The organism is Amycolatopsis sp. SB7-3, from assembly GCF_041021335.1.
GTDB lineage: Bacteria > Actinomycetota > Actinomycetes > Mycobacteriales > Pseudonocardiaceae > Amycolatopsis > Amycolatopsis japonica.
Map to the genome: position 1 here is coordinate 55,079 of NZ_JBFPJQ010000008.1, position 56,570 is coordinate 111,648.

The window sequence follows — 56,570 nt, forward strand, 5'->3', positions numbered from 1 at the left end:
CTGGTGATGGGACTCGGCGCCCAGATGGTGACGTGGGAGGAGGGCTTCTGCGCACTGCTCGCCGAGGGCGGGTTCCACGTCGTCCGCTTCGACAACCGGGACATCGGCCTTTCGTCCTATCTGGACGATCTCCCCGCGCCGGATCTGGCCGCGCTCGCCGCGGGCGACCTGACCTCCGCGCCGTACCTGCTGTCCGATCTCGCCGCCGACATCACCGGGCTGTTCGACGCCCTCGGCTTCGCCCGCGCGCACGTCGTCGGGGCGTCGATGGGCGGGATGATCGTGCAGCAGCTCGCGATCGACTCGCCCGAGCGGCTGCTCAGCCTCACGTCGATCATGTCGACCACCGGGGACCCCTCGGTCGGGCATCCGGAACCCGCCGCGCTCGCCGGGCTGACGCGGCCGCCCGCCGCCACCCGGGAGCAGGCGATCGAAGACGGCATCGCGTGGTTCAAACTCGTGGGTTCGCCCGGTCACCCGTCCGACGAAGAGTTCCTGCGCATGAAGGCCACCCGCAACTACGACCGCGCGAATCACCCCGAAGGCGCACTGCGGCAGGCCGCCGCCGTCGTCGCTTCGGGTGACCGCACGGCGAAGCTGCGCGACGTCCACGTCCCCACGCTCGTCATCCACGGCGAGAGCGATCCGCTGATCAACGTCAGCGGCGGGAAGGCGACCGCGGAAGCGATCCCGGACGCGGAACTGCTGCTGTTCCCCGGAATGGGCCACGAACTGCCGCGGCAGCTGTGGCCCGCGATCGCCGACGCGATCATCGCGCACGCGCGCGAAGCCTGACCGGGGTCAGGATTCCGTCAAGGTTCCCGGCGGAGCCGTAGGGAAGGCGTTCACGCCCGCGGCACGGCCGGTGACGCGGAGTTGACTGGGCGGATGAGGAAACCCGAGTGTTTCGGCTTCCCGTTCGGTTGTGCCGCCGTCGTCGTCGCGGCGTCGGTGGCCGGACTCCTCGGTTCGGCGCGACATCACGCCTTTTCCTTGCTGGCCTTGGGTTTCGTCGTCCTCGTCACCGGTGTCGCGACGCGTTTGACCGCGACCGCGGGGACGGCGGTGATCGCCTGGGGTGTCCATTCGGGATTCACCGTCGGGACACTGGGCGCGCTCCAGTTCACGACCGAGACGGGCGTCGCCGCCCTCGTGTTCACCGCCGCGACCGCGGTCGGCGCGCTCGCACGGCGTTTCGTCCACGATGCCGGGTCCGAGTCGCCCCACCCCCTGGAAGGGGCGACTCGGACGCGGCTTTCCAGCCCGGACACACCTGCCCATCCCCCTCCGGCGGGCGAGTGCGACGGGGATCATCGATCACGGGAAGGTTCCAGCTGGTCCGCTCGTACCCAGGTCGCGTGAAAACCGAGCGGGACCCGCTGGGGCAACAGGACCCTGGCCACGGGTCCGGCAGCGAGATCGGCGGCGTCGAAGACGTCCAGCTCCGAGCGCCCCTCACGCTCGTCCTGGACGAAGGTCACCAGATAGCCGTCGGCGGAATCGGCGGCCGCGCCGTCGCGGGGTGCGAACGGCGCCTCACTGCCCCACCGGCCCGGACCGAACCGGTGTTCGGTCTTGGCGCCGGCAAGATTGTCGTAGCACACCAGGCCGTCGAATTTGAGCGTCGACTCCGGCGAGATGTGCACCGCGTAGGAGAAGCGATTCCGGCCGCCGATCACCCTCGAGTCGACGGACGGAAATTCGGTGTTGTCGTCGTCGAGCTGGTTCTCCAGGCACTGCCCGGTCCGGAGGTTGAACCGGTAGCGGTGCAGCGAAGCGTCCAGCCGCAGGTACGACAGCATCTTGGCGAGCGGGGTGCGGGCGTCCGCGCGCGGTTGCGGGCGCTGGACGCGACAGACGTCGAGGACGATTTCTTCGCCCTGTTCCCAGGAATTGACGACGTGGTAGATGTAGCACGGGCTGGCTTCGAACCAGCGGATCTGGCTACCGTTACCGTAGCGAGGGAGCACCCCGAACCGGCTCGGCAACGACCGGTCGAACACCAGCCGGTGACGGCCGTTGCGCGCCGCCTCCATGTCCTGGACCAGCGGTAGATCCATCAGGACGGCGTAGTTCTCGGTGATCGCCATGTCGTGCGGCAGGCGCGGGCCGGGGAGTTCGATGTCGGTCGTGCTCGCGACCTTGCCGTCCGCGCTGATCACGCCGTAGCGCAGGTACGGCGGCCGCGGCCCGTAGTCGAACCAGAACATCTCGCCGGTCCGCTCGTCGACCTTCGGATGGGCCATCATGTCGCCGACCAGCGTGCCGAGGAAGTCCTCGGCGCCCAGTGTCTCCAGCGAAAGCGGATCGACCGCGTACGGCGTGCCGCACATGTACCAGGTGGAGAGCACCTTGCCGCGATGGAAGATCAGGTCGGTATTGGCGCTGTCCTTGACGTTCAGGCCGTGCGTGTTGCCGAACGGGTTGCCCTTGGGCGACTCCATGACGCCCTTCCAGAGCGCCTTGCCCGCTTCGGATTCGGCCTCGAACGCCTTGGTGCGGACCCAGCGGTTGCGGTAGCGCGCCTTGCCGTTCTCCAGATGGACCGCGTGGATCATGCCGTCGCCGTCGAACCAGTGGTAGCGCCCCTCCGGCTCGAACCGGGGATTCGGCCCGTTGCGCAGGTACACGCCGTTGAGGTCCGCGGGGATCTCGCCGACGACCTCGAGATCGCTCGCGTCGATCTCCTCGCCGACCGGGGCGTAGACGCCCATCAGGTACGGGTTGACCTCGGGTTCCCCGGTGGCGGCTGCCACCAGGACCGGCTGCTCGGAGGTGCTCGTCATCGGTACTCCCCGGCTGGTTCGCGTTGACCGATGGCTGAGACACTATGATTTCTGTAGTCAGGTGTCAAGAGGCTTCTGTTGCTGTAGTCAGTAGTACGCTGACAGCGACACCACCCTCGGAAGGAACCACGTGACAGAGGCGACGGCGCACCGCGTCCGGCCGGCGGGCGATCCGCTGCGCCGGGCGCTCGAACTGCTCGGCGATCAGTGGACCTTGCTGATCCTGCAGAGCCTTTTCCTGCGTTTCCGCCGTTACGAGGAACTGCGGCTGCGGCTCGGCATCTCCCCCACCGCGTTGTCCGGGCGGCTGCGCGACATGGTCGACGCGGGCGTGCTCGTCCGCACGCCGTACCGGGACGCGCGCCGCACCCGGCACGAGTACCGGCTCACCGAACGCGGCCTCGATCTGTGGCCGCTGCTGATCTCGATCTGGGCGTGGGAACGGGAATGGGTCGAGGGACGGCGCGCGGTACTGCCGACGCTGATCCATCTCGACTGCGAACTGGCCACGTCGGCGCCGCTCGGCTGCGCCTCGTGCGAACGCCGGGTCGACGCCCGCGACGTCCGCGCGCGGCGGCTCGACGAGACCGGCGTCGTCGAAGCGACGGCGTCGAAACGCTTCCGCCGCAAGGACGCCGAGTCACTCGCGGGTGATCCGCTGATGTTCTTCCCGGACACGATGGAACTCCTCGGCGACCGGTGGTCGACCGGGGTCGTGGTGAGCGCGCTGCTCGGGGCACGGCATTTCTCGGAGTTCGAACGCGAACTGGGCATCGGGCCGAGCGTGCTCTCGGGGCGGCTGTCGAGGCTCGTGGACGTCGGCGTGCTGCGCACCGGGATCGCGAAGACCCGCACCGACGCGCACGACTACCGGCTGACGGCGAAAGGGCTCGCGTTCTTCCCCGCGCTGGCCTTCATCGCCGAATGGTCACGGGGTTTCGAGGTCCCCGGCCAGGAGCCGGACATCACGCTGGAGCACGTGGACTGCGGCAACCGGCTGAAGCCGATCCTGCTGTGCGATCACTGCTGGCACCCGCTGCTGCGGGACCGGGTCCGGTTCGGCGGTCCGGTCCAGCTGCCGGCGCCGTCCAGGTGACGTAAATCGACTCGCCAAGCCGGTCGGTTCCTGACAGGCTGGCGTGGTCACACGTCGTCACCTCGGAGGTAAGAATGACTGAACCCGCACCGTCCCCGGCGGATGGCGAAGAGGACGACACGAAGCGCAAGTTCCGCGAGGCCCTGGAGCGCAAGCAGGCTCAGGCCCGCTCAGGCTCGGCGCACGAGAACGGCGGCGGGAAGAACCTGCACGCGCACGGTCCGGCGGCGAACAAGCGCACCTTCCGTCGCAAGAGCGGCTGAGTCCCCGGCACACCCAAGTGCCATGAAAGGTCCTTTCCTTGCAAAATTTGCAAGGAAAGGACCTTTCATAGCGTTCAGGGGAGCTACACCGTCAGGATCGACCGCAGCCCGCCGACCTCGGCCATCCGCCGTTCGGCCAGCCGGTCCGCCGCCGTCGCCGGCGGCACACCGTCGGCCTTCGCCAGCGCGAAGACCGCCTTGGTGGTGTCGAAGATGGCCGTCGTCTTGCGCTTGGCGCGCGCGAAGTCGAAGCCGTGCCGCTCGTCGTCGACCTGGATCACGCCACCGGCGTTGACCAGGTAGTCCGGCGCGAAGAGGATGCCGCGGTCGTCGAGCTGCTTGCCGACGCCCGGATGCGCGAGCTGGTTGTTGGCCGCGCCGCAGACGATCTTGGAGCGGAGCAGGCCGACGGTCTCGTCGGTGAGCACCCCGCCCAGCGCGCACGGCGCGAAGACGTCGAGTTCGGTGCGGATCAGCGCGTCGAGGTCTTCGACGACCTCGACCCCGGGGTACGCCGCGCGGGTGCGCTCGATCGCCGCGGGCGAGACGTCGGTGATGACCACCTGCGCGCCCGCCTCGATCAGATGCCCGACCAGGATGTGCCCGACCTTGCCGACGCCGGCGACGCCGACCTTGCGGCCCGCGAGGTCCGGGACGCCCCAGACGGTGTCCGCGGAGGCGCGCATGCCCTGGTAGGTGCCGAAAGCGGTGAGCACCGAGGAGTCGCCGGCGCCGCCGTTCTCCGGCGAGCGGCCCGTGACGAACTCCGATTCGCGGGCGACGACGTCCATGTCCTGCACGTAGGTGCCCACGTCGCAGGCGGTGATGTAGCGGCCGCCCAACGTCTGGACGAACCGGCCGAAGGCGCGAAGCAGCGCTTCGGTCTTGTGCTTCTGGGGGTCGCCGATGATGACGGCCTTGCCGCCGCCGAGGTCGAGCCCGGCGAGCGCGTTCTTGTACGCCATCCCCTTCGACAGCGCGAGGACGTCCGCGAGCGCGGCGTCTTCGGATTCGTAGGGGTAGAACCGGGTCCCGCCGAGCGACGGCCCGAGCGCCGTCGAGTAGATCCCGATGATGGCCTTCAGGCCGGTGGCCTGGTCTTGACAGAAGACGACCTGTTCATGGCCGGTACCTTGGCCGAACACTTCGGTCACTGTGGTGACTCCTTGTCCTGGAGTGCACGCTGCTTGTGGCTCACGTGCGAAGTTCCTGCAACAAGGCACAGTCCCCGACGAAGGTCGTCCGGCGGCGACGGTGCCACATCGCAAACCTAGATCGCCCCGGTCCGTTCGCCAAGCCGGGGCCGAGGTCTCTCAGCCGTTGACGACCTCTTGAAGGACACGGAGCGCGGAATCGAGCTGCCGGTCGGACAGATACGGCGCCGGTCCGAACCGCAGATACGCGCCGCGGCTGTCGGTCCGGACGCCGTGTTCGGCGAGGGCGGCCTGAAGTGCTCCGGCGTCGGCGCATTTCAGCGACAGGAAGCCGCCGACGCGGTCGAGCGGCGTCTCCCGGTCACGGGTGATGACGTCCTCGGGCAGCCCGAGCTTGTCGAAGCCCTCGGCGAGGAAGCCCACCTGGTGCCGCGAAACCTCCCGCAGGAACTCGGGCGTGAGCCCGTGCTCGGCGAAGAACCGGAACACACGAGCGCCCCGGTAGTGGCTCGTCGGGTCGTAGGTCGCTCCGGCGAACCTGTCCGATCCGGCGGCGTAGGCGATCCGGCCGGGCCGGCGCTCGTCCGCGAGCGCGCCGAACTCGGCGTACCAGCCGGTGACGACCGGCCGCAGTTCCTGCGCGTGCGCGGGCATCCGCAGGAAGCAGTTGCCCTCGCCGAGCTGGAGGTACTTGTAGCCGCCGCCGAGCACCCAGGCGTTGGTGAGCCCGAGGTCGTGCAGCGAGAACGGGACGACGCCGAGCGCGTGGTAGGCGTCGACGACGAGGTTCACCGACTTCGAAAGGCAGACGTCGGCGAGATGCGCGAGACCCGGCACGAGCCGGGAGGTCTCGAACAGCACGGCCGAGACGAGCACGGCGGCGGTGTCTTCGGTGACCTCGGCCGCGACGCGTTCGGCCAGCGTGGCGACCGGCGCCGCGGGCACGCGGACCACCTCGACGCCCTCCTCCGCCAGCCTGCCCAGCTGACGGCGCAGGGTGTGGAACTCGCCGTCGGTGGTGACCAGGCGCGGACGGCGGGGCAGGTCCATCGCCGAGAGGAACCGGATCACCAGATCGTGGGTACTGGCGCCGAGCGCGATGGCGCCGTGCGGGTCACCGAGCAGCGCCCGGAACCCGGCACGCATCTCGTCGGCCTTCGCGAAGGCACGCTCCCACTTCGTGTCGACCTCTTCGGCCGCGTCGGCGAAGGCCTCCAGAAGACCTTCCCGCGCGACGTCGGGCCACGCCTGATGCGAATGCCCGGTCAACAGGATCCGGTCCGCCACACCGAACGCCTGGTAGTGCTCCGCGAGCGCGTTGGGATCGCGGCGGAGTTCGTCGAGGTTCGTCAAAGCCTGCTCCGCACCGCCCAGAGATCCGGGAACATCGGGGAGAAAAGCGTCGTACGCAGATAGTGCGCGCCCGACGAACCCCCCGTCCCGGTCTTGTCTCCGATGGTGCGCTCGACCATCTTCACGTGCCGATACCGCCACTCCTGCATCCCTTCGTCCAGATCGACCAGGTGCTCCGCCACGACGGACGGCCCGGTGTCGTCGCGGTAGACCCGCAACAGAACCTCTTGGAGCGCCGGAGAGGGTTCGAGTGGCTTGGTGACATCGCGCCCGGTCGGGACGTCGTACCCCTTCACCGCGAGGTAGGTGACGAAGGAGTCGAAGAGCGACGGCCGTGACATCGCGTCCGCGATCTGGGCGCGCTGTTCACCGCCTTCGGGGTAATGCGCGAACACCCGCTCGTCCCGGCGGCCGAGGGCGGCCTCCAGGACACGGAACTGAGCCGACTGGAACCCGCTCGAAGCGTCGAGTCGCGCACGGAAACTGGTGAACTGGCTCGGAGTCATCGTCTCGAGCACATCGATCTGCGCGACCACCACCTTGAAGATAGTCAGGATTCGCCGCAAAGTGCGGACGGCGTGAGCGGTGTTACCCGCTTCGAGTTGCTCCTGCAGGTAAAGCGCCTCGTGGAGAACTTGTTTGAACCAAAGTTCATACACTTGGTGGATCACGATGAAGAGCAATTCGTCGTGCTCGTCGGACCGCGGATGCTGTGCGTCCAGCAATTCGTCCAGCGAAAGGTAGGACGTGTAACTCAATGCGGCCTGAGTGTCGTCGTTCATTTTTCTGTCACTCCATCGATATCGCGCCGACCGTGATCGCGCTGCCAGGGCGCGCCCTTCCCGATCAACACACGTTGCCCGCGACGGCGCCCTGCCATCGCGATCACGGGGCCTGCCGGCCGAAAACGGCGCGACCCCGAAAAGATCAAGAGCCCCTCCCGGTCACCTGTCACTTTTCAGTCACCTCGTCGAAATGGCGTTGCGCCGCCGGGGCCAGCGCCTGATAGAGATCGTGGAACAACTCGACCGCGGCCGCCCGGCTCGGCGGAGCGGGCACCAGCCCGACCGGGAGCTCCGGATCGAGTGAGGGGAACGCGCGGAACGTATGCGTCAGCCAGGTTCGGACCTGGAACGCCTCGGCGTCAGGCAGGTCGCCTGAATATCCGCCGAAATCTCGGACGAACGCGTCGTAACGCGCGGCGAGGCCGTCGAGGTTCCACGCCCGCGCGGCGAACCGCCGGACGTCGAGCCCGGCCGACGGTTTCCCGAGCATCAGCCCGGCGTGGTCGGCGACGTCCAGTTCGGCCAGCAGGGCGAGCACCTCGGCCTCGCGGTCGTGCGGCGCGATCCAGGTGCCGTCCTGGACCGGGCCGAACCCGAGGAAACGCAGCCGTCGCACCAAGCGTTCCCTCGCCTGGCGGCGGCTTTCCGGGATGCTCTGCCACAGCACGGTCCACTGCCCGACCTCGCGCTCGCGCCTGCCGAGGGAGAAGATCCGGCGGTCGCCGTCCTCGAGTAGCGAGATCGTGCGGCGGGTCAGCGAGTAGTGGACGAGCCTGCCCGCCTTGTGCCTCGCGAGCAGGTCGCGGCGGGCGAGCCTGGCCAGCGCGATCCGCGCGGCGCCGTCGGAGAAGCCGAGCCCGGCGAGCACGCCGACCAGGCCGCCGGACCAGACACGACGGCTCTCGCGCGGCGACACGTAGGTACCGAGCAGCGTCATCACCAGCTCCTGGGGACCTGGGTCGCCGTGGGGCGGGGCCGATTCGGGCATGAGCGCAACTCTATACACCTCAGGCCGCTGCGGTGTAGCTTGATTCGAGTGACGTACTTCGCGGAGTTGAGCTCGCGTCAGGTGGCCGCGCTCGCGTCCGACGCGCGCGTTCCCGTGCTGTTGCTCCCGGTGGGCGCGGTCGAGCCGCACGGACCGCACGCGCCGCTGGGCACCGATCCCCTGATCTCACGCGGGATGTGCGAACGCGCCGCCGCACGGCTGGCCGGTGATCCCGGTTTGCGTGTGCTGATCCTGCCCGAGGTGCCATACGGGGTGACGCGGTTCGCCGCCGGGTTCGCGGGCGGCGTCTCGATCGGCGAAGAGACCCTGTTCGCGCTGCTGACCGAGATCTGCGGCGCGCTCACCGAGCAGGGGCTCACCCGGATCCTTCTGGTCAACAACCATTTCGAGCCGGCACATCTCGCCGTACTGCGACGGGTGGCGGAGACGGCGGGCGTCGGCTTCGTCGACCTCGTCCGCCGCCGGTACGCCGCGCGGCTCACCGACGAGTTCCGCTCGGGCGAATGCCATGCCGGGCAATACGAGACGTCGCTGGTGCTCGCCGACCGGCCGGATCTCGTCGACGCCGCCGTCCAGCGCGGACTGCCCGCGGTCCACGTCGACCTGGCGCGCGGCGGGGTCACGAACTTCGCCTCGGCCGGGATGACCGAGGCCTACTGCGGCACCCCCGCCCAGGCGACCGCCGAGGAAGGCGAGAAGACCTTCTCGGTGCTCACCGACATCCTGGTCGAAGCGATCCGGGAGCTCGTATGACCTTCAATCTGGCGACCCATTTCGTCGACCGTCTCCCCGGGCAGCGGACGGCGTTGCAGTGCGGCGACGAGGAAGTCACGTATGCGCAGCTCGGCGCCCTGGTGAACCGGACCGGGAACGTGCTGCGCGAACTCGGTGTCCGAAGTGGACAGCGGGTTTTGCTGGCGCTGAACGACGGCATCGAGTTCGTGGCCGTCTGGTACGCGGCGCAGAAGATCGGCGCGGTCACCGCCGAGGTCTATTCCTTCCTGCAGCCCAAGGATTACGCGTACTACCTCGGCTACACCGAGGCCGTCGTCGTCATCGCGGACGCCTCGACGCTGCCCGCGCTGCGCGAAGCCGGGGCACGGAACCTGCTGGTCGTCGGCGACGTGGAGTTGCTGCCCGGCGAGCACTCGTTCTCCACGCTGATCGCGTCGGCATCGGACGAACTCGAAGCCGCGCCGACCACGCTGGACGACGTCGCGATCTGGAAGTTCACCACCGGCAGCACCGGTGCGCCCAAGGCGTGTGTGCATCCGGCGCGCAGCGCACTGGAAAGCTTCGACCGGTACGCGCTCGGCGTGCTCGGCCTCCGCGAGGACGACCGCGTGCTGGCCGTGCCGAAGCTGTTCTTCGGCTACGCGCGCGATCTGACCGCGTTGTTCCCGTTCGGTGTGGGCGCGTCCGGGATCGTGTTCCCGCAACGCAGCACCGCCGACCTGCTGTTCTCGCTGATCGAGCGCTACCGGCCGACGATCCTGGTCAACGTGCCGACCATGATGAGCGCGATGATCGCCCACCCATCGGCGTCCTCTGTGGACATGAGCTCGCTGAGGCTCGCGACGTCGGCGGGTGAGGCTTTGCCCTCGGAGCTGCATCGCAAGTGGGACAACCTGTTCGGCGTCCCGGTGATCGACGGGATCGGCTCGTCGGAGGCGTACCACATCTATCTGTCCAACGTGCCCGGCGCGCAGCGGGTCGGCAGCCTCGGCCGCGAGGTCCCCGGCTACACCGCCCGCGTACTGGACGAGAGCGGCGATCCGTTGCCGGACGGGGAGATCGGCACCCTGGAGGTGACCGGTCCGACCATCGCGCGCGAGTACTACGGAGACGCCGAGAAGACCGCGCGGACGTTCCACGGCGACACCCTGCGTACCGGCGATCTGTTCAGCCGCGACACCGACGGGTATTTCCACCACCACGGCCGCGCCGACGATCTGCTGAAGGTGTCCGGCGTGTTCGTCGCGCCGAGCGAGATCGAAGACTGTCTCATCGGTCATCCCGCCGTCGTCGACTGCGCGGTGCTGGGCGTGACCGTCGACGGCCTCGTCGTCCCGCGGGCGTGCGTCGTCCTGGCGGAGGGCGCTTCGGCCACGGCCGAAGAACTCAAGGATCACGCGCGGACCCATCTGGCGAAGCACAAGTACCCGCGCGAGGTGGTGTTCGTGACCGAACTCCCCCGCACCGCCAACGGAAAACTCGATCGGCGCGCGTTGCGCCGGGTGGAGGCAGAGTGAGCAGGATCGTCGTCGTCACCGGCGGGACCCGCGGGATCGGCGCGGCCATCGCCGCCCGGTTCCGGGCCGCCGGCGACAAGGTGCACGCCCCCGGCCGGCCCGACTGCGACGTCACCGACGAAGACGCCGTCGCGCGGTACTTCGACGGTCTCGGGTCGGTGGACGTACTGGTGAACAACGCCGGGATCTCGGCGAGCGCCCCGCTGGCGAAGACCTCGCTGGAGCAGTGGCGGACCCAGCTCGAAGTCAACGCGACCGGCGCTTTCCTGTGTACACGGGCGGTCCTACCCGGTATGCGGTCGCGCGACACCGGCCGGATCGTCACCGTCGCCTCGACGGCGTCGCATATCGGCTACCGCTACACGGCCGGGTACACCGCGTCGAAGCACGCCGCCGTCGGCCTGATGCGGGCGACCGCCGCGGAACTGGCGGGCACCGGCGTCACCGCGAACGCCGTCTGCCCGGCCTTCGTACGCACCGACATGACGGCCGCCTCCGTCGCCCGGATCCAGGAACGGACCGGCCGCGACGAAGCCGACGCGGAAGCCGCCCTCGCCGCCGCGTCGCCGCTCGGGCGCCTGCTCGAACCCGACGAGGTCGCCCACGCGGTGACCTTCTTCGCGGCGCCCGAAGCGGCCGCGATCAACGGACAGACACTCGTCCTCGATGGAGGTGGGATCCAGTCATGAGCCCGTTCCGCGCCACGCCGCCGATCACGACGGACTGGGAGCACTTCGAGTTCACCGTGGACGACGGCGTCGCCACGGTCACCTTGAACCGCCCCGACAAACTGAACGCGCTCACCTTCGACAGCTACGCCGACCTGCGCGACCTGCTGGCCGAATTGCCGCATCGCGGCGACGTCCGAGTGCTGGTCATCACCGGGCAGGGGCGCGGTTTCTGCTCCGGCGGCGACGTCGAAGAGATCATCGGCGAACTGCAGAAGATGGAGTCCGCGGAACTGCTGGAGTTCACGCGGATGACCGGCGCGGTGGTGAAGGCGCTGCGCGAGTGCCCCATCCCGGTGATCGCGGCGGTGAACGGTGTCGCCGCGGGCGCGGGCTCGGTGATCGCGCTGGCGAGCGACTTCCGGCTGCTGGCGTCGTCGGCGAAGTTCGCCTTCCTGTTCACGAAGGTCGGCCTGGCCGGTGCGGACATGGGCTCGGCGTACCTGCTGCCACGGCTGGTCGGGCTCGGCCGGGCGACCGAACTGCTGATGCTGGGCGACAAAATCGACGCCGCCCGGGCCGAAGCGATCGGCTTGGCTTCGAAGGTGGTTCCCGACTCAGACTTGGCTTCGGAGGCTTCCGCGTTGGCACGACGTCTTGCCGATGGGCCGGCTTTGGCTTACAGCACGACGAAGGTGCTGTTGACGCGTGAGCTGGATATGGACCTGGGGAGTTCCATCGAGCTGGAGGCGATCACGCAGGCTTTGCTGATGACGGCGAAGGATCATGGGGAGTTCTATGCGGCCTGGACGGCTGGGCGTTCGCCTCAGTGGACTGGTCGGTGAGGTCTTTTCGGTGACCGTTGTGGGCTCCGGTCTTTCGGTCGTGACTGGTCCTTTGGTGGTGGACTGTGTGGATTTTGGGGCGTCAGATGTCCCAAGATCCACACAGTCATGCGTGACCGGTCCGGTCATGATGATCAGCTTGTGACGCGCTCTTGAATCGGCCGTTAAGGACTGGGCGGCGGATCGGGTCCTCAGGGATTTCGGGTACTGGTGTTTCGGTCGTGACCGGTCTGGTGACGATGGACTGTGTGGATTTTGGCGCGTTGGATGACCTGGAATCCACACAGTCGTGCGTGATCGGGCCGGTCGTGGTGGTCGTCCGTTAGGGAATGCTTCCGTCGTCGAGTGGCGGGTCCTGAGGATTCTCGGCCGGGCGAGCGATGGACTGTGTGGATCTTGGAAAGTCACATGTCCCAAAACCCGCACGGGCATGCCGAGGGGCCCGTCGCCTGGGTGGCTGGCGGGCTCCTCGGTGGTCAGACGTGGTGCAGGGTGTTGCGCCGGGGTTGTCGGAGCGGGTCCCGGTATTGGGGTGGGATGAACTCCGGTAACCCGTCGGCGGCCATGCGTACTTCCCAGTCGCCGTGGTGGATCAGCCGGTGGTGGAAGCCGCAGAGCAACACGAGATTCCGGAGATCGGTCGGTCCGCCGTCTGCCCAGTGCTCAATATGATGAGCGTGGCAATTCTTGGGTTTCCGGTGACACCCGGGGAAGGCGCAGCCACCGTCTCGGATGTTCAACGCGCGTCGTTGGCCTGGGGTGACGAAGCGTCTCAGCCGCCCCATATCCAGCGGCTCCCCCGAGGCACCCATCACGACCGGCAGCATGAGGCAGTCGCAGGCGGCTAGCCGGGCTTCGCGGGCGGTCATGGTTCCGACGAAGTCGAGGCAGGCGGTGCCGAGGCCGGATTTGAGTTCCTCGAGTCCGATGGTCACGTGGACGAGGGTCCGGTAGCCGCTGGTGCCGGGCTGGTCGGGGCAGGCGATCGCAAGGTCCAGGAGTTCGGCCCAGGCGTCTCCCAGGCGCTCGCACTTCATCCGCAAATCCGCCTGCCCGAACTCGTCCACTGGCCGTGGCTGGGCATGCGCCTCCAACGCCGCCGCCGTACGAGCCCCGGTCTCATCGTCCAGGAGGCCGGTGAGTTTCCAGAAGCCGTCCTTCCGGCGCTCCAGAGTGATCTCGCGGCGCGGCTCTTTCGGCTCAGGATCCTTGGGTTCGTTGCCGTCAGGGTTGAGCCAGCCCTGCAGTTTCGCCTCAGCGCCAGCGAGCTGGCGGGGCCCGGCATTCGGAGCAAGCTCGGCCAGGATCTTCTCCGCGCTCTCCCGATCCTCGGCCGAAATATCGGCAGGGAGCCGTTTCAAGATCTCCAGGATCTGATCGATCCGCTCATCCCCGACCAACCCCTGAGCCGCCACCGCAGCAGTCGCCGGTGCGACCGGCGGAACCTCCGTGCCATCCAAAGCCCGGGTCGGGTTCAACGCGATGGCCCGCTTCACGATCGGACCCGCCTCACCCCGCGATAGTCCCGCAATCTCGGCGAACCAGCTGGCCGTACTGCCATGCCCGTACAAGTCTTTGACACCACGAGACTCAATCTCCGCCAGAAACCGCCCCAAACACGCGGTCGCCATCCGAATCACCTGCAAGGACTGTTGCACGCCATGGGCAAGCTCCAGCTTGCCGGCGCGCCACAGTTCCTGCGGCAGTTCGGGGAGGAAGGTCTCGGACACAACTCCATAATACCGCAATTTCCTCGAACACGTGTTCGTAATTTTACGCAACCAACGAAACCGCACGAACAACGCTGAAGGGTGAAACAGCCGCCAACGCCGCATCACCCTGAGCAACTCGCATTTAGTCGACTAAATGCGAAGGGTACCCCACGCATTTAGTCGACTAAATGCGAAGAAACCCACGCACTTAGTCGACTGAATGCGGAGAAAGAGAACCGGCAGCAGAAAGCAACCGATCGGCTAGGACCCGGCACCGCTCCCCCAATTCCACCGGTTCGATCACCTCGAAAGCGTGCCCCAGCACCACCACATGCATCAGCAGGAAATCGAGATCCCCGGCCCCGCTCAGCACCTCGCACCGCGAACGCCCCCGTTCCCGCACGACAGCGGCCGACGCCGGGATCTGCGAACGCACGACCGGAGCGGGCGCGTGCACCAAAAACCGTGCCTGGTGCCGGTAGACCCGGCTGGCGATGTTCTCCTGGACGTAAGCCGCCGCGTCGGGCGCCGAGCGCGGGCGGAATCGCCACGACCGCGCGGAAACCTCGATCATCCGGTCGACACGGAAGGTGCGCCAGTCGTCGCGGTCGAGATCGTAGGCCAACAGATACCAGCGCCGCCCCGAGGCCACCAGCCGATACGGCTCGACCCGCCGCACCGTAGAACCCGAAGACGGATACTCGAAGGCCGCTTCGACCTCATCGCGGCAAGCGCGGGCCAGGGTCATGAGCACATCGGGGTCGATCGGCGCGCGGCTTCCGTCGAAGGCGACCACGGAGCCGGACAACGCGCTCACCTCGCGCCGCAGTCTGGTCGGCAGCACCCGGTCGAGTTTCGTCAGCGCCCGCAGCGCGGCTTCCCCGCTGCCCGCGCCGGCGAGCAGCGAGACCGCGGTGGCGATCGCCTCCTCGTCGTCCAGCAGCAACGGCGGCATGTCGTGCCCTGGCCCGAGCTGGTAGCCCCCGCCGACACCGTTGCTCGCCTGCACCGGATAACCGAGCGCGCGCAGCCGCTCGACGTCCCTCCGGATCGTGCGCGGCGTGACACCGAGACGCTCTCCCAGCTCCGGGCCGGTCCACACAGCGCGCTGCTGCAACAGCCCGAGCAGGGTGAGCACCCGTTCGGTTGTCCCGCGCTCGTCCTCCATGTCACCCACTCTGCCAGAGATAGCGGACCGATCCTGTCCGCTAGGCGTGTCAGACTTCTCCCATGAACCGCAAGAGCCGCGAATTCCAGGTCAGCTTCGACGCCCTCGACCCGAAAGCCCTGTCCACCTTCTGGCGCGACGCCCTGGGCTACGTCCACCCCGGCCCTCCCGGGGTCGAGGTGCCGGAGGGCACCGACCCGCTGGACGCGTGGGACGAGTTCCTCGAGCGCGTCGGCATGCCCGTGGAGCAGCGCAACAGCCGCTCGGCCCTCGAAGACCCGGCAGGCGAAGGACCCCGGATCTTCTTCCAGCAGGTCCCGGAGGACAAGATCGCGAAGAACCGCGTCCACCTCGACATCCGCGCCGCTCCCGGCCTGCAGGGTGACGAGCGCATGGCGGCGCTCGAAGCCGAATGCGACCGTCTCGTCGCCCTGGGCGCGACGCGAGTGAAGCGTTTCGAGCCCGAGCAGCCGTTGAGCCTCGGCTTCATCGTGATGAACGACCCCGAGGGCAACGAGTTCTGCCTAGACTGACGTCACCGCGATCGCGTTGTCCTCCAGGGATCCGAAGTAGAGGGTCCCGGCCCGCTCGCGGACGCCGACGAGCACGTGGAACCCGTCGATCTCCCCGCGCAGTTCGTGGACGAGCTTCCCGTCCGGGGTCACGCCCCGCACCCCGCATTCCCGCGCGGGTGCGGGCTGCAGGGCCGTCGGCAGCGCCCGGACACCGGCCCGCAGCGGCGCGGGGAGCTTCTGCACCAAGGAAAGCGCGGGCACCTTCGGGCTCGCCACGGTGATCCAGATCAGCCCATCGCTGCCGGTCGAGATGTTGTCGGGATAACCCCACAGATCGTCGACGAGGTAGTCCCGCGTGCCCGCCTTGTCGCCCGTCAGCCATACGCGCGCGACCCGGTAGGCGCCGGTCTCGGCGACGGCCACATAGGACTCGTCGGGTGGCAGCGCGACACCGTTGGCGAACTGGAAACCGTCCGCGAGCTGCTCGATCTTCCCGTCCGGCGTGCGCCGCAGGAGCCGTCCGCCGCCGGTCTGCTCGATCAGGTCGTCGCGCCATTTCTCGATGCCGAAGCGGCGCGAGGAGTCGGTGAAGTACACCGTGCCGTCGGAGGCGACGGCGGCGTTGTTGCAGAACACGAAATCGAGCCCCACCGCCGAAGTCGCCAGCGTGGTGACCGGGCCGCCCGCGAGCGGCATGGTGAGCAGACCGGCCTTGGCGTCGCAGATCAGGAGGTCTTCGCCGTAGAACTCCAGGCCCAGCGGACGGCCTCCGGTGTCGCCGAGGACGTCGATCCGCTTGCCGTCCGGCGTGACGCGCAGGATCCGCCCGTCGTCGACGCCGGTGTAGATCCGCCCCTGGTCGTCGACCACGACGTCCTCGGGACCGTGCCCGTTGACCGGGATGACCGTGACCTCGCCGAACGCCATCGCGTATGTCTCCTAGCGGTAGGTGAGCAGTTCCGCGGCTTCCGCCTCGAAATGCGGATGTTCGTTGAACGACAACAGGGTCACCCCGCCGCGGCCGGACACCAGTTTGGTGATGCCCGCGTTCACGGTGACCCGGTTCAGTTTCAGCAGCCCCGCCTCCGGCGTGCCCATGAGCGCGCCACAGACCGTCGCGATCACGCCACCGGAGCTGAAGACGACGGCGTGCTCGCCCTTGCCCAGCGACGCCACGACATCGGCCAGCGCGCCCTTGACCCGCTCCAGGAACCGGGGCCAGGTCTCGGCGCACGGACTCGAATCCCCCGCCGACACCCACGCGTTCAGGGCACCGTCCAAAGCGGCCTGATACGCCCGCGAGTCGGTCTGCTGGACACCGGCGGCGTGATACTTCGCGATGTCGACGTGGTCGTACTCGTTCCAGCGCTCGTCCTCGACGACGGCGATACCGGAGCCGAGCACCTTCAACGCCGTCGCGGCCGTGTCTCGTTGGCGGGCAAGGGAACCCGCCCGCGCCTGGGTGAACTCGACGCCTCGGCGCAGCAGTTCCTCACCGACCACAGTGGACTGCTCGAAACCGCGCGGCGAGAGCTGGTCGTAGTTCTCCGCGCCGAACGACGCCTGTCCGTGCCGGACCAGATAGATCGCGCCCATCTACGCGGTTCCTCCTCCGATGATCCGGCGGCAGCGGCCGTCGAGGTAGCCGACGAACTGCCAGAGGTCCTTCAACGCCGGATTGGTCGTCTGTCCCGCGTGGTAGCGGTAGTAGATCTGCTGGATCACCACCGCGAGCCGGAACAGGCCGTACACCTCGTAAAACGTCCAGTCGCCGATGTCGAGACCGGACCGTTCCGCGTACCGTCGCACGAATTCCTCGCGCGTGTACATCCCCGGCAGGTGCGTCGGCTGACGACGGCTGAGCTTCATGACGTCGTCATCGTCGTCCTGCACCCAGTACGCCAGGGTGCTGCCCAGTTCCATCAGCGGATCGCCGAGGGTGGCCATCTCCCAGTCGAGCACGCCGACGATGCCGAGATCGTCGTCGAGCACCAGGTTGTCGAGCCGGTAGTCGTTGTGGATCAGGCAGATCTTCACCTCGGACGGCTGGTTCTCCTTCAGCCACGCCATCACGTCGGCGCAGTCCGGGACGTTCTCCGTGCGGGCCTTGAGGAACCGCTCCGACCAGCCTCGCACCTGGCGCTCGACGTAACCGGCGCCCTTGCCGAGGTCGGCCAGCCCGGCGGCCTCGACGTCGACGGCGTGCAACTCGACCAGCCGGTCGACGACCTTGCCGCACAGTTCACGCGCACTGTCGGGCGGCAGGTCGAAACCGGCGGGCAGATCTCCGCGCAGGATCAGGCCTTCGAGCCGCTCCATCACGTAGAAGTCGCCGCCGAGCACGCTTTTGTCGTCGCAGAAGGCGAGAACCTCGGGCACGTAAGGGAAGACCGGGCGCAACGCCTGCTGGACCCGGAACTCGCGGCGCATGTCGTGCGCGGACGCGGCCTTGTGCCCCAGCGGCGGCCGCCGCAGGATCAGCTCGCGATCCGGATAGGTCAGCAGATACGTGAGGTTCGAGGCGCCGCCAGGGAACTGGCGGACCCCGGGCGGCGCGTCGCCGAGCCCGGGCACCCGCGCGGCCAGCCAGGCGTGCACGGCGGCCGGGTCGAACGAGTCCTCTCCGCGTACCTCGACGGTCTTGTCCGCGACGGTCATCCGAACTTCTTCAGCAAGGGAGCCGGGACGAGCGGGAAGAGCTTCGAGAGCACGCTCCACGGCCACGTCGGCACGAACGCCTTCGCCGTCTCGGATTCGATCGCCTTCACGAGCGCCTGCGCGCCCGGCTCCGCCCTGACGGCGCCCGGAAGCTTCGAGATGTCTTCGTTCATCTCCGATTCGATGAACCCGGGGTGCAGCGTGGTGACCTTGATCGGAGTCTTCAGCAGCTCGATCCGGGTTCCCTCGGCGAACGCCGAGATACCCGCCTTCGAGGCGGCGTACGCGGTGGCGTTGCCCGGCACGCCACGAAGCGCGAGGAAGGAGGAGACGACCACGAGGTGGCCTTCCTTCTGTTTCCGGAAGATGCCGACGGCGGCTTCGATCTGGGCGGCCGCGGCGAGGAAGTTCGTCTGCAGGGTCTCGCGGTTCGCGTCGAAGCGGCCGGTGCCGATCCGCTGTCCCTTGCCGAGCCCCGCGTTCACGATCACGCGATCGAGGGAGCCGAGCTCCTCGCGGAATTCCTCGAAGACGGCGAAAACCTGGTCGTTGTCGTTCACGTCGAGCTTCCGGGTGACCACGGTGATGCCGGGGTACGCCTTCTTGAGCTCCGCGGCGAGGGTTTCGAGCCGGTCGACACGGCGGGCGGCCAGCGCCAGGTTGCGCCCTCTCGCGGCGTACTGCCTGGCCATTCCTTCGCCGAGTCCGGAGCTCGCCCCGGTGATCAGGATGTTCTTCCGCAGGACCATGGGCAGGAGCTTACCCGTTGGTAACAAGTCTGGGAGCCCCTTGGACAGGGGGCTGCCCCCGGCGCCTGGAGTTCGCCGGGGGCAGCCTGTCCGCAAGGGCCTTACTTGACCTGGAGCAGCTTGTTCGCCGTTCCACCGGTCGGGTTGCTGATCTTGCCGTCCGCGGCGGCGGCGACGAGACCTTCGGCGACCTGGGCCGGGGTGGCGTCAGGGTGCGCCGAGAGGTACAGCGCGGCGGCACCGGCGACGTGCGGCGCGGCCATCGAGGTACCGCTGATGGTGTTGGTGGCGTCGTCACCGGTACCCCACGTGGAGGTGATGTCGACACCCGGCGCGTACAGGTCGACGACCGAACCGTAGTTCGAGAAGCTGGCCTGCTTGTCGGTCTTGTCGCTGGCGGCCACGGTGATGGCCTCCTTGACCCGGGCCGGGGAGGTGGTGCCGGCGTCGGAGGACTCGTTGCCCGCCGCGAGCGCGAAGGTCACGCCCTTGTCGATGGCACCCTTGACCGCCGCGTCCAGGGCGTCGTCCGCGCCGCCGCCCAGGCTCATGTTGGCGACCGACGGGCCCTTGGCGTTCGCCGCGACCCAGTCGACACCGGCGACGACACCCTCGGTGGTGCCGCTGCCGTTGGCGTCCAGCACGCGGACGCCGACGATCTTCACGCCCTTGGCCAGACCGTGGTCCGTGCCGCCGATGGTGCCGGCGACGTGCGTGCCGTGGCCGTGCTCGTCGTTGGGGGTGTCGTCGTTGTCGACGAAGTCCTTGCCGCCGGTCGCGCGGTCACCGAAGTCCTTGTGCGAGCCGCGGACACCGGTGTCGATGACGTAGGCGGTGACGTTGTCGGCCTTCACCGGGTAGGTGTACTTGTTGTCGAGCGGAAGGTCCGCCTGGTCGACCCGGTCCAGACCCCACGACGGCGGGTTGTCCTGGGTCTCGCTGATCTTGAACGTCTTGTTCTGGACGACGTACGCGACCTGCGGGTCGGCGGCGAGACGCTTCGCGGCGGCCTCGTCGGCCTTGATCGAGAAGCCGTTCAGCGCCGAGCCGAAGGTGCGGGACAGCGTGGTGCCGTACTGACCGGTGAGGCCCTGCGCCTTGGCGGCCACGTTCGCGGTGATCTCGCTCGCCGCGGCGACGCCCTGGCCGACCGCGGTGGGCTTGAGGACGACGATGTAGCTGCCGCCGACCGCGTTGGCCGCACCCGCGCCGCGGATCTCGCCCTGCTGGTCGGCGTTGGCCGCACCCGCGCCGAACGTGGCGACCGCCGCGGTCACACCGGCGAGGGCGACTCCCGCCACGAGGCCGCTACGGGTCTTTCGGGACTTCAGGTTCTTCCGGGACTTGCTCACTGGTTCCCTTCCTGCCGCGCCGTGCGGATCACCCGGGAGGATGATCGTTGTTGAGAGCCATGCAAGCCGGTGCGCAGGTGGCCGGGCAATGATTCACAGTTACCAGTACTAGGCCATTAGGAGTAACGGCGCTCGTCCGGAAAGTCGTTTTCTCCTGGCAGAAGGCGCCCCTGAAGCGTTACCTCAGACTGTTAAAGTTATTCGTGTTGTTATCAACCGGGCGGTGTCAGGGAACGGCAGACGGGGGCGGTCGGGCAGCATATGGTGGCGGGGAGCGCGGCGGACCGAGTGACCACGGACGATGATGATCAACCGCGTACCGCGTTCGCCACCGCGTTGCGATCGGCCATCGCCACGAGCGGCCTGAGTCTCGACCGTATCCAAGCCCGGCTGCTCGCGCGCGGCGCGTCGGTGAGCGTGACCGCGCTGAGTTACTGGCAATCGGGCAAACGTCAGCCGGAACGGCAGAGTTCGCTGTCCGCCGTCCGGGTGCTCGAAGAGGTGCTGGCGATCCCCGCCGGATCGCTGCTCAGTCTGCTCCCGCCGCCGCGGCCGCGCGGGGCATCGTCACGCCGCAGCCGGGCCACCACCGAGCAGCCGCTGACCTTCCCGCTCGAAGCGCTCCAGGCGCTGCTGGAGAAGGTCGGCGCGCCCAACGCGCTCGAACAACACCATCAGCTGAAACTCGTCGGCCTGCACGACCTGTGCGAGATCGCCGAGGACGGCGGGCAACGCGCGGTGACCGCGCGGGCGGTGTTCCAGGCGGGCGCGGACGGGCAGGACCGCTGGCTGCTGGTGTACGCCCAGGGCGACCCGGAAGCGGGGCCGCCGGTGCTGAACACGCTGCGCAACTGCCACGTCGGGCGCGCCGAGGTCGACGACGAGCACGGGCTCACGGTGGCCGAACTGCTCTTCGACCGGCCCATCGATCGCGGCGAGACTCACCTGATCGAGTACTCGCTGACCAACCCCGGGCCGCCGTACCCGGAATGCCGGAACACGCATTACCGCGAGTTCCGGCGTCCCGTGCGCGAATACCTGCTGGAGGTCCGGTTCGACCCGGAGTCCAGCCCGGCGAAATGCTGGCAGTATTCGCGCCAGGGCACGTCGCCGCTGGACCGGAAGGAACTCAAACCGGACCAGGGCAACGGTGTCCACGCCGTCGCGCTGGACTTCGGCCCCGGCGTCTTCGGCATCGACTGGGAGTACTAGTGGAGCTTGTTGCGCAGCACCTTCCCGGTCGCGTTGCGCGGTAGCTCGTCGAGGAACTCCACGTCCCGCGGCACCTTGTACCGGGCGAGGTTCGCCTTGACGTACTCGCGCACGCCGTCGACGTCCAGCTCCGACTTCTCGGCCCGCACCACGAACGCCTTCAGCCGCTGCCCGAACTCGGGATCCTCGACGCCGACGACCGCGGCTTCGATCACGTCCTCACGTTCGACCAGGAGGTTCTCCACCTCGATCGGGAAGACGTTCTCGCCGCCGGAGACGATCATCTCGTCGTCGCGGCCGTCGATGAACAGCAGGCCGTCCTCGTCGAAGTGGCCGACGTCGCCGCTGGACAGCAGCCCGTCGATGATCTCCTTGTTGCGCCCGTCGGTGTAGCCCTGGAAGCTCAGCCCGCTGCCGACGAACACGCGGCCGGTGACATGCGGCTCGGTGATCTTGCCGCCCTTTTCGTCGTACAGCGCCACCTTGCAGCCCACCGGCGCGCGGCCGACGGTGCCCGGCGCCTTGCGCCAGTCCTCGGGTGTCGCGACCGTCGCGACCGCGACCTCGGTGGAGCCGTAGAGGTTGTGCACGACGTCGCCGAACGCGGCGGTCGCGCGGTTCCCGAGATCCGGGGACAGCGCGGAGCCGGCGACGAAGATGATCCGCAGGCTCGAGGTGTCGTACTTGGCGCGGATCTCCTCGGGCAGGTCGACGATGCGCTGCAGCATCGTCGGCACGAGGACCAGCGTGGTGCAGCGGTTCTCCGCGACGCCGCGCAACGTCTCCTCAGGTACGAACTTGCGCCGCATGACGACCTTCGAACCGAGCGCGAACGACAGGATGAACTGCGACAACCCGGTGCCGTGGAACAGCGGCGCGCCCATGTAGGTCGCCTCGCCGGTGCGCAGCGGGATGCGGTCGAGGAACTGCGCGGAGGCCAGTGCGGAGGTGTGCGGCCGCGGCGCGCCCTTCGGCGTTCCCGTGGTGCCGCTGGTCAGCAGGATGAATCCGCCGGGTTTGGCGGGCGCGGGCCACGGACGGTCGTCGGTGCTGGCGACCAGTTCGGCGACGACCGGGATGCCGGCCGGGCGCGCGGTGTCCGAATCGACCCAGGCGAGATAGTGCTCGACGTCGCCCTCGACGGCGTCCAGCAGCTCGGTGAACTCCTGGTCGTACACGAGCGCGGTGACGCCTTCACGTTTCGCGACGTCCGCGAGCTGGGGTTTGGCGAACCCGGTGTTCATCAGCAGCAGCTTGGCGCCGAGTTTGCCCGAGGCGAGCATCGTCAGCACGAGACCGCGGTGGTCGCGGCACAGCGCGGCGATCACCGAACCCGGGCCGAGGCCGCGTTCGGACCACGCCCTGGCCAGCGCGTTCGACTGGGTGTCGAGCTGCTTGAAGGTCAGCGGCCCCAGCTCGTCGATGATGCCGGTCGCGGTCGGGTCGCGGCGGGCGGCGATCATGTTCGCCCCGGCGAACGGGCCCCACTTCCGCACCATGACCAGCGAACGCAGGCCCTCGTCCACCCGCGGGATCGGGAGCAGGCCCGCTTGGCGCATCACGTCGATGCTGCGCACGGTCTCGGTCACCTTGCCCGCCACCAGGGTGGCGAGGCCGGTGGGGTTTCTCATCCGGGCACCTCCGTTGCTGCTGCGGCGAGACACCATGCCACCGATGGTTCGCGTACCGGCGGTATGGGGTTGCTACTCGACAGTAGCCGACCGATAGCGCAGGCGCACTAGCCGTCTGGTGACAGAAATGTCGGAGGGAACCACCACAATGTGAGTGTGCAGGCGATCGCAGGTCAAGAGGAGGATGGCGACTTCGCGATCGCACTTTCCGGGCAGCCGCCGCGGCGCGGCCTGAAGCTCGCGGAGTTCGTCGCCGAAGTACGCGATCTGGAGGCGGAGCACTCACCCCGTTGGGTGTTCCCGTCGGTCGAAGGGACGTATCCCGTGTTGATCAAGGCGGGCGTCCGGGTGCGGCGCTGCCACGATCTGACGTTGATCGAGGGCTTGCTCCTGGCCCACGAGGGACGGCCGCAGGAGTCGCGAAGCCTGCGCGCGGCGCTGGCCAGGGCGAACGGGCAGGAGGCGCCCGCCGACGAGCCGCCGCTCTGGGCCGAGGACGACCAGCCGACGCTGTTCGAGACGCGCGGCCCTCGGCTGCCCGCCGGCGTCACGGTGATCGACGCGGCGCGCCGGGTGCTGGCCGAGCAGGAGAAACGGGTCGCGCTGACCGATCATCCGGAGCGGCTCCGGTTGCTCTTCGCGGCGGAGTCGGCGAGCGCGCTGGCGGCCGCGGAGATGTCGGCCGACGGGCTGCCGTGGCGGGCGGACCTGCATTTGGCGTTGCTGGCCGACCAGCTCGGGCCCCGCGTCCCGGCCGGGCAGCGCCCGAAACGGCTGGTCGAGCTGGCGGCGAAGATCAGCGACGCGTTCGGCGGGCGCCCGGTCAACCCGGACGCCCCGGCCAGCGTCGTCCGCGCGCTCGGCCGGGAGGGCATCGAGGTCTCGTCGGCGAGGAAGTACCTGCTTCGCGACATCGACCACCCCGCCGTCCCACCGCTGCTGGAGTACAAGGAGCTCGCGCGGCTGCATTCGGCCAACGGCTGGACCTGGCTCGACGAGTGGGTACGCGGCGGACGGTTCCGCCCGCACTACGTAGTGGGCGGGGTCGTCTCCGGCCGCTGGGCGAGCCGGGGCGGGGGCGCGCTGCAGATCCCGAAGGTCCTGCGGACCTGTGTCCGGGCCGATCCTGGCTGGAAGCTGGTGGTCGCCGACGCCGCGCAGCTGGAGCCGCGGGTGCTGACGGCGTTGTCCGGAGACCGCAAGCTCGCCGACGTCGCCGCGGCCACGGATCTGTACGCGAGCCTCGCCGAGGCGATGTTCTCCGGCGTGCGCCGGGTGCCCGTGCCCGCGTGGGACGACAGGGACGACCGGGACCGCGCGAAGATCGCGATGCTGTCGGCGATGTACGGCGGCACGTCCGGTGAGGCCGGGCCGCTGCTGGCGTTGCTGCGCACCAGGTTCCCGGACGCGGTGTCCTATGTGGAGCGTGCCGCGCAGGCCGGGGAGCGCGGGGAGCGCGTCCGCTCGCGGCTGGGCCGGACGTCGCCCGCGCCGTCGGAGGCGTGGCGCGCGCTGACCGGCGGGGTCGCGGCGGACGAGGCCGGCGAGCTGAAGGCGCGTCAGGCGGCGCGCAACTGGGGCCGGTTCACCCGCAACTTCGTCGTGCAGGCGAGTGCGGCGGACATGACCGCGGTCCTGCTGGCGACCCTGCGCGGCAGGCTGCCCGCCCCCGCGCACCTGGTGTTCTTCCAGCACGACGAGGTCTTGGTACACACCCCGGCCGACCTCGCCGACGAGGTCTCGCAGTCCATTGTGGACAGCATGGCCGAGGCGGCGCGGCTGCTCTTCGGTGCCGCCTGCCCGGTCCGGTTCCCGCTGCACATCGCTGCCGTGGACACCTACGCCGACGCCAAGTGACTCGCATCTAGTCCTCTGAATGCGGCTCGCATTTAGAGGACTAAATGCGGGCGGCGTCGTCCAAGCACGCGAGATCCGTCTCCAACCACGCGAGTACCGGCCCCAGCCACGCGAGTGCCGGGCTCAATCACGCGAGTCCCGTTTTCCAGCCCACGGAGCACACGTGATCAGGCGGCGAACTCGCGTGATCAGAGGGACGACACGCGTGATTGGGGGCGTGACTCGCGTGATTGAACGGCGAACTCGCATTTAGAGGACTAAATGCGGGCGGCGTCGTCCAGGGCCTTGATGACGCGCTTCAGCGAGACGGGGTGGGCGGTGCCCAGGGTCTGGGCGAAGAAGCTCACCCGCAGTTCCTCGATCATCCACCGGATCTCCCGCAGCGCGGGTGACGAAGTGCCCGGCGGGAGCGCGTCGAGGGCGGCCTGGTACTCGTTGCGCAGCCAGGCGATGTCGCCGGTGCGCTGGATGTCCCGGGTCGGCTCGGTGGGCAGCTTCTCCAGCCGCCGCTCGATCCCCCGCAGGTACCGGACGACGTGCTTGAGCCGGTCCTGCCCCGTCTCGGTCACGAAACCCTTATGCACCAACCCGTCCAGCTGCGCGCGGATGTCGGCGAGCGAGTCCTTCGGGCCGCGCGTGTCGGCCAGCCGGGTCTCGACGTCGTTGGCCGCGCGCAAGATCTTCTCGACGTTGGTCAGCACGTCGAGCACTCCCGCGTTCAGGCCCGCGCGCACCTTTTCCAGCAGGACGGCGAATCCGGCCTCGTCCCAGCGCGGTCCCCCGTTGTCGGCCACGAGCTTGTCGACCGCGCAATCCACACAGTCTTCGAGCAGCGCCGCCACCGAGCCGTGCGGATTCCGGTTCAGCACGAGTTTCGACGAGTTGCCGAGGCTGCGGGTGATGAACTTCATCGGCGACGGGATGTTCAGCCGCAGCATCCGCCGCGTGCCCGCCCACATCGACTGTTCCTGCTGGCCCGGCGTGTCCAGCAGCCGCACCGCCACGGAACCGCCTTCGTCGACCAGCGCCGGATACGCCTTGACGTCGTGCCCGCGCTGCTTGCTCGCGAACACCTTCGGCAGTTCGCCGAACGCGGGGGTCGTCAGCCCCTCGCGCTCGATGCTGTCGGCGGCCTTGGAGATCGTCGCGCGCACCTGGCCGCTCAGGTCTCGTTTGAGCGCCTCGATGTCCTTGCCTTCGGACACCTTCTTGCCGCGTACGTCGACGACGCGGAACGTCATCTTCAGATGCTCGGGGACCGTCGACAGCTGCCAGGCGTCGTCCGGGATCACCACCCCGCGCAACGCTTCCAGCTCGTCGGCGACCACGTGCAACAGCGGCCCGTCGGCCGGGCCGACCCGCGACAACACCAGTTTCGCGTGGTCGGGGGCCGGCACGAAATTGCGCCGGATCGCCTTGGGCAGCGACTTGATCAGCTGCGTCACCAGTTCTTCGCGCAGGCCGGGAACCTGCCAGTCGAAGCCGTCCGGGGTGACCTGGTTCAGCACCGGCAGCGGGATGTGCACGGTGACACCGTCCGCGTCGGCACCCGGCTCGAACTGGTACGTGAGCTTGAACGTCTGCGTGCCCTGCGTCCAGAAGTCGGGGTAGTCGGCCTCGCGCACGCCGCCCGCGGTCTCGTTGATGAGCATCGTCTTCTCGAAGCTCAACAGGTCGGGCTCGGTGTGCCGCGCCTTCTTCCACCAGCTGTCGAAATGCCGCGCGGAGACGACGTCGGCCGGGACGCGCTGGTCGTAGAACTCGAACAACGTCTCGTCGTCGACGAGGATGTCGCGACGGCGGGCCCGGTTCTCCAGGTCCTCGACCTCGTCGAGCAGCGCGCGGTTCTCGCGGAAGAAGTGGTGGCGGGTCTCCCAGTCGCCCTCGACCAGCGCGTGCCGGATGAACAGCTCGCGGCTCACCTCGGGATCGATGCGCCCGTAGTTCACCCGGCGGTCGGCGACGAGCGGGACGCCGTACAGCGTCACCTTCTCCGTCGCCATCACCGCGCCCTGCTTGCGTTCCCAGTGCGGCTCGGAGTAGTTCCGCTTCACGACGTGCCCGGCGAGCGGCTCGACCCATTCGGGCTCGATCCGCGCGTTGACCCGGCCCCACAGGCGCGAGGTCTCGACGAGTTCGGCCGACATGACGAACCGCGGCTGCTTCTTGAACAACGCCGAACCCGGGAACACCGAGAACCGCGCCCCGCGTGCGCCGAGGTAGTCGCCCTTGGCCGGATCCTTGAGGCCGACGTGCGACAGCAGCCCGGCGATCAGCGACGTGTGCACACGTTGCGGATCGGCCGGGCCGGAGGTGTTGAGCGTGATGCCGAGCGGTTTGGCCAGCTGACGCAGCTGGCTGAAGATGTCCTGCCATTCGCGGATGCGCAGGTAGTTCAGGTACTCGTTGCGGCACATGCGGCGGAACTGGTTGGTGGACAACGCCTTCTGCTGCTCGCTGACGTACTCCCACAGGTTGAGGTACGCCAGGAAGTCCGACGTCTTGTCCGCGAACCGCGCGTGCTGCTCGTCCGCCGCCTGCTGCTTCTCCGCCGGCCGCTCACGTGGGTCCTGAATGGACAGTGCGGAGGCGATGATCATCACTTCGCGGACGCAGCCGTTGCGCGAGGCCTCCAGCACCATCCGCGCCATCCGCGGGTCCACCGGGAGCTGCGCGAGCTTGCGGCCGGTCTCGGTGAGCTTCTTGCCGTCCGACATCTCGAACGCGCCGAGTTCCTGCAGCAGCTGGACGCCGTCGGTCACTTGACGGCGATCCGGCGGCTCCACGAACGGGAACGCCGCGATGTCGCCGAGCCCGAGCGAGGTCATCTGCAGGATGACCGACGCGAGGTTGGTCCGCAGGATCTCCGGATCGGTGAACTCGGGCCGCGCGTCGAAGTCGTCTTCGGAGTACAGCCGGATGCAGATACCGTCGGACGTCCGGCCGCAGCGGCCCTTGCGCTGGTTCGCCGATGCCTGCGAGACCGGCTCGATCGGCAGCCGCTGCACCTTGGTGCGATGGCTGTAGCGCGAGATCCGCGCGGTGCCGGGGTCGATGACGTACTTGATGCCGGGCACGGTCAGCGAGGTCTCGGCGACGTTCGTCGCGAGTACGACACGGCGCCCGGTGTGGCGCTGGAACACCCGATGCTGGTCCGACGACGAAAGCCGCGCGTACAGCGGCAGGATCTCGGTGTTCCTCAGGTCCTGTTTGGACAGCGCGTCCGCCGCGTCGCGGATCTCCCGCTCGCCGGAGAGGAACACCAGGATGTCCCCTGGTCCCTCGTGCTGGAGCTCGTCGACGGCGTCGCAGATGGCCTGTGTCTGGTCGCGGTCCTGATCGGCGTCCGGATCGTCCGGGTCGATGATCGGCCGGTAGCGGACCTCGACCGGATACGTCCGGCCGGATACCTCCACGATCGGCGCGTCGTCGAAGTGCTTGGAGAACCGCTCCGGGTCGATCGTCGCCGAGGTGATGATCACCTTGAGGTCGGGGCGCCGGGGCAGGAGCTGCTTGACGTAGCCGAGGATGAAGTCGATGTTGAGGCTGCGCTCGTGCGCCTCGTCGATGATCAGCGTGTCGTACTGCCGCAGCATCCGGTCGGTCTGGATCTCGGCGAGCAGGATGCCGTCGGTCATCAGCTTGACCAGCGTGTCCTGGCCGGACTGGTCGGTGAACCGGACCTTGTAGCCGACGGTCTCGCCGAGTTCGGTGTTCAGCTCGGAGGCGATGCGATCGGCGACCGTGCGCGCGGCCAGCCGCCGCGGCTGCGTGTGCCCGATCTGGCCGCGGATGCCGCGGCCGAGTTCGAGGCAGATCTTGGGCAGCTGGGTCGTCTTGCCCGACCCGGTCTCCCCGGCGACGATCACCACCTGGTGGTCGCGGATGGCCTCGGCGATCTCGTCCTTCCGCTGGCTGACGGGCAGCTCTTCGGGGAAGGAGATCTTCGGGACGCTGTCCCGCCTGCGCGTGATGCGGAGTTCGGCGGCCTCGATGTCGGCCTCGATCTGGGCGGCGATCGACTCCGCGTTGCGCGCTTTGCGGGCACCGTCGAGCCGGCGCCGGAGGCGGTGCTCGTCGCGCGACATCAATTCGGGCAGGCGAGCGCGCAGGGCGCCGAGCGGGGAAGGTTGAGAAGCCATGACCGGCACCAGGATAGCCGTGCGTGACGATCCGGGCCTCCGAATATCCCGCACGTCACCACCACCCCACGCATTTCGTCCTCTGGATGCGGTAGTTGGCAGCGCGAACTACCGCATTCAGAGGACTAAACGCGGGTGAGGGAGGCCGGAGTGAGGTCGGCGAGCCGCCGGTGCCCGGACAGGCCCATGGTCAGGTCGAGGTCGGCGAGCAGGCTCCGCAGCACGTGCCGGACGCCGTCCTCCCCCGCGTGCGCCAGGCCGTACACCCACGGCCGCCCGACCAGCACGGCCTTGGCCCCGAGCGCGAGCGCCTTGGCGATGTCGGCGCCGGTACGGATCCCGGAGTCGAACAGGATCTCCAGCCGGTCGCCGACCGCGGCCACGATCTCCGGGAGCGCGTCGAGCGACGCGATCGCGCCGTCGACCTGGCGGCCGCCGTGGTTGGACACGACGATCCCGTCCATCCCGGCGTCCACGGCACGGCGCGCGTCGTCGGGATGCTGGATGCCCTTGAGCACGATCGGCCCGTCCCAGTGCTCGCGCAGGAACGGCAGCCGGTCCCAGGTGCTGTCGGTGCCGGTGATCATCGAGATCCAGCGCAGGATCGCGGTCGGCGCGTCCTCTTCCGGCGTCTTCTCCAGCAGGCCGCGGAACACCGGGTCGCTCAGCGGGACACCGAGCCCCTCGCCCTTGATGAACGGCAGGTACGCGTGGTCGAGGTCGTTCGGGCGCCAGGCGAGGGTCCAGGTGTCGAGGGTGACGACGAGCGTGGTGAACCCGGCGGCCTTCGCCCGCGCCAGGATGCTCGCGCAGACGTCGTTGTCGGTCGGCCAGTACAGCTGGAACCAGCGCGGCCCCTCACCACTGGCCTCGGCGACGTCCTCGATGCTCGTGGACGACGCCGTCGACATGACGTAGGGCAGGCCGACAGACGCCGCGGCCCGCGCGGCCGCCGGCTCGGCGCCCTCGTGGACGATCGACTGGACGCCGACCGGCGCCAGCAGCACCGGCGCCGGAACGGGCGTGCCCAGCACGGTCGTGGACAGATCGCGTTCGGTGGCGCCGGTGAGCATCCGCGGCACCAGGCGCCACCGGTCGAAGGCCTCGCGGTTGGCCCGGGCGGTGGCGCCGGAACCGGCCGAACCGGCGACGTACCAGAACGGTCCAGGCTCCAGGATCTCCCGCGCCGACTCCTCCAGTTTCGTGGCGTCGGTGGAGCACGGCGGGAAGGTGCCGCCGAGTCCCTGCAGGTAGATCTCGTTCTGGTAGCCGCCGAACCGCTCCGTCACCCAGGCCTCCTCGTCACGTCGCCCTGGCCGGCTCGTCGCGGCGGGTCGAGCCTCGGACAATACTCGCCGGTAGCAACCAGGTGAGTTTCTCGGAGCGGATGACCGCGACTGGACCGATCACGGCCAGCAGGAGGACATAGCCCGCGACGAACGGCGCGACCCTCGAGTCGAGCCCGGCCGCGGTCGCCATCGCCGCGAGCACCAGTGAGAACTCGCCCCTGGTGAGCACGGTCAGCCCGATGTTCACCCCGGCCTGGCGATCGAACCCGTTGACCCGCGCGGCCAGCGCGCCCGCGCCCAGGTTCAGCACGATCGTCAGCGCCACCGCGATCAGCACCGGCACGACCACCGAGCCGACCGCGTTCGGGTCGATGCTGAGCCCGAAGATGAAGAAGAACAGCGCGCCGAACGCGTCCCGCAGCGGGAGCACCAGCTTGTGGATCCGCGGCGCGACCTTCGAGCCGCCGAGCATCATGCCGACCATGAACGCGCCGATGGCGTCGGACACCCCGACCTCCTCGGCGACGGCGGCGCCCATGACCGCGACCCCGACGAAGCAGACGGTCAGCAATTCGTCGTCGGCCGAGCCGAACAGCTTCGACACCACCCGGCCACCCCAGCGGGCGAGCGCGGCCATCACGATCAGGAACGCGAAGGCCTTGCCGAAATCGGCGAGCGCCGAGCCGAAGCTCCCGGCGCCGGACAGCACCGGCTGCAGCAAGGCCAGGTAGAGGGCGAGGAAGATGTCCTCGATCACGATGATGCCCATGATCAGCCGGGATTCGGGGTTGTCCATCCGGCGGGATTCGAGCAGGAGTTTGGTGACGATCGCCGACGACGAGATCCCGATGGCACCGGCGATGACCAGTGCCTCCCTGGTCCCCCAGCCGAGCAGGAAGCCGAAGGCGAGCCCGCCGCCGATGTTCAGGATCAGGTAGATCAGCCCGGACCAGACGAGTTTGCGCCCGCCCTTGGCCAGGTCGTCGAGGGAGAACTCGAGGCCGAGGTAGAACAGGAGGAAGACGAGGCCGAGCCCGGCGAGCACACCGAGTTCCTTCGGATCGTCCACAAGGGACAGTCCGGGGGTGTTGGGGCCGAAGACGAAACCGGCCAGCATGAACAGGGGGATCGTGGGCAGCCCGATACGGGCGCCGGCTCTGGCGATGACACCGGCGGCGAGGAACGCCCCGCCGACGGCCAGCAGGGCATGACCGGAACTCATGGAGACCTCCGATGGATGGCTGATACGGGCAGAAGACGCCGGTCAGCGCGGAGGTGCCCGTGCGGGCGCCTGGGGCACCGCACGGGTGATGACGACGGGTTCGTCCTGCTCAGGGACGTGGCCGGCGTCGGGGAGGTCGACGGTCTCCGCTTCGGCGGGAGCGTCGGCGAGGGGAACGGCCTGCCCGCCGTGGAAGGCGGGCAGCGGATGGGTCGCGAAAACGGCGACGGGATCTTCCTTCGCGGCCCGGCCGTGCCCGTGGGGAACGGTCGGCGTGACGAAGGCGAAGACGAGCAAGATCAGCAGGAAGAAGACGGAACGGTGCCGTGCGGCGGGGGCACGGGTCGTCGTCATCTGCCGACCACTTTACCATTCCTTTATAGACATATCGACGGGGGTCCGTCGCGCATGTCCATTTAGGACAGTTTGACGGCGGCGAGCTCCTCGTCCTCGAGCGGGCCGCCGATGGCGGCGTAGGTCTCGGGATCCCTCGTCCGCAACACTTCCGCGCGCAGGAAGCCCGCCAGCGCGGCGACGAGCACGAGACCGGGCAGCCCCCAGCGCAACACGAACGTCCCGGCCGGGCCGAGCAGCAGATCGAAGTTGAGCAGGATCAGCGCCAGGACGGCCGACAGCGCGAGGATCGCCAGCGACGGCGCGATCCAGCGGCGCCAGGCGTTTTCGGCGTGACGGCGCCGTTTGAAAAAGCCGATCACCGAAAGCGAGACGGCGATCATGATCACCACGACCCCGGTCGACGCCGTCGTGCCGAGCCAGGTGAACAGTTCGGTCACCGGGTCGCGGCCCGCGATCGCGAAGAGCGACACGACCACCAGCGCGAGCGCGGTCTGCGTGAGCGAACCGGCCACCGGCGCGCCGGTGCGTTTGCTGGTCTTGGCCAGCGATCGCGGCAACAGCCCCTCCCTGCCCAGCGCGAAGAAGTACCGCGCGACGGCGTTGTGGAAACTCAGCAGCGCCGCGCACTGGCCGGTGACGAACAGCGTGTACGCGACGTCGGAGAACGTGCCGCCGAGATGTTCGCCCGCCAGATTGAACAGCAGATCCGGGCCTTGGGCGGCCGCGGTCGTCACGATGACGTCCGGCCCGGCGCCCACGGCCAGCGCGAGCGACGAGACGACGTAGAGCACCGCGGTGAGCGCGATCGCGGCGAACGTCGCCCGGCCGACCGTGCGGCTGGGTTCCCGGGTCTCCTCGCCGTAGGTCGCCGCGCCCTCGAAACCGATGAACGCGGCCGCGGAGAACGCGAACACCGCGCCCACCCCGGTGGTGAACAGGCTCGACGGTTCCAGCGGGACCAGGGAAACGCTGCCACCGGCCGGATTCGCGAACAACGCGATGTCGACGATCGCGACGACGGCCACCTCGAGGCACAGCGCGACCCCGAGCACCTTGGCGTTGAGATCGACCCGCAGGACGCCGAGCGCGCCGACGAGGAGCACCATCACCAGCGCGCACAACCACCACGGCGGCGGGGATCCGGTGAGCGTGCCCAGCCAGGTCGACACCGACCAGCCGAACAGGCCGTAGATGCTGATCTGGATGGCGTTGTAGGAGATCAGCGTGACGAACGCGATCCCGGCGCCGGTGGATTTGCCGACCCCGTTGGCGACGTACGGGTAGAAGGCGCCCGCGTTGGTGATGTAGCGGCTCATCGCCGCGTACCCGACCGCGAACAGGCCCAGGATCGGGGCGAGCAGAAGGAACGACAGCGGCACCCCGACACTGCCGGTGACCGCGTAGTTCGTCGGGACCCCGCCCGCGATGGCGAAGAGCGGACCCGCCGCGGCCACCACGAAGAACACGATCTGGGCGGCTCCGAGCCGCCGATGACCGAGACCGCGCCGCGGTCTTTGCGTACCCATGGACCCGTCCCCCGGACGTCGGTTTGGCGGTGTGGAGGTTCTTGATCTTGTGAAGCCATCCCACCCTAGGGCCGGGCACCACGGCGAGGTACGTCCGTTCAGGCTAAAAACGGACCTCGGGTCGCAGCGGTACCCGCACTACCGCTACTTTGGCCGTCCCGCACCACAACGCCGGAGGGCGTGCCATTCATGCGTCGGCTGACCTTGGTCGATTCCCTGTTCTTTCTCGCCCACGACGAGTTCACCGGAAAACCCGCGCTGCGCCGCACGGGACTCGGCATCGGAATGGCCGGTTCCGCGCTCTGCGATCTCCTCCTCGCCGAGCGGATCACCGTGGAACGCAAGCGAATCCGCCCGCTGTCACGACGCGGCCTCGCCCATCCCCCGCTCGACGGGGTGTTCTCGGAAATCCTCCGCGAACGCGAACGGCACACCGTCCGGGAATGGGTCACCCATCTCCGGCACGACCTCGGGGAAACGGTCGCGGACAATCTGCTCGCCGCCGGGGTGATCGACCGCGAGACCGACCGGATGCTCATCCGGAGGAATCACCGGTACCCGCCGCGGGATCTGCTGATGTCGACGGCGGCGCGCAGCAAGGTGCGGTCGGCCGTCCTCGGCACCGAACAGCCGGATCCGCATTCGGTCTGCCTGGCCCTGCTGGCCTGGACCATCGGGCTCGACGACTTCTGCGAACCGGAACTCGACCGCGCGGGCCTGCGCGGCTGGGCCGAGTCCACCCATCGGGAACTTCCGAAGGCGCTCGCCGAACTGATCTCGGGGGTCGACGCGGTATGCGCCGCCGTCGTCTACACCGGCGAACGCCGGTAACCGAAAATCTTCGACCGGCTCTCCCCCTTGCCGGAAACTGTCACCCGTGGTTATCGTGTGCCCACGCCGCAGCAACACCTTGACAGAAATGACAATTCTCTGTGGAAAGGGACACCTTTCATGAGTGACACCCTGCGGCCCGCGATGCGTCGTGCTCTCGGCGCGGTCTCCGTTCTCGCCCTCGCCGTTTCCGGCCCCGTCGCGCTCTCCTCGCTCGCGTCCGCGGCGCCCGTCCCGGCGTCGGCGTCGATCTTCGCCTCCGGTGGCGACCTCGCCTCGCCGGAGAAGAAGGAGATCGCGATGCAGATCGTCTCCAGCGCGGAAAACTCTTCGCTGGACTGGAAAGCGCAGTACTCCTACATCGAGGACATCAACGACGGGCGCGGGTACACGGCCGGCATCATCGGGTTCTGCTCCGGCACCGGGGACATGCTGGAACTCGTCGAGCGCTACACGAACTCGGTGCCGGACAACCCGCTCGCGGAATACCTCCCGGCGCTGCGCGAGGTCGACGGCACCGATTCGCACGAAGGGCTCGGCAGCGGTTTCGAAAACGCGTGGCGGGAGGCCGCCGGTCGCGAGGACTTCAAGGCGGCGCAGAACGGTGAACGCGACCGTGTCTATTTCGACCCGGCGGTGAATCAGGCGAAATCGGACGGCCTGGGCGCACTGGGACAATTCATCTACTACGACGCCATCGTGATGCACGGCCCGGGCACCAGCCAGGACAGCTTCGGCGGAATCCGCTCGGCCGCTCTCCAGCAGGCCAAGCCGCCCGCGCAGGGTGGTGACGAGACGGCGTACCTCAAGGCGTTCCTCGACGCGCGGCGCGTGGTCATGAAGCAGGAAGAGGCGCACGCGGACACGTCGCGGATCGACACCGCCCAGCTGGTGTGGCTCAACGACGGCAACCTCGATCTGCACACCCCGCTGAAGTGGGCGGTCTACGGGGACCCGTACGAGATCGGCTAGCGCACCGCGACGCATGTCATGAAAGGGCCGTTCAGGACATCTTTCGTCCTGAACGGCCCTTTCATGACACACGCGAGGGGGTGAGCTAGCCCGCGAGCAGGTCCTCGGCGGTCCGCGTGTTGATCACCCGGTCCGGCTCGATCCCCAGTTCGTTGGCCCGTTCGCAGCCGAAGACCAGCCAGTCCAGCTGACCGGGGGCGTGCGCGTCGCTGTCGATCGCGAAATCGCAGCCGAGGTCGACGGCCAGGTTCAGCAGCCGCGTGGGCGGATCCCGGCGCTCGGGCCGCGAGTTGATCTCGACGGCGACCCCGTTGTCCCGGCAGGCGGTGAACACCGCTTCCGCGTCGAACTCCGACTCGGGCCGCTTCCCGCGGCCACCCATCACCAGCCGTCCGGTGCAGTGCCCCAGCACGCGGACCCGCGGATGCTGTACCGCGGCGATCATCCGCGGCGTCATCTCCTTCGTGGGCATCCGCAGTTTCGAGTGGACACTCGCGACGACGAAGTCCAGCCGCTCCAGCAGTTCCTCCTCCTGATCGAGCGTCCCGTCCAGGTGGATGTCGACCTCGATGCCGTGCAGGATCCGGAACGGCGCCATCGTCTCGTTCAGTTCCGCGACGACGTCCATCTGGCGGCGCAGCCGCTCGGGCGAGAGCCCGTTCGCGACGGTCAGCCGCGGCGAATGGTCGGTCAGCACCATCCATTCGTGGCCGAGCGCGCGGGCGGCCTCGGCCATCTCCTCGATCGGGCTCCCGCCGTCGGACCAGTCCGAATGGGTGTGGCAGTCGCCGCGCAGCGCCGCCCGCATCGCACCACCGTCGGGCAGCTTCGGCTCGCCGATCTTCTCGAAGTACGCGGGACGGCGCCCGGCGAGGACGTCTTCGACGACGGCCGCGGTCGCCTTGCCGATATTCGGCAACGCGGTCAACGTGCCCGCCGCGGCGCGTTTGCGCAGGTCGTCCGGCTCGACCTTGGCGATCACCGAGGCCGCCTGCCGGAACGCCCGCACCCGGTAGGTCGGCTCGCCCGCGCGTTCCAGCCGGAACGCGATCTCCCTCAACGCCTGCGCCGGTTCCATGCCTACCTGTCTACCCCGTCAGCGGCGAAGAGGCAGCTCATGCAGCGTGACATCGCGCAATTCGCCGTCGCGGACCTCGGCGGTCTGATAGGTGCAGAACGGCTGCCGCCGCCGATCGGTCGGCGAGCCGGGGTTCAGCAGCCGCATCCCGTTCGGGGTGACGGTGTCCCAAGGAATGTGGCTGTGCCCGAACACGAGGACGTCGGTGTCCGGGAAGAGTTCGTCGCAGCGCCGTTCACGGCCCTGTTTGGCGCCGGTTTCGTGGACGACCGCCAGCCGAACGCCGCCGAGGTCCGCCCGCGCGATCTCGGGGAGCCGCGCCCGCAGATCCGCTCCGTCGTTGTTGCCGTAGACGCCGATGAGCCGCTCGCTCCGGGCCTCGAGTTCGTCCAGCAGGGCGACCTCGACCCAATCGCCGGCGTGGACGACGACGTCCGCCGCGTCGACCTCGCGCCAGACCTGATCCGGCAGCGCCTTCGCGCGCAGCGGCAGATGGGTGTCGGCGATGAGCAGCAGCCGCATCAAGCGTCTCCGATGGTTTCGAGAGTCCGCTCCAGGAAATCGCCGATGTGGGTGCGCAGCAACCCGGCCGCGCCCTCGGCGTCGCCCTTCTTCGCCGCCGCCAGCACCGCTTTGTGTTCGTTCCATTCCTTGCGCCAGCTGGGATTCGCCTCCCAGCCGACCACGCTGATCAACGCGGCGCGGTCCCTGAGGTCGTCCAGTATCGACACCATCAGCGGGTTGCCGCAGCCGCTGTACAACGCACGGTGGAACCGGCGGTTGAGCAGGCTGAGCGCGGCGTGATCCTTGTCCGAGAGCGCCGCCGACGCCTCTTTCAACGCTTCCGCGGCGTCTTCGAGCAGGTCCGGGGAACGACGTTCGACCGACCGGCGCACGGCCTCGGGCTCCAGCACCATGCGGACGTCGTACACGGATTTCGCCAGCTCCGCGTCCACCACGCACACCGAAGCGCCCTTGTACGGGCTGAACGTGACGAGTCCCGTGTTCGACAGCACCTTGAGCGCTTCCCGGACCGGCGTCTTCGAGACGCCGAGCCGGGCCGCGAGTTCGGCTTCGACCAGCGGCTGGCCGGGCTTCAACTCCCGGGTGAGGATGCCGCGGCGGATCTCGTCGAGCACCACTTCGGTCCGTGAGGCGGGCAGGCTGAAGGTCGAAGACATGGGCCGATCATATATGAGATGCCATACTCGCGGTCATGAGGAACCCTGAGGAACTCCGCAGCCACCGCTGGTTCGGCGGCGACGGACTGCGCGGCTTCAGCCATCGGGCCCGGAGCAGGCAACTCGGCTACAACCCGGAGGAGCACCTCGGGAAACCCGTCATCGCGATCCTCAACACCTGGAGCGACATCAACCCCTGCCACATGCATCTGCGCGAGCGGGCGGAACAGGTCAAACGCGGGGTGTGGCAGGCGGGCGGATTCCCGCTGGAGTTCCCGGTCGCGACGCTGTCCGAGACGTTCCAGAAGCCCACGCCGATGCTCTACCGCAACCTGCTTTCCCTGGAGACCGAAGAGATCCTGCGGTCCTACCCGATCGACGGCGCGGTGCTCATGGGCGGGTGCGACAAGACGACACCCGCGTTGCTGATGGGCGCGACGAGCGCGGGACTGCCCGCGATCTTCGTGCCGGCCGGGCCGATGCTGCGCGGGCACTGGCGGAACGAGGTGCTCGGCAGCGGCACCGACATGTGGAAGTACTGGGACGACAAGCGGGCCGGGCTGATCGGCGACGAGGAACTGTCCGAATTGGAGCGTGGACTGGCCCGTTCTCCCGGAACCTGTATGACGATGGGGACCGCGTCCACGATGATGTCGGTCGCCGAAGTGCTCGGCCTGACCTTGCCCGGCGCGGCGTCGATCCCCGCCGTCGATTCGGCGCACCACCGGATGGCCGCGGCGAGCGGCGCGCGGGCCGTCGAGATGGTGTGGGAGGACCTCACCATCACGAAGATCCTCGACGAGCGCGCGTACGCCGACGCGATCACCACCGTGCTGGCGCTCGGCGGCTCCACCAACGCCGTCATCCACCTGATCGCGATGGCCGGACGCGGGCGGATCCCGTTGTCCGTCGACGATTTCGACGCGATCGCGCGCCGGGTGCCGGTGCTCGCGAACATCCGGCCCGGCGGCGACTGGCTGATGGAGGACTTCTACTACGCCGGCGGGCTTCCCGGTCTGCTCTCCCGGCTGACCGACCTGCTGCACACCGATCGCGTCACGGTCACCGGCCGGACCCTCGGCGAAAACCTGGCTTCGGCGAGGGTGCACGACGACGACGTCATCCGCACGCGTGACAATCCCGTCGCCACCGAAGGAGGAGTCGCGGTGCTGCGCGGGAATCTCGCGCCGTCGGGCGCGGTGATCAAGCACATCGCCGCCGAACCGCGGCTGCTCGTCCACACTGGACCCGCCGTGGTCTTCGACGACTACCGGGATTTGAAGAAGCGCATCAACGACCCCGCGCTCGGCATCACCGAGGATTCGGTGATGGTGCTGCGCGGATCGGGCCCGCTCGGCGGCCCCGGCATGCCCGAGTACGGGATGCTTCCGTTGCCGGATCACCTGCTGGCCAAGGGGGTCCGCGACATGGTCCGAGTTTCCGACGCCCGGATGAGCGGCACCAGCTACGGCGCCTGCGTGCTGCACGTCGCACCGGAGTCCCATGTGGGCGGTCCGCTCGCGCTCGTCCGCGACGGCGACCCGATCACCTTGGACGTCCCTTCGCGACGGCTGAGCCTCGACGTCGATGATGCGGAATTGCAACTCCGGCGGGAGGCCTGGAAACCGCCCGCACCGCGCTACGAACGTGGTTACGGCGCGTTGTACTCCGAACACATCACGCAAGCTGATGAAGGCTGTGACTTCGATTTTCTCGCACGGGTGGGCGAAAACCCGGAACCTGACGCCCAGTGACCACCCGACGGAGTGACCCGCTCACCCAACCGGGCGAGTTGCAGGCCCACAAAACGCGCCCCGTATCTTGAACCTACGTCCGGAACGTGTGGAAGCCCGGATGTTCGATCACGAAGCCCGGCACTCGCCGGACCGTGGAGGGTGGAGAGTTGCCGCAGGAACCGCGCTGGCCCGAGTCCCACGCTGAGCAGACGGACATTCTCCCGGTCGTCACGCCCGGGTTCGCGGAGTCTGCCACGCCGCAGGAGCCCACGCCACCGAAACGCCGTCGCAGCTATCGCAAGGCCGCCTTCATCGGCGGCGGCGTGTTCGGCCTCCTGGTCGTCGCGTACGCCCTCGACGTGCTGGTCTCCCAGGGCAGCGTCCCCCGCGGCGTCACCGTCGCCGGGGTCGACGTCGGCGGGATGGACCGCACCGCGGCCGAGAAGGAGCTCCGGGGCGGCATCGAACCGCGGCTGACCCGGCCGGTGAAGATCGTCGCGGGCGACGCCGAGGAGTCGCTGGCGCCGAACAACGCCGGCCTGCGCCTCGACTGGCCCGCCACCCTGGACCAGGCGGGCGACCAGCCGCTGAACCCGTTCACGCGGATCGCGTCGTTCTTCTCGACGACCGAGGTCGGCGTCGTCACCCAGACCGACGACGCCAAGCTCACCGGCGCGCTGGAGAACCTGCGCGACAAGGTCGACCGCGACCCCGTCGAAGGCACCGTGCGCTTCGAGGAGGCCAAGCCGGTCGCCGTCGAGCCGAAGACCGGGCAGAAGCTCGACCTCGAAGCCGCCAAGAAGACCATCCTGGAGCGCTGGGCCAGTGGCGAGCAGTTGAACCTCGCGGTCACCCAGACCCCGGTCAAGGTCTCGCCTGAGGCCGTCCACGCCGCGCTCGAGCAGATCGCGAAGCCCGCCGTTTCGGCGCCGATGGTCATCAAGGGCGAGGGCAAGGACGCCGTCGTCAAACCCGAGGACATCGCGGGTGCGCTGACCTTCGAGCCCGTCGACGGCGGCGTGCTGAACCCGAAGGTGGACAACAACAAGATCATCGAGGCCGCAGGTCCGCAGCTGAAGTCCACCGAGAAGGAGGGCAAGGACGCGCAGATCGTCTTCGAAGGCGGCAAGCCGACCGTCCAGCCGTCCGAGGACGCCAACGTCGTCGACTGGGAGCCGAGCCTCAAGCCGGTGCTCGACGTGCTCAAGCGCGCCGCGCCGCGCGAGCTGCCGGTGACCTACAAGAAGACCCCGGCCAAGGTGACCACCGAGCAGGCGAACCAGCTCGGCATCAAGGAGGTCGTCAGCGAGTTCAAGACCGGCGGCTTCGCGCCGGACTCGGGGACGAACATCCGGGTCGTGGCGCAGAAGGTCAACGGCGCCATCGTGAAGCCGAACGAGACGTTCAGCCTCAACGGGTTCACCGGGCCGCGCGGTGCCGCGCAGGGCTACGTCGAGGCCGGCGTCATCAAGGACGGCGCGCCCGGCCGCGAGGTCGGCGGCGGGATCTCGCAGTTCGCGACCACGCTGTACAACGCCTCGTACTTCGCCGGCATGAAGGACACCGAGCACAAGGAACACAGCTACTACATCAGCCGCTACCCGGCCGCCCGCGAGGCGACCGTGTTCCAGAACCACAACGGCGGCAGCGTGATCGACCTGAAGTTCACCAACGACGGGGACACCGGCGTCGCGATCCAGACCATCTGGACGCCGTCGGACATCACGATCCGGCTGTGGGGAACCAAGAAGTACACCGTCGAGTCGATCCCGGGCGGCCGCACCAACCCGTCCGACCCGCCGACGAAACCCGGCCCCGCCGAGAACTGCAAGCCCAGCAACGGCGCGCCCGGTTTCACCACGTCGGACACGCGGGTCATCAAGGACGCCGCGACCGGCCGCGAGATCCGGCGCCACACCCGGAACGTGCACTACAACCCGCAGCCGAAGATCACCTGCGGCACGGAGTAGCCCTTCACGCGCTTTGAGGGTTCACCACCCGCGCCCGGAGCGGTACGCTGAGTGACTCACTCGACCGGGCGGGGGTGGTCACCTCGTGGAAGCCAAGGCGACCTTCCGGCAGATCCTCGCGGTCGGTGAACTGCGCGCGATCTGGTTCGCGGAACTCCAGTCCATCCTCGGCGACCAGGTGGCCAGGGTCGCCCTGTCGGTGCTGGTGTTCCAGCGCACCGGCTCGGCGACGTGGCCGGCGCTGACGTACGCGCTCACCTATCTCCCCGATCTGATCGGCGGGCCGTTGCTCGGCGGTCTCGCCGACCGGTACCCGCGCCGCGCGGTGATGGTCTGCTCCGACGTCGTCCGCGCGCTCCTGGTCGCGGTGCTCGCCGTGCCCGGTATCCCGTTGCCCGTGCTCGCCGCCGTACTGGTGGTGGTGCAGCTGGCCAACGCGCCGTTCACCGCCGCGCAGGCCGCGGTCCTCCCGTCGGTGCTCAGCGGGGATTCCTACGTGCTCGGCCAGTCCCTGCTGAAGATCACCAACCAGATCGGTCAGCTGGCCGGATTCGCGCTGGGCGGCGCGGCGATCGCCGCGATCGGGCCGGGCCGCGGGCTGGCACTGGACGCGATGACGTTCGCCGTCTCGGCGGTCGTCCTGCGGCTGGGTGTGCGGGCGCGGCCCGCGACGGGCGCCGAAGGCCCCGCGACGTCGACCCTGCGGCGGCTTTCGGCGGGCGCCCGGACGATCTGGCGTGACCGCCGGTTGCGCGCGCTGGTCGGCCTGGCGTGGCTGGCGGGTTTCGTGATCGTGCCGGAAGGGCTCGCCGTGCCGTACGCCGCGGAGATCGGCGGCGGGGCGGTGACCGCGGGCCTGCTGCTCGCGGCGCATCCCGCAGGGATCGTGCTCGGGGTGTTCGCGCTGGGCCGCCTCGTGCGGCCCGAGATCCGGTTGCGCCTGGTCGGTGCGCTGGCGCTCGGCGCGATCGTGCCGCTCGCGGCGTTCTGGTTCCGGCCGTCGCTCCCCTACGCCGCCGGACTGCTCGTGCTGTCCGGGATGTGCGCGGCCTACCAGGTCACCGCGAGCACCACGTTCATGCGGCTGGTACCCGACACCGAACGAGGCCAGGCCTTCGGCCTCGCCGGGTCGGGGCTCATCGCCGTGCAGGGAATCGGGCTGATCGCCGGCGGCCTGCTCGTCGGCGTGCTCGGTTCACCGGCGACGACGGTCTCGGTCATCGCACTCGCCGGTCTCGTAGTGGCTGTTCCGGCCACCCGGGCTTGGCGCCACGTGGCCCCACCGCACCCCCTTTAGACCGGAACCCGGTACTCACCAGTTCTGCCCGCGCATAGGGCTCACCCCCTCCGCTTCCCCGTTCCGGTCACGCGTGGTGCACCCACGCCTACCCATACAGCGTAGTGACACCTAGTATCCAACCGATTACGTTCGTCTCCGTGGCGCTAACGAATTGGGCGCTGTGGCGGCTACCCAACCGTGGTTTGATCGGCTTCGTCCTCCTGGTGGACGTCGCGGCGATCGCCGGATCCGCCTGGTCTTTTCTCCGCGTCCCCTTCACCGAGGGCGACGCGCTCCCCTTCGCGATCCTGATCCTCAGCTCGGTGCTGTACACGGAATTGTCGCGTCCGGTGGAGCGGGTGCGGGAACGGTTCGCCGGTACGCCGCACATCTCCCTCGACAGCGTGTGGACCTTCGCCGCCGTACTGCTGGTGCATCCGGCGCTCGCCGCGCTGGTCATCGCCGTGTCGTTCTTCTACCGCTGGTTCCGCGGGCAGCCGAACCCGTTGTTCCGCCGGGTGTTCTCCACCTCGGCGACCGTGCTCTCGGGGTTCGCGGCGGCCGCTTACCTGTCCCGGTACGCGGTGCCGTTCGACGTGCTCCCCCGCGACGCGTCGTCGTTCGGTTCGGTTGTCGCTGCGGGCGGGGTCTTCCTGCTGGTCAACACCGTGCTGATGACGGTCGCGGTGTACTACGGCACGCCGCACGAACGCCTGCGGGACGCGCTGGCGAAGCCGTTCGAGTACGCGCTCGAAGCGGCGACGATCGCGCTCGGCGTCATCGTCGCGTGGGCGCTGCGGGACTGGCCGGTGGTGCTGCTGCTGGTCGTCGGGATCACGCTGGTGCTGCATCGCGGTGTCCTGCTGCGGCAGCTGAAACGGCAGGCGCGCAGCGACGCCAAGACCGGGCTGCTCAACGCGAAGGCGTGGCGTGAGGCCGCGACCGACGAACTCGACCGCGCGCGGCGCGCGGGACGGCACACCAGCCTGCTGATGGTCGACGTCGACCGGTTCAAACTGATCAACGACCGGCACGGGCATCTGGTCGGCGACCGGTATCTGGCGGCGATCGCGGAAACGCTGCGTACCGAGGTGCGCGGCACGGATCTGGTCGGGCGCTTCGGCGGCGAAGAGTTCGTCGTCCTGCTGCCGGGCACCCCCGCCGTGCACGCCCACGCGATCGCGGAACGGATCCGGTCGAGCGTGGCTTCGCGCGCCGATGACCTGCCCGAGCACGTCACCGTGTCGATCGGGCTCGCCGACCGGCCGGGCGTCGCCGATCTGGACACGGTGATCGCCGTCGCGGACCGGGCGCTCTACGAGGCCAAGAACACCGGGCGGAACCGGACTTCGGGCTACCAGGTGACCGGCTGACCCCCGCGTTTCGTCCTCTGGATGCGGTACTTGCGTGCGCAAGGACCGCATCCAGAGGACTAAACGCGCTCAGGGGAGGCCGGCGAGGGACTTCTCGAGGGCCTCGTCGGGCAGCGCGTGATCGGAGATGTCGCCCGCCAGGTACGCGCCGTACGCCGGGAGGTCGAGGTGCGCGTGCCCGCACAGCGCGGTGAGGATCACCTTCTCCTCCCCGGTTTCCTTGCACCGCAACGCTTCCTGGATACACGCGGCGAGCGCGTGGGTCGGCTCGGGCGCGGGGATGATGCCCTCCGTGCGCGCGAACCGCACGCCCGCGGCGAAGCAGTCCTCCTGCCCGATGGCGATCGCGTCGATCAGCCCGAGTTCGTAGATATGCGAGATCAGCGGGGACATCCCGTGATAGCGCAGGCCACCGGCGTGGATGGGATCGGGGATGAAGTCGTGACCGAGCGTGTGCATCTTCAGCAACGGCGTCAGCCCCGCGGTGTCCCCGAAGTCGTACGCGTACTTCCCGCGGGTGAGCGTCGGGCAGGCGGCCGGTTCGACCGCGCGGATGACCGGGTTCATCCGGCCCGCGAGTTTCTCTCGCAGGAAAGGAAAGGCGAGCCCGCCGAAGTTGGATCCGCCGCCGGTGCAGCCGACGAGGACGTCCGGGGTGTCCCCGGCCAGCTCGAACTGCTTGAGCGCCTCTTCGCCGATGATCGTCTGGTGCAGCAGCACATGGTTGAGCACGCTGCCGAGCGCGTAGCGGGTGTTCTCCGCCTGCGCCGCCTGCTCGACCGCCTCGCTGATCGCGATGCCGAGGCTGCCGGTCGAGTCCGGATCGGCGGCCAGGATCGCGCGGCCGGATTCGGTCAGTTCGGACGGGCTCGGGTGCACCGTCGCACCGAAGGTCTCCATCATCAGCTTGCGATACGGCTTCTGGTCGTAGGAAGCGCGGACCTGCCACACCTCGCACTCGAGCCCGAAGGTGGCGGAGGCGAACGCGAGCGCGCTCCCCCACTGCCCGGCGCCGGTCTCGGTGGTCAGCCTGGTGACGCCCTCCGCCGCGTTGTAGAACGCCTGCGGTACGGCGGTGTTTGGCTTGTGCGAGCCGACCGGGCTGACGCCCTCGTACTTGTAGTAGATGCGGGCGGGGGTGCCGAGCGCTTTCTCCAGCCGCCGCGCCCGGAACAGCGGTGACGGACGCCAGAGCCGGTAGACGTCGAGGACCTCTTCCGGGATGTCGATGTACCGCTCGGTGCTGACCTCCTGGGCGATGAGCGCCTGCGGGAACAGCGGCGCGAGATCGTCCGGGCCGACCGGCTCGCGGGTGCCGGGATGCAAGGGCGGTGGCGGCGGCTCCGGCAGATCCGGGACGACGTTGTACCACCTGGTCGGCATATCCGCTTCGTCGAGGATGTATTTGGTCCGCTCCGCCATTGAGCCTCCTCCGTCCGTCCCATCAACCTAAAGGGACGGACGGCGCGGCACCAGACATCGCTACTACGGTGTGACCATGGGGAATCTCGTACTGCTCGACGCACCGTCCAATCTCGGGCTGCGCCCGCCCGCCGAAGGCGTGGTCCCCGGCTGTTACAAGGCACCGGGCGCGCTGCGTGACCACGGCCTGCTCACCCGGTTGGGGGCGGCCGACGGCGGCGTCGTCACCCCGCCGCGCTATCTGCCCGCCTGGTCACCCGATGGCGGTGTGCGGAACGCGGCCGGGATCGCGGCCTACACCGAGGCCCTCGCCGCACGTCTCGCGAAGATCCGCGCGGACGGCGGCTTCCCGGTGGTCCTCGGCGGCGACTGCTCGATCGCGCTCGCCGCGATGCTGACGCTGCGTCGCGAAGGCCGCTACGGCATCGTCTACTTCGACGGGCACGACGACTTCCGGCATCTCGGCAATTCCGAGTACGTCGCCAACGTGGGTGGCGAGGCTCTCGCCGTCGTAACCGGCCGCGGCCAACCGGAACTGGCCGATGTGGACGGTCTGAAGCCCTATGTCCGCGACGAGGACGTCCTCGTGCTCGGCGTGCGCGCGGAGGAGTCCGCCGAGGCACGGGACGCCGGGCTCCGGATCGTGACCAGCCAGGAGATCATGGCGTCCGGCACCGACGGTGCGCTCGCCGCCGCCCGGGAGATTTTCGCGCCACTGGACGGTTTCTGGATCCACATCGACATCGACACCCTCGACCCGGAATTCGTGTCCGCCGTGGACAGTCCCGATCCCGGCGGGCTCAGTCCGGACAAGCTTGTCGGGCTGCTCCGGGGCCTGCTCTCGATCCCCGGTGCCGCCGGGCTGGAGCTGACCATCTTCGATCCCGACCTCGACCCCGACGGCACGCAGGCCGCCCTCGTGGCGGACTGCCTCGTGCGCGCACTGGAAGGACCCCGATGACCAAGGTGACCGTCGCCGACGGCTCGTTCGACGCCCCGCTCTGGCTGCCCGAATCCGGCTCCGGCCCGGGTCTGGTGCTGATCCAGGAGATCTTCGGTCTCGACGACTACCTCAAGTCGGTCGCCGCCGACCTGGCCGCCCTCGGCTACGTCGTCGCGGTGCCCGAACTGTTCTGGCGGATCTCCCCCGGCTGGTCGGCCACGCACGACGAAGCCGGTGTCTCGGCTTCGATGGCCGTCGCCGGCCAGTTGGACCCGGCGAGCGCCGTCACCGACGTCCTCGCGACCCTGGCGACCCTGCGCGCGCTGCCCGAAACCGGCGGCCGCGCGGGCGTCTTCGGCTTCTGCCTCGGCGGCTCGATGGCCTACGCGGCCGCCGCCGAAGGCGACCCGGACGTCGCGGTCTCGTACTACGGCTCCCGCGTTCCCGAGCAACTTCCCTTGCTGGACAAGATCACTTGCCCGATCCAGTTCCAGTTCGGCGGCGCGGACCCCTACATCCCCGCGGAGGGAGTGAGTCGCCTCGCCGACGCCGTCGCCTCCCACGACGGCGCGGAGATCCACATCCACGAGGGCGCGGGGCACGCGTTCCACAACCACGTGGCGCCGATGTTCCATCAGCCGGAGCCGGCCGCGGCTGCCTGGGCGCTGACGTTGGAGTTCTTGGGGCGGACCTACCCGGCCTGAGGCTTCCGACCGGCGGAATATGTCGGTGCCTCCCGGTAGTTTCCCCACCATGGCCACATTGGTGAGTTTTCACGCCCACCCCGACGACGAGTGCATCGTCGCGGGAGGCGTCATGCGCAAGGCCTTCGAGGAAGGTCACCGTGTCGTGCTCGTCGTCGCGACCAGGGGGGAGGTCGGCGAGGTACCGGACGGTTTCCTCGACGACGGAGAGGAGTTGTGGCAGCGCCGCGTGCAGGAGACGCACGCATCCGCGGAGGTCCTGGGGGCCAAACGCGTGGAGTTCCTGGGGTACACCGATTCCGGCATGATGGGCGAGCCGCGCAACGACGTGCCCGGCACGTTCTGGCAGGCCGACGTCGAGGAGGCCGCGCAGCGGCTGGCCGCCATCCTGCGTGAGGAGCAGGCCGACGTCCTGACCGTCTACGACGACAACGGCGGCTACGGGCATCCGGACCACATCCAGGTGCACCGCGTCGGGATGCGCGCGGCCGAGCTGGCGGGCACGCCGCGGGTCTACGAGGCGACCAGCAACAGCGACGAGATGCGCCGCGGCATGGAGGAGGCGGTGCGGACCGGGCAGATGAAGGCCGAGGATCTCCCCGATTTCGAGGACGGTTCCGAGTTCGGCAAACCGGAGGCGATCCTGACGGCGAGGGTCGACGTCACCGCGTACCTGCCTGCCAAGCGGGCCGCGATGCGCGCGCACGCCAGCCAGATCAGCGAGGACTCGTTCTTCCTGGCGATGCCCGACGAGGCTTTCGCGCAGGCGTTCGGCGTCGAGTGGTTCATCCGTGCCGGGCAGGGGCCGGGCATCACGGAGACCGACCTCATGGCCGGTCTCTGACCGACAGGCGTGTGCGTATCCGATGAATCGCGCGAACTGAGCGAGAAGCCCGAGCGATACTGGGCGGGACTTTCGCTGGGGGAAGCTGGCGGCGACGGGCGCCGCGGCCACTACTGGCTTTCGGGTGCGGCTTGATCGCGAGCCAGATCCGTGAAGGCCTCCTTACCTACCCTGAAGGTAGTGAAGGAGGCCTTCACGGACCCGACGATCGCCACACTCGACCCAAGCACACCAGCAGTCACAGCGGCTGCGCGTGAAGGACCCCTTCCCCAAGTACATGAAGGCCCCCATCCTTGCGCCTAGGTACAGGAAGGGAGCCTTCATGTACCTCAGCTTTAGGCGGTGGCGGCGGTGACGTCGAGTTCGACGAGCTGCCCGGGGTAGCCGAGCTGCGCGACGCCGAGCAGGGTGCTCGCGGTGGTGAAGGCCTCCCCGATCTCCGACTCGACGAACCGGTCCCACACGGCCGAGAGGACGTCCGCGTCCGGCGTCACCACGTAGATCACCGTGCGCACGACGTCCGCCGGGGTCGCCTTGGCGAAGGCGAGCGCGGCGGCGGTGTTCGCGACGACCTGGTCGACCTGGGCGAGCACGTCGCCTTCGACGACCTTGCCGTCTTCGGCGAGCGGGCATTGGCCGGCGAGGTGGACGTCCCTCCGGCCCTCGACGATGGTCACGTGGTGGTAGGTGGGCGTGGGGTGCAGACCGGGCGGATGGTGGCGTTCAATGGTCACGAGCCGCATCCTCACCGAGGCGGCCGCGACGGGACAACCGGATTTCACGGGGGAGCCATGCGCAGGACGATCGACTGGACCGGTGACGCGGTCACGATCATCGACCAGACCGTCCTGCCCGCCGAGTATCGCGTGCTCGAACTGCGCACGGTCGGCGAACTCGTCGCCGCCATCCAGCGGCTCGCGGTGCGCGGGGCGCCGGCGCTCGGCGCGGCGGGGGCGCTCGGCGTCGTGCTCGCCACCCGCGCGCAGGGCGACGTCGAGGCCGAGGCGCGCCGTGTCGCCCAGGCCCGGCCGACGGCGGTCAACCTGAGCTGGGGCGTTTCCCGTGCCCTCGCGAAGCTCCCGGAGGGGCCGGAAGCCGTTCTCGCGGAAGCCCTGGCGATCCTCGACGAGGACGAGCGGATCAACCACGAGGCCTCCCGCCTGGCGGCCGACGTGGTGATCGAGCGCTGCGGGCGGCGGCCGTTGCGGCTGCTGAGCCACTGCAACGCCGGCCATCTCGCGACGGTCGCCTGGGGCAGCGCGCTCGGCGTCGTCTGGCATCTGCAGGCCCGCGGCCTGGTCGAGTCCGTACTCGTCGACGAGACCCGGCCGCTGCTGCAGGGTGCCCGCCTGACCGCTTGGGAACTGGCCGAAGCCGGTGTGCCGTACCGGATCCAGCCCGACGGCGCGGCCGCCGCGGCGATGAGCCGTGGCCTGGTCGACTGTGTCCTCGTCGGCGCCGACCGGATCGCCGCCAACGGCGACGTCGCCAACAAGATCGGCACCTACGGCCTGGCGATCGCGGCGAAGCACCACGGCATCCCGTTCGTGGTCGTCGCTCCGTCGTCCACTGTGGACACCGCGATGCCGGACGGCACCGGGATCGTGATCGAGGAACGCGATCCCGGCGAGATCCTGGCCTTCGGCGGCACGAAGGTCGCACCCGAAGGCGCGGAAGTGTTCAACCCCGCCTTCGACGTGACGCCGCACGAGCTGATCACCGCGGTGGTGACCGAGCACGGAATCCTGAAACCCTAGAAGGATTCCAGGCAGGACGGCTCGCGGTCGGTGGCGAACGCCGCCGTCGCCCGCGAAACCGCGCCGGCGGTCCGCTCCTTGATCCGGCCCGCCGCGGCCAGGGTGCTGGGCCTGGTTCCGCCGAGGAAGACGGCGCCGAGGTCGGTGACGTCCAGTTCGAGATCCGGCGTGTCCTCCACGCGCGTCACTTCCGCTTGGCCGTCGGCGTCGGTGACGAGCCGCCAGTTCCCGGCGTTCCACGGGCAGAAGGCGTCGCGTACGCCGATTACGAGGTCCACCGGGGCGTTGTAGCGCCGGGTGATCAGGCCGCGATCGACGTCGACGATGCGCAGCCACAGCGAATCGCCGCCGGTCCGGGTCATGGCGCGGGGGTCGGCGAGCAGGTGGATGAGCGGTTCGTCGAGGGCGGCCGACACCTCGACTGTGAAGACGAGGTCGTAGTCGAGCAGGAAACGGTACAGCGTCGCGTACGCCTCCGGCGTGGTCGCGACCAGTTCCTGCACGCTCAGGATTCCTCGCGGGCCGTCGTCGTTCCAGTCGTTCTTCAGCCGGTAGATCACGTAACCGTCGGGCAGGACGGCGAACCTCATCGCGGTCGCGCCGTTCCTCCGCCGCTCCGGGTCGTCGAGGTTGAACTCCCACGTCGCCCCTGGCCGGTCCAGCGCGCCGACCCGTTGGGGCGCTTCCTTTTCGTAGATCGCCTTGATCAGCGGGATCGCCTGCTCGCGGCCGATTTCGCGCACCCGCTCGGGTTCGAGTCCGACACCGGGCCGGAACGCGGATTTCGCGCGGATCTTCGCGCGATAGAACTGCGCCGCGAGCCCGTAGCCGAAGCGTGGATAGATGACGGCCTCGGACGCCCACAACGCGGCGATCGGTTCGCCGCCGTCGTCGTGCAGGCCGTGTAGCTGCGCCCGCATGACCCGGGTGAGCGCGCCCCGCCGCCGATGCCCCGGCGCGACGCCGACCGAAGTGATCGCCGCGAACGGCGTCGGCCCCGCACCGGGAACGGTGATCTTCCGGGTGAGGATCTCCCCCATCCCGATCAGCTCGTCGCCGTCGAAGACGCCGTGTGAACGCTCGGGTTCGAACACCAGTCCTTCGCGGTATTGGAATCCTTCCGAAGGATCGGCGAGGAAGGCACGCGCCAGCATGTCCGAGAGTGCGGGCAGGTCGTCGGTGGTCAGGGTGCGGAGGGTCAAGCCGTCATCGCTCACCCTGTTCGTACTACGCCCCTTCACCGACGACCGCCACGCCTTTTTCGAAGCAAGCATAGAAGGGCGACGTTCAGGGCCTCGGCCCGATCACCTCACCCTTTTCCGTCACCTCGATGGCCATCGCGGGGCAGGAATCCGCCGCGTCGAGCACCGTCTCGTCCGGATCCACCTCCCCCTTGACCACTGTCGCCACGGCGCCTTCGAGTTCGAAGACCTCCGGCATCAGCGCCGCGCACATCCCCGAGCCGATGCACGTGTTGCCATCGACCTCGACTTTCCAGCTCATGCTCACCATCCGATCGGCATGGAGCGGGGGCCCCGCACCAGCATCTGGGTCTTCCACACGATATCGCCGTCGAGGTGCAGCCCGGGGAGATCGCGCAGCAACGCCTTCAGGGCCTCCTGCAGTTCGAGCCTGGCCAGCGGAGCGCCGAGGCAGTGGTGCACGCCGTGCCCGAAACCGAGATGGGGATTGGCTTCCCTGCCGAATTCCAGGGTTTCCGCCGACGTGAACTGGAGCCCGTCCCGGTTGGCGGCGCCGATCGCGACCATCACCGGCTCGCCCTCCTTCACCAGCACGTCACCCACTTGGATGTCTTCGGTGGCGTAGCGGGCGAACCCGGCGCCGGCACCCAGCGGAACGAACCGCAGCAGTTCCTCGACCGCAGCCGGGATCAGGTCCAGGTCCGCACGCAGGCGGGCGAGCTGCTCCGGCTGTTCGAGCAGGGCGTAGACGAAGTTGGGGATCTGGCTGGCGGTGGTCTCGTGCCCGGCGATCAGGATGCCGATGCACATGTCGACCAGTTCCAGCTCGCTCAGCCGGTCGCGGACGTCGCGCGCCTCGATCAGCGCGGTCATCAGATCGTCCTGCGGCTCGGCGCGGTGCTGCTCGACGAGCACGTGCATGTACGCCCGCAGGTCGTCCTGGTTGGCCATCATCTCTTCGGTGGTCAGCGGGCTGGTGGACAGCGCGGCGTCGCTCCACACGCGGAACTTCGGCCGGTCCTCGACCGGCACTCCGAGCAGTTCGCAGATCACCGCGACCGGGATCGGCAGCGCGTAGTCCTCGACCAGGTCCGCGGGCTGCCCCTTGGCCTTCATGTCCTCGATCAGCCCGGCCGCCAGCTCGGCGACACGCGGGCGCAGCAGTTCGACGCGGCGCATGGTGAACGCCTTCGCGACCAGCGTGCGCAACCGGGTGTGATCCGGCGGGTCCATGCTCAGGATCCCGCCGGGGCGCCTGCCGGGCGCCATCCGCGGCTCGTCCTTCTCCGCCGCCATCGCCCGGGAGAACCGCCGGTCGCCCAGCACGAACCGCGCGTCGGCGTACCGGGTGGCGAGCCAGGCGGGCTCACCGTGCGGGAGCCGGACGCGAAGCATGCCCTTGGTGGCGCGTGCGGCCGCGTACGCCTCGTTGAGTTCGAGGCCGGCGTCCTCATTGAAGGGATAGGCGACGAATTCGGTGTCTGTGGTGGTCATTTGTCCGGAAACCCCCCGGCTCGGCGGTTTGTAAGCAACTGCTTACAACGCTAACCATGATCACGCTGAGCGTCAATGCGCCTACCGTGCGACGCCCGGCTAGCCTTTGCCGATGACGGAAGAACCGCAGGTCCGCAAGCGCGACGCGGCCGCGACCAGGGCGGCCCTGCTCGACGCGGCGGCGGCTCTCTTCGCCGAGCGCGGCTTCGACCGGACGACCGTGCGCGACATCGCGAAACTCGCCGGAGTCAACCAAGCCCTGTTGTTCCGCTACTTCGGGTCGAAGGACGCGCTGTTCGAGGAGGTCCTGGCGCGCGGCGGACGCGAGCAGATCGCCACCACCCCACCGGACGAACTGCTCGGGACGGCGTTGCGCAGCATGCTGGAATCCGACACCGGCCGCGACCGCACCCTCGACGCGTACCTGCGCTCGACCGGGCACGACAGCGCCGCGGCCGCGGTCCGGCGGCAGCTCGGCGAGGAGTACGCGAAGGTGCTCGCCACGTTGAGCGACGCCGACGACGCCGAACTGCGGGCCGACCTCGTCCTCGCCTGGCTGCTCGGGATCGGCCTGGTCCGCGACATCACCGGCAAGGAACCGCTGGCCAGCGCGGATCCCGACGACGTCTGCCGTCTGGTGCTCGGCGCGGCGAGGACCCTGCTGGAACGCAGCGGGTAATTGCGTCGCCGTCCCCGACGCGCTGTTCTACGGTCGGGCCGTGACCACGTTCCCGCCCGCCGGCACCGAAGCCGAGTTCGACGCGCTGACCAGGCAAGACCTGCTCCCCGCCGTGAGGTCGCTCGGCTTCGGCGAAGCCGTCCCGTTCACCGAGGGCTCCCTGCCGGTCTATGCGGTCGGCGATGATCTGGTCCTCAAGCTGTTCCCGCCGGTGCATCTCGGCGAACTCCCCACCGAGCGGACGATGCTCGAAGTCCTGCACGGGAAGTTGCCGATCCCGACCCCGGCCGTGCACGAAGCCGGAGAGCGGGACGGCTGGGGCTACGTGCTCATGGAACGCCTGCGCGGCGAAACACTGAAGGACGCCTGGCCGAAACTGTCCACAGAGGACAAACACCGGATCGCGCCCGAACTCGGTGAGGCGCTGGCCGCCCTGCATTCACTGCGCGACCCGCGCCTCGACGTCCTCGGCCCGCCGGACTGGGCCGCGTTCGTCGCCGGACAACGCGCGAAGGTCGTCGAGCATCACCGGCGGACCGGGCTCGACGAAAGCTGGATCGCGCAGATCCCGGCGTTCCTCGATTCCGTCGAGCTGAGCAGCCCGCCGGCCGTCCCACTCCACACCGAATTCATGCGTGACCACCTCATGGTCACCCACGACGGCGGCCGTCCGAGGCTGACCGGGCTCTTCGATTTCGAACCGGCCATGCGGGGCGCGGCCGAGTACGACTTCGTCGCCGTGGGCCTGTTCGTTTCCGGCGGGGACAAGGATTTCCTGCGGCGGCTGCTCACCGGATACGGCGCCGAGCCGGACGAAGGCTTCTCCCGGCGTTGCCTGGCGTACGCGCTTTTGCACGTCTACAGCAACTTCACCTGGTACCTCAGTGTTCTCCCCGGACCGGAAGAACCGACGCTGGAAAGCCTCAGCCGCGCTTGGTGGTAGCCCAGGTCACGGGCACCGCCTCCGGGCCGCGGATCGAAAGCGGCGGACGCCAGGTGATGGCCGAGGCGGGAACCGCGAGATCCAGTCCCGGGAGCCCGTCGAGCAGGGTCCGGAACGCGATCTCCCCTTCGAGGCGGGCCAGTGCCGCCCCGAGGCAGAAGTGGAGGCCGTGCCCGAAGCCGAGTTGCGGTGCGTTCCGCCGCCGGATGTCGAACCGGGACGCGCCCGGAAAGGCGGCTTCGTCGCGGTTCGCCGCGCCGGTGTGCGCCAGCACCGCCTCACCGCGCCGGACCGGGCCGGCGCTCAGCTCGACGTCTTCCAGCGCGACCCGGAGCAGCGACGCGTCGGCCGGTCCGTCGAACCGCATGATCTCCTCGACGGCCCCCTCCGTCAGGCTCGGATCGGAACGCAGCGCGGCGAGCTGATCCGGATGTCCTGTCAGCAGCACGATCCCGGTCGCGATCAGGCTGACCGTGGTCTCGTGCCCGGCGAGCAGGAGCTGGGTGGCGAGATCGATCAGCTCGGCCTCGGTGAGCCGGTCGCCGTCCTCGTCGCTTGCGTGCACGAGGACGCTCAGCAGGTCGTTCCCCGGCGTCTCCCGTTTGACGGCGACGAGCGCCGCCATGTCCTCCGCCCCGTCACGCCGGGCCTGCGCCACTTCCGCCGGGCCGTACGCCATCGGCGTGACGATCACGCGCGACCATTGGCGGAACCGTTCCCTGCCTTCGTAAGGGACGCCGAGGATCTCGCACATGACCGCGGTGGGCAGCGGGAAGGCGAACGTCTCCACGAGATCCACCGGCGGGCCGTGCTCGGCCATCGCCCGCAGGAGCGTGTCGGCGATCTGCTGGATCCGCGGCCGGAGCCCGGCGATCCGGCGGACGGTGAAGGCCTGCGCCGTGAGCTTCCGCAGGCGCGTGTGATCCGGCGGATCCATGTTGAGGATGCTGTGCTCGCCGGTGGAGAAGTCACCGGGTTCGATGAGACACGGCGCGCCCGGTGCGAGCAGGTTCCGGGAGAACCGCGTGTCCGAGAAGATCAGGCGGACGTCTTCGTACCGGGTCACCAGCCAGCCTTCGCAGCCGCTGGGGAAGACGACCCGGGACATCGGCGGGTATTCGGCGTAGATCGCGCCCATCGGGGTCGCGGGGTCGTCCTTCGCCGCGGGATAGGTGGCTGTCATGGAGCATGATGATGAGCGGCGCGGCGCGCGGCCGGAAGGCCCTTCTCACCGGGTGATAATCCCGCGCAGGAACTCCAGATAGGCCGGGCGTTCCTTGGCGGACAGCAGTGCGCCGCCGCTCGCCCGCTGCGCCTGGATCAACCCGACGAACGCCGTGTACGCCAGCAAAGCGCGATGGCGGGCTTCGGTTTCCGGGCAGTCCATCTCGCGGAAACACCGGACGATGAACTCGACGCGCCGCGCGGTGACGTCGGCGAGCAGCGGGCCGATCACGGGGTCGTCCGCGTGGGCGAGCAGGGCCAGCTCGGCCCGCTCGTCCTTCGCGCCGAAGACGAGCTCGAAGAGTTCACGCAGCCTTCGGGCCGGATCCGCGATCCCGTCCAGCAACGTGATGAGCGCCTCGGTGTGCTGCTCGGCCCACCGGCGCACGGCGGCCTCGACCAGCGCGTCCCGGTTCGCGAAATGCCAGTAGAAACTGCCTTTCGTCGTCCCGAGTTTCGCCGCGATGGGCTCGACGGCGATCGCGCCGACGCCGCCTTCGCACAACGCTTCGAGCGCCGCGTCCGCCCAATCCTCCCGCGCGAGCTTCCGTTTCACGCGGCATACGCTACCGTATGGGAAACCATACGGCACCGTACGGGAGGCGGACATGCCCTTCGGATCACCCGCGAACTGGGGCGCGACCACGGAAGAACGCCGCCGCGCGCAGCCGGCGGACACCCTGCTCGACGGCCCGGTCGCGCGTTTCGACCGCGCGGTCACCGTGCGGGCGCCCGCCGCGCTCGCCTACCGCTGGCTCTGTCAGATCTCGGTCGCGCCCTACAGCTACGACCTGCTCGACAACCGGGGACGCCGCAGCCCCGGCACCCTCACCCCCGGCGCCGACGAACTCGCTCCCGGCGACACGCTGATCGTGTTCGAACTGACCGAGGTCGACCGCGGGCACAGCCTCACCGGGCGGACCTTCGCCCAGTCCGAAAAGCTGTTCGGCCCGGTGGCCGCCACGTATTCGGTCGAGCCGATCGACGAGACGTCCTGCCGCATGCTGTGCCGCATCGTCGTGACGTCCGCGGGGTTCGGCGGGCGCCTCAAGGAGTTCTTGCTCGGCTGGGGCGACCTGGTCATGATGCGGAAACAGCTGCTGACGTTGAAGAAGTACGCCGAGCGCGACGCGCGGCTAGGGCAGCGCGCGCCTTAACAGCTCGGCCAGATGCAAAGCCCGCCGCCCGTCGAGCTGCTCGATCTGTGTCCGGCAGCTGAAGCCGTCCGCGACCACTTCGGTGCCCTCGGCCGCGGCGCGGATCGCGGGCAACATGCGGTCTTCGGCGCAGGCGACGGAAACGTCGTAGTGCCCGCGCTCGAAACCGAAGTTGCCCGC

General features: G+C 69.0%; 53 protein-coding genes (2 of these 53 running past the window's edge). 24 read left to right on the forward strand and 29 right to left on the reverse strand.

The window, feature by feature from the left end:
- Both AB8M46_RS36655 and AB8M46_RS36660 read left to right on the forward strand, forming a co-directional pair.
- Window positions 1–795: the 3' portion of an alpha/beta fold hydrolase gene (locus tag AB8M46_RS36655; RefSeq protein WP_037347031.1), read on the forward strand. It extends 75 nt beyond the left edge of the window; only the last 795 of its 870 coding nucleotides appear in the window; its start codon lies beyond the left edge, outside the window; its stop codon occupies window positions 793–795.
- A 93-nt stretch (window positions 796–888) separates the two neighbouring features.
- Complete coding sequence (locus tag AB8M46_RS36660; protein ID WP_394363153.1) at window positions 889–1,362, forward strand: hypothetical protein; 474 nt, start codon at window positions 889–891, stop codon at window positions 1,360–1,362.
- Here the strand turns inward: AB8M46_RS36660 and AB8M46_RS36665 are convergent.
- Entirely contained in the window at window positions 1,311–2,786 is a 1,476-nt protein-coding gene (locus AB8M46_RS36665; RefSeq protein ID WP_394363154.1) for a carotenoid oxygenase family protein, read from the reverse strand. The genes AB8M46_RS36660 and AB8M46_RS36665 overlap by 52 nt on opposite strands.
- 130 nt (window positions 2,787–2,916) lie before the next feature.
- Here AB8M46_RS36665 and AB8M46_RS36670 point away from each other — a divergent pair, with 130 nt between their 5' ends.
- Window positions 2,917–3,882, forward strand: coding sequence for a winged helix-turn-helix transcriptional regulator (locus AB8M46_RS36670; RefSeq protein WP_394363155.1), 966 nt, complete (start codon window positions 2,917–2,919; stop codon window positions 3,880–3,882).
- 74 nt (window positions 3,883–3,956) lie between these two features.
- Window positions 3,957–4,145 (forward strand): DUF5302 domain-containing protein, encoded by a 189-nt coding sequence (locus AB8M46_RS36675; RefSeq protein WP_005162443.1) that lies wholly within the window; start codon window positions 3,957–3,959, stop codon window positions 4,143–4,145.
- Window positions 4,146–4,228: 83 nt separating this feature from the next.
- Here the strand turns inward: AB8M46_RS36675 and AB8M46_RS36680 are convergent, their stop codons facing one another.
- From AB8M46_RS36680 to AB8M46_RS36695, 4 genes are all read right to left on the reverse strand, one after another.
- Window positions 4,229–5,299 carry a Glu/Leu/Phe/Val dehydrogenase gene (locus AB8M46_RS36680; protein ID WP_037346807.1) on the reverse strand — a complete coding sequence of 357 codons (1,071 nt, stop codon included), beginning with the start codon at window positions 5,297–5,299 and terminating at the stop codon, window positions 4,229–4,231.
- Between the two features lie 159 nt (window positions 5,300–5,458).
- Window positions 5,459–6,652 (reverse strand): kynureninase, encoded by a 1,194-nt coding sequence (locus tag AB8M46_RS36685; RefSeq protein ID WP_394363156.1) that lies wholly within the window; start codon window positions 6,650–6,652, stop codon window positions 5,459–5,461.
- Window positions 6,649–7,434 (reverse strand): tryptophan 2,3-dioxygenase, encoded by a 786-nt coding sequence (locus AB8M46_RS36690; RefSeq protein ID WP_394363157.1) that lies wholly within the window; start codon window positions 7,432–7,434, stop codon window positions 6,649–6,651. The genes AB8M46_RS36685 and AB8M46_RS36690 overlap by 4 nt, the downstream gene beginning before the upstream one ends.
- A gap of 169 nt (window positions 7,435–7,603) precedes the next feature.
- Window positions 7,604–8,425, reverse strand: coding sequence for a PaaX family transcriptional regulator C-terminal domain-containing protein (locus AB8M46_RS36695; protein ID WP_394363158.1), 822 nt, complete (start codon window positions 8,423–8,425; stop codon window positions 7,604–7,606).
- A gap of 48 nt (window positions 8,426–8,473) precedes the next feature.
- Between AB8M46_RS36695 and AB8M46_RS36700 the strand changes: the two genes are divergently transcribed.
- From AB8M46_RS36700 to AB8M46_RS36715, 4 genes are read left to right on the forward strand one after another with little or no spacing between them, the layout of a single operon-like run.
- Window positions 8,474–9,199: a creatininase family protein gene (locus AB8M46_RS36700; protein WP_394363159.1), complete on the forward strand. Its 726-nt coding sequence runs from the start codon at window positions 8,474–8,476 to the stop codon at window positions 9,197–9,199.
- Window positions 9,196–10,698 (forward strand): benzoate-CoA ligase family protein, encoded by a 1,503-nt coding sequence (locus tag AB8M46_RS36705; protein ID WP_394363160.1) that lies wholly within the window; start codon window positions 9,196–9,198, stop codon window positions 10,696–10,698. Before AB8M46_RS36700 ends, AB8M46_RS36705 begins: the two co-directional genes overlap by 4 nt.
- A complete protein-coding gene (locus AB8M46_RS36710) occupies window positions 10,695–11,387 on the forward strand; it encodes an SDR family NAD(P)-dependent oxidoreductase (RefSeq protein ID WP_394363161.1) in 693 nt (230 codons plus the stop codon). Before AB8M46_RS36705 ends, AB8M46_RS36710 begins: the two co-directional genes overlap by 4 nt.
- Window positions 11,384–12,211, forward strand: a complete 828-nt coding sequence (locus tag AB8M46_RS36715; RefSeq protein WP_378413781.1) for an enoyl-CoA hydratase family protein — start codon at window positions 11,384–11,386, stop codon at window positions 12,209–12,211. The genes AB8M46_RS36710 and AB8M46_RS36715 overlap by 4 nt, the downstream gene beginning before the upstream one ends.
- Before the next feature lie 476 nt (window positions 12,212–12,687).
- Here AB8M46_RS36715 and AB8M46_RS36720 read toward each other — a convergent pair whose 3' ends face one another.
- Window positions 12,688–13,941, reverse strand: coding sequence for a DUF222 domain-containing protein (locus AB8M46_RS36720; protein ID WP_394363162.1), 1,254 nt, complete (start codon window positions 13,939–13,941; stop codon window positions 12,688–12,690).
- Window positions 13,942–14,131: 190 nt separating this feature from the next.
- Complete coding sequence (locus AB8M46_RS36725) at window positions 14,132–15,091, reverse strand: helix-turn-helix transcriptional regulator (protein WP_394363163.1); 960 nt, start codon at window positions 15,089–15,091, stop codon at window positions 14,132–14,134.
- Between the two features lie 62 nt (window positions 15,092–15,153).
- Between AB8M46_RS36725 and AB8M46_RS36730 the strand changes: the two genes are divergently transcribed.
- Window positions 15,154–15,624, forward strand: a complete 471-nt coding sequence (locus tag AB8M46_RS36730; protein ID WP_038517663.1) for a VOC family protein — start codon at window positions 15,154–15,156, stop codon at window positions 15,622–15,624.
- Here the strand turns inward: AB8M46_RS36730 and AB8M46_RS36735 are convergent.
- The 5 genes from AB8M46_RS36735 to AB8M46_RS36755 form a co-directional block, all read right to left on the reverse strand.
- Window positions 15,616–16,533, reverse strand: coding sequence for an SMP-30/gluconolactonase/LRE family protein (locus AB8M46_RS36735; protein WP_038517668.1), 918 nt, complete (start codon window positions 16,531–16,533; stop codon window positions 15,616–15,618). The genes AB8M46_RS36730 and AB8M46_RS36735 overlap by 9 nt on opposite strands.
- Window positions 16,534–16,545: 12 nt before the next feature.
- A complete protein-coding gene (locus AB8M46_RS36740; RefSeq protein WP_037346781.1) occupies window positions 16,546–17,202 on the reverse strand; it encodes a histidine phosphatase family protein in 657 nt (218 codons plus the stop codon).
- Complete coding sequence (locus tag AB8M46_RS36745) at window positions 17,203–18,264, reverse strand: phosphotransferase family protein (RefSeq protein WP_394363164.1); 1,062 nt, start codon at window positions 18,262–18,264, stop codon at window positions 17,203–17,205. It abuts the gene before it with no gap.
- Window positions 18,261–19,013, reverse strand: coding sequence for an SDR family oxidoreductase (locus AB8M46_RS36750; protein WP_394363165.1), 753 nt, complete (start codon window positions 19,011–19,013; stop codon window positions 18,261–18,263). The genes AB8M46_RS36745 and AB8M46_RS36750 overlap by 4 nt, the downstream gene beginning before the upstream one ends.
- A gap of 101 nt (window positions 19,014–19,114) precedes the next feature.
- A complete protein-coding gene (locus AB8M46_RS36755; protein ID WP_037346775.1) occupies window positions 19,115–20,365 on the reverse strand; it encodes a S8 family peptidase in 1,251 nt (416 codons plus the stop codon).
- A 261-nt stretch (window positions 20,366–20,626) separates the two neighbouring features.
- On the opposite strand from AB8M46_RS36755, the gene AB8M46_RS36760 reads away from it, so the two are divergent.
- The gene (locus AB8M46_RS36760) at window positions 20,627–21,577 is read left to right on the forward strand and encodes a hypothetical protein (protein WP_152611104.1); all 951 of its coding nucleotides are present in this window, start codon (window positions 20,627–20,629) and stop codon (window positions 21,575–21,577) included.
- On the opposite strand, the gene AB8M46_RS36765 is transcribed toward AB8M46_RS36760, so the two are convergent.
- Window positions 21,574–23,208: an acyl-CoA synthetase gene (locus tag AB8M46_RS36765; RefSeq protein ID WP_037346774.1), complete on the reverse strand. Its 1,635-nt coding sequence runs from the start codon at window positions 23,206–23,208 to the stop codon at window positions 21,574–21,576. The two genes, AB8M46_RS36760 and AB8M46_RS36765, sit on opposite strands and share 4 nt — an antisense overlap.
- Before the next feature lie 150 nt (window positions 23,209–23,358).
- On the opposite strand from AB8M46_RS36765, the gene AB8M46_RS36770 reads away from it, so the two are divergent.
- The gene (locus AB8M46_RS36770) at window positions 23,359–25,065 is read left to right on the forward strand and encodes a bifunctional 3'-5' exonuclease/DNA polymerase (RefSeq protein WP_394363166.1); all 1,707 of its coding nucleotides are present in this window, start codon (window positions 23,359–23,361) and stop codon (window positions 25,063–25,065) included.
- Between the two features lie 257 nt (window positions 25,066–25,322).
- On the opposite strand, the gene hrpA is transcribed toward AB8M46_RS36770, so the two are convergent.
- The 5 genes from hrpA to AB8M46_RS36795 form a co-directional block, all read right to left on the reverse strand.
- Entirely contained in the window at window positions 25,323–29,207 is a 3,885-nt protein-coding gene (hrpA, locus tag AB8M46_RS36775; RefSeq protein ID WP_394363167.1) for an ATP-dependent RNA helicase HrpA, read from the reverse strand.
- Window positions 29,208–29,332: 125 nt separating this feature from the next.
- On the reverse strand, window positions 29,333–30,496 hold the full coding sequence (locus AB8M46_RS36780) for a lactate 2-monooxygenase (RefSeq protein ID WP_360129283.1): 1,164 nt from the start codon (window positions 30,494–30,496) through the stop codon (window positions 29,333–29,335).
- A 13-nt stretch (window positions 30,497–30,509) separates the two neighbouring features.
- Window positions 30,510–31,718 carry a cation:proton antiporter gene (locus AB8M46_RS36785; RefSeq protein ID WP_038517693.1) on the reverse strand — a complete coding sequence of 403 codons (1,209 nt, stop codon included), beginning with the start codon at window positions 31,716–31,718 and terminating at the stop codon, window positions 30,510–30,512.
- Between the two features lie 42 nt (window positions 31,719–31,760).
- The gene (locus AB8M46_RS36790; protein WP_037346766.1) at window positions 31,761–32,072 is read right to left on the reverse strand and encodes a hypothetical protein; all 312 of its coding nucleotides are present in this window, start codon (window positions 32,070–32,072) and stop codon (window positions 31,761–31,763) included.
- 62 nt (window positions 32,073–32,134) lie between these two features.
- A complete protein-coding gene (locus tag AB8M46_RS36795) occupies window positions 32,135–33,601 on the reverse strand; it encodes an APC family permease (protein ID WP_037346764.1) in 1,467 nt (488 codons plus the stop codon).
- Window positions 33,602–33,790: 189 nt separating this feature from the next.
- Here AB8M46_RS36795 and AB8M46_RS36800 point away from each other — a divergent pair, with 189 nt between their 5' ends.
- Together AB8M46_RS36800 and AB8M46_RS36805 are read left to right on the forward strand one after the other, a co-directional pair.
- Window positions 33,791–34,432 (forward strand): GPP34 family phosphoprotein, encoded by a 642-nt coding sequence (locus AB8M46_RS36800; RefSeq protein WP_394363168.1) that lies wholly within the window; start codon window positions 33,791–33,793, stop codon window positions 34,430–34,432.
- 120 nt (window positions 34,433–34,552) lie between these two features.
- Complete coding sequence (locus AB8M46_RS36805) at window positions 34,553–35,404, forward strand: chitosanase (protein ID WP_394363169.1); 852 nt, start codon at window positions 34,553–34,555, stop codon at window positions 35,402–35,404.
- A gap of 85 nt (window positions 35,405–35,489) precedes the next feature.
- Here AB8M46_RS36805 and AB8M46_RS36810 read toward each other — a convergent pair whose 3' ends face one another.
- The 3 genes from AB8M46_RS36810 to AB8M46_RS36820 are packed head-to-tail and all read right to left on the reverse strand — an operon-like array spanning window position 35,490 to window position 37,663.
- Window positions 35,490–36,482 (reverse strand): PHP domain-containing protein, encoded by a 993-nt coding sequence (locus AB8M46_RS36810; RefSeq protein ID WP_394363170.1) that lies wholly within the window; start codon window positions 36,480–36,482, stop codon window positions 35,490–35,492.
- Window positions 36,483–36,500: 18 nt separating this feature from the next.
- Entirely contained in the window at window positions 36,501–37,004 is a 504-nt protein-coding gene (locus AB8M46_RS36815) for a metallophosphoesterase family protein (RefSeq protein ID WP_394363171.1), read from the reverse strand.
- On the reverse strand, window positions 37,004–37,663 hold the full coding sequence (locus AB8M46_RS36820) for a GntR family transcriptional regulator (protein WP_037346750.1): 660 nt from the start codon (window positions 37,661–37,663) through the stop codon (window positions 37,004–37,006). The genes AB8M46_RS36815 and AB8M46_RS36820 overlap by 1 nt, the downstream gene beginning before the upstream one ends.
- 35 nt (window positions 37,664–37,698) lie before the next feature.
- Between AB8M46_RS36820 and araD the strand changes: the two genes are divergently transcribed.
- The 4 genes from araD to AB8M46_RS36840 all read left to right on the forward strand — a co-directional run bounded on the left by araD (window position 37,699) and on the right by AB8M46_RS36840 (window position 44,021).
- Window positions 37,699–39,417: an L-arabinonate dehydratase gene (gene araD, locus AB8M46_RS36825; protein ID WP_394363172.1), complete on the forward strand. Its 1,719-nt coding sequence runs from the start codon at window positions 37,699–37,701 to the stop codon at window positions 39,415–39,417.
- 149 nt (window positions 39,418–39,566) lie between these two features.
- Window positions 39,567–41,369, forward strand: a complete 1,803-nt coding sequence (locus tag AB8M46_RS36830; RefSeq protein ID WP_125735460.1) for a VanW family protein — start codon at window positions 39,567–39,569, stop codon at window positions 41,367–41,369.
- Between the two features lie 85 nt (window positions 41,370–41,454).
- Complete coding sequence (locus AB8M46_RS36835; RefSeq protein ID WP_394363173.1) at window positions 41,455–42,666, forward strand: MFS transporter; 1,212 nt, start codon at window positions 41,455–41,457, stop codon at window positions 42,664–42,666.
- 140 nt (window positions 42,667–42,806) lie between these two features.
- The gene (locus tag AB8M46_RS36840) at window positions 42,807–44,021 is read left to right on the forward strand and encodes a GGDEF domain-containing protein (protein ID WP_235213473.1); all 1,215 of its coding nucleotides are present in this window, start codon (window positions 42,807–42,809) and stop codon (window positions 44,019–44,021) included.
- Window positions 44,022–44,090: 69 nt separating this feature from the next.
- Here AB8M46_RS36840 and AB8M46_RS36845 read toward each other — a convergent pair whose 3' ends face one another.
- On the reverse strand, window positions 44,091–45,443 hold the full coding sequence (locus AB8M46_RS36845) for a TrpB-like pyridoxal phosphate-dependent enzyme (protein ID WP_394363174.1): 1,353 nt from the start codon (window positions 45,441–45,443) through the stop codon (window positions 44,091–44,093).
- A 76-nt stretch (window positions 45,444–45,519) separates the two neighbouring features.
- Here AB8M46_RS36845 and AB8M46_RS36850 point away from each other — a divergent pair, with 76 nt between their 5' ends.
- Genes AB8M46_RS36850 through AB8M46_RS36860 form a run of 3 tightly spaced genes read left to right on the forward strand, consistent with a single transcriptional unit; the run spans window position 45,520 to window position 47,934 of the window.
- Window positions 45,520–46,404: an arginase family protein gene (locus AB8M46_RS36850; protein ID WP_394363175.1), complete on the forward strand. Its 885-nt coding sequence runs from the start codon at window positions 45,520–45,522 to the stop codon at window positions 46,402–46,404.
- Window positions 46,401–47,090, forward strand: coding sequence for a dienelactone hydrolase family protein (locus AB8M46_RS36855; protein ID WP_037346733.1), 690 nt, complete (start codon window positions 46,401–46,403; stop codon window positions 47,088–47,090). The genes AB8M46_RS36850 and AB8M46_RS36855 overlap by 4 nt, the downstream gene beginning before the upstream one ends.
- Before the next feature lie 49 nt (window positions 47,091–47,139).
- A complete protein-coding gene (locus AB8M46_RS36860) occupies window positions 47,140–47,934 on the forward strand; it encodes a PIG-L family deacetylase (protein ID WP_038517736.1) in 795 nt (264 codons plus the stop codon).
- A gap of 335 nt (window positions 47,935–48,269) precedes the next feature.
- Here the strand turns inward: AB8M46_RS36860 and AB8M46_RS36865 are convergent, their stop codons facing one another.
- Window positions 48,270–48,668 carry a RidA family protein gene (locus AB8M46_RS36865; RefSeq protein ID WP_037346722.1) on the reverse strand — a complete coding sequence of 133 codons (399 nt, stop codon included), beginning with the start codon at window positions 48,666–48,668 and terminating at the stop codon, window positions 48,270–48,272.
- A 57-nt stretch (window positions 48,669–48,725) separates the two neighbouring features.
- Here AB8M46_RS36865 and mtnA point away from each other — a divergent pair, with 57 nt between their 5' ends.
- Entirely contained in the window at window positions 48,726–49,691 is a 966-nt protein-coding gene (gene mtnA, locus AB8M46_RS36870) for an S-methyl-5-thioribose-1-phosphate isomerase (RefSeq protein ID WP_394363176.1), read from the forward strand.
- On the opposite strand, the gene AB8M46_RS36875 is transcribed toward mtnA, so the two are convergent.
- The 3 genes from AB8M46_RS36875 to AB8M46_RS36885 all read right to left on the reverse strand — a co-directional run bounded on the left by AB8M46_RS36875 (window position 49,688) and on the right by AB8M46_RS36885 (window position 52,387).
- Entirely contained in the window at window positions 49,688–50,908 is a 1,221-nt protein-coding gene (locus AB8M46_RS36875) for a GNAT family N-acetyltransferase (RefSeq protein WP_394363177.1), read from the reverse strand. The genes mtnA and AB8M46_RS36875 overlap by 4 nt on opposite strands.
- Window positions 50,909–50,978: 70 nt before the next feature.
- Entirely contained in the window at window positions 50,979–51,194 is a 216-nt protein-coding gene (locus tag AB8M46_RS36880; RefSeq protein WP_016332112.1) for a ferredoxin, read from the reverse strand.
- Window positions 51,195–51,196: 2 nt separating this feature from the next.
- Window positions 51,197–52,387, reverse strand: coding sequence for a cytochrome P450 (locus AB8M46_RS36885; RefSeq protein ID WP_394363178.1), 1,191 nt, complete (start codon window positions 52,385–52,387; stop codon window positions 51,197–51,199).
- 112 nt (window positions 52,388–52,499) lie between these two features.
- On the opposite strand from AB8M46_RS36885, the gene AB8M46_RS36890 reads away from it, so the two are divergent.
- Window positions 52,500–53,066, forward strand: coding sequence for a TetR/AcrR family transcriptional regulator (locus AB8M46_RS36890; RefSeq protein WP_037346711.1), 567 nt, complete (start codon window positions 52,500–52,502; stop codon window positions 53,064–53,066).
- Window positions 53,067–53,106: 40 nt separating this feature from the next.
- Window positions 53,107–54,009 (forward strand): phosphotransferase family protein, encoded by a 903-nt coding sequence (locus AB8M46_RS36895; RefSeq protein ID WP_394363179.1) that lies wholly within the window; start codon window positions 53,107–53,109, stop codon window positions 54,007–54,009.
- Here AB8M46_RS36895 and AB8M46_RS36900 read toward each other — a convergent pair.
- Entirely contained in the window at window positions 53,990–55,192 is a 1,203-nt protein-coding gene (locus tag AB8M46_RS36900; RefSeq protein WP_394363180.1) for a cytochrome P450, read from the reverse strand. The two genes, AB8M46_RS36895 and AB8M46_RS36900, sit on opposite strands and share 20 nt — an antisense overlap.
- Window positions 55,193–55,237: 45 nt before the next feature.
- Window positions 55,238–55,789 carry a TetR/AcrR family transcriptional regulator gene (locus AB8M46_RS36905; protein ID WP_394363181.1) on the reverse strand — a complete coding sequence of 184 codons (552 nt, stop codon included), beginning with the start codon at window positions 55,787–55,789 and terminating at the stop codon, window positions 55,238–55,240.
- 52 nt (window positions 55,790–55,841) lie between these two features.
- Between AB8M46_RS36905 and AB8M46_RS36910 the strand changes: the two genes are divergently transcribed.
- Window positions 55,842–56,390: a hypothetical protein gene (locus AB8M46_RS36910; RefSeq protein WP_394363182.1), complete on the forward strand. Its 549-nt coding sequence runs from the start codon at window positions 55,842–55,844 to the stop codon at window positions 56,388–56,390.
- Here the strand turns inward: AB8M46_RS36910 and AB8M46_RS36915 are convergent.
- On the reverse strand, window positions 56,370–56,570 hold the 3' portion of the coding sequence (locus tag AB8M46_RS36915; protein ID WP_394363286.1) for an FAD-binding and (Fe-S)-binding domain-containing protein. The gene runs 2,565 nt beyond the window's last position; 201 of the gene's 2,766 nt are visible here — the last part of the coding sequence; its start codon lies beyond the right edge, outside the window; the stop codon is at window positions 56,370–56,372. The genes AB8M46_RS36910 and AB8M46_RS36915 overlap by 21 nt on opposite strands.

Coding starts and splice junctions, on each gene's coding strand:
- AB8M46_RS36715 (WP_378413781.1), top strand. CDS start 11,384: ATGAGCCCGTTCCGCGCCACGCCGCCGATCACGACGGACTGGGAGCAC.
- AB8M46_RS36695 (WP_394363158.1), bottom strand. CDS start 8,425: ATGCCCGAATCGGCCCCGCCCCACGGCGACCCAGGTCCCCAGGAGCTG.
- AB8M46_RS36730 (WP_038517663.1), top strand. CDS start 15,154: ATGAACCGCAAGAGCCGCGAATTCCAGGTCAGCTTCGACGCCCTCGAC.
- AB8M46_RS36785 (WP_038517693.1), bottom strand. CDS start 31,718: ATGAGTTCCGGTCATGCCCTGCTGGCCGTCGGCGGGGCGTTCCTCGCC.
- AB8M46_RS36705 (WP_394363160.1), top strand. CDS start 9,196: ATGACCTTCAATCTGGCGACCCATTTCGTCGACCGTCTCCCCGGGCAG.
- AB8M46_RS36820 (WP_037346750.1), bottom strand. CDS start 37,663: ATGTCTTCGACCTTCAGCCTGCCCGCCTCACGGACCGAAGTGGTGCTC.
- AB8M46_RS36850 (WP_394363175.1), top strand. CDS start 45,520: ATGGGGAATCTCGTACTGCTCGACGCACCGTCCAATCTCGGGCTGCGC.
- AB8M46_RS36665 (WP_394363154.1), bottom strand. CDS start 2,786: ATGACGAGCACCTCCGAGCAGCCGGTCCTGGTGGCAGCCGCCACCGGG.
- AB8M46_RS36760 (WP_152611104.1), top strand. CDS start 20,627: ATGGTGGCGGGGAGCGCGGCGGACCGAGTGACCACGGACGATGATGAT.
- AB8M46_RS36790 (WP_037346766.1), bottom strand. CDS start 32,072: ATGACGACGACCCGTGCCCCCGCCGCACGGCACCGTTCCGTCTTCTTC.
- AB8M46_RS36745 (WP_394363164.1), bottom strand. CDS start 18,264: ATGACCGTCGCGGACAAGACCGTCGAGGTACGCGGAGAGGACTCGTTC.
- AB8M46_RS36845 (WP_394363174.1), bottom strand. CDS start 45,443: ATGGCGGAGCGGACCAAATACATCCTCGACGAAGCGGATATGCCGACC.
- AB8M46_RS36750 (WP_394363165.1), bottom strand. CDS start 19,013: ATGGTCCTGCGGAAGAACATCCTGATCACCGGGGCGAGCTCCGGACTC.
- AB8M46_RS36855 (WP_037346733.1), top strand. CDS start 46,401: ATGACCAAGGTGACCGTCGCCGACGGCTCGTTCGACGCCCCGCTCTGG.
- AB8M46_RS36900 (WP_394363180.1), bottom strand. CDS start 55,192: ATGACAGCCACCTATCCCGCGGCGAAGGACGACCCCGCGACCCCGATG.
- AB8M46_RS36800 (WP_394363168.1), top strand. CDS start 33,791: ATGCGTCGGCTGACCTTGGTCGATTCCCTGTTCTTTCTCGCCCACGAC.
- AB8M46_RS36795 (WP_037346764.1), bottom strand. CDS start 33,601: ATGGGTACGCAAAGACCGCGGCGCGGTCTCGGTCATCGGCGGCTCGGA.
- AB8M46_RS36910 (WP_394363182.1), top strand. CDS start 55,842: ATGCCCTTCGGATCACCCGCGAACTGGGGCGCGACCACGGAAGAACGC.
- AB8M46_RS36735 (WP_038517668.1), bottom strand. CDS start 16,533: ATGGCGTTCGGCGAGGTCACGGTCATCCCGGTCAACGGGCACGGTCCC.
- mtnA (WP_394363176.1), top strand. CDS start 48,726: ATGCGCAGGACGATCGACTGGACCGGTGACGCGGTCACGATCATCGAC.
- AB8M46_RS36885 (WP_394363178.1), bottom strand. CDS start 52,387: ATGACCACCACAGACACCGAATTCGTCGCCTATCCCTTCAATGAGGAC.
- AB8M46_RS36880 (WP_016332112.1), bottom strand. CDS start 51,194: ATGAGCTGGAAAGTCGAGGTCGATGGCAACACGTGCATCGGCTCGGGG.
- AB8M46_RS36805 (WP_394363169.1), top strand. CDS start 34,553: ATGAGTGACACCCTGCGGCCCGCGATGCGTCGTGCTCTCGGCGCGGTC.
- AB8M46_RS36810 (WP_394363170.1), bottom strand. CDS start 36,482: ATGGAACCGGCGCAGGCGTTGAGGGAGATCGCGTTCCGGCTGGAACGC.
- AB8M46_RS36740 (WP_037346781.1), bottom strand. CDS start 17,202: ATGGGCGCGATCTATCTGGTCCGGCACGGACAGGCGTCGTTCGGCGCG.
- AB8M46_RS36725 (WP_394363163.1), bottom strand. CDS start 15,091: ATGGAGGACGAGCGCGGGACAACCGAACGGGTGCTCACCCTGCTCGGG.
- AB8M46_RS36675 (WP_005162443.1), top strand. CDS start 3,957: ATGACTGAACCCGCACCGTCCCCGGCGGATGGCGAAGAGGACGACACG.
- araD (WP_394363172.1), top strand. CDS start 37,699: ATGAGGAACCCTGAGGAACTCCGCAGCCACCGCTGGTTCGGCGGCGAC.
- hrpA (WP_394363167.1), bottom strand. CDS start 29,207: ATGGCTTCTCAACCTTCCCCGCTCGGCGCCCTGCGCGCTCGCCTGCCC.
- AB8M46_RS36660 (WP_394363153.1), top strand. CDS start 889: ATGAGGAAACCCGAGTGTTTCGGCTTCCCGTTCGGTTGTGCCGCCGTC.
- AB8M46_RS36890 (WP_037346711.1), top strand. CDS start 52,500: ATGACGGAAGAACCGCAGGTCCGCAAGCGCGACGCGGCCGCGACCAGG.
- AB8M46_RS36860 (WP_038517736.1), top strand. CDS start 47,140: ATGGCCACATTGGTGAGTTTTCACGCCCACCCCGACGACGAGTGCATC.
- AB8M46_RS36690 (WP_394363157.1), bottom strand. CDS start 7,434: ATGAACGACGACACTCAGGCCGCATTGAGTTACACGTCCTACCTTTCG.
- AB8M46_RS36815 (WP_394363171.1), bottom strand. CDS start 37,004: ATGCGGCTGCTGCTCATCGCCGACACCCATCTGCCGCTGCGCGCGAAG.
- AB8M46_RS36765 (WP_037346774.1), bottom strand. CDS start 23,208: ATGAGAAACCCCACCGGCCTCGCCACCCTGGTGGCGGGCAAGGTGACC.